Source organism: Vibrio sp. 10N.222.54.A3, from assembly GCF_041474095.1.
Taxonomy (GTDB): Bacteria; Pseudomonadota; Gammaproteobacteria; order Enterobacterales; family Vibrionaceae; genus Vibrio; species Vibrio crassostreae_C.
Genome location: NZ_JBFRTN010000061.1, coordinates 1 through 54471, shown reverse-complemented (window position 1 = coordinate 54471; position 54471 = coordinate 1). Strand labels below are relative to the sequence as shown.

At 44.8% G+C, this 54471-nt stretch carries 54 protein-coding genes; 34 read left to right on the top strand and 20 right to left on the bottom strand.

The features are described from left to right. Window positions 1–82: 82 nt before the first annotated feature. From AB4507_RS13950 to metN, 3 genes are all read right to left on the bottom strand, one after another. Window positions 83–892 carry a MetQ/NlpA family lipoprotein gene (locus tag AB4507_RS13950; RefSeq protein ID WP_017060765.1) on the bottom strand — a complete coding sequence of 270 codons (810 nt, stop codon included), beginning with the start codon at window positions 890–892 and terminating at the stop codon, window positions 83–85. Window positions 893–958: 66 nt separating this feature from the next. After that, window positions 959–1642, bottom strand: coding sequence for a methionine ABC transporter permease (locus tag AB4507_RS13945; RefSeq protein ID WP_017060764.1), 684 nt, complete (start codon window positions 1640–1642; stop codon window positions 959–961). Continuing rightward, the gene (gene metN, locus AB4507_RS13940) at window positions 1632–2666 is read right to left on the bottom strand and encodes a methionine ABC transporter ATP-binding protein MetN (RefSeq protein WP_017060763.1); all 1035 of its coding nucleotides are present in this window, start codon (window positions 2664–2666) and stop codon (window positions 1632–1634) included. Before metN ends, AB4507_RS13945 begins: the two co-directional genes overlap by 11 nt. 207 nt (window positions 2667–2873) lie before the next feature. Here metN and gmhB point away from each other — a divergent pair, with 207 nt between their 5' ends. The 5 genes from gmhB (at window position 2874) to treC (ending at window position 8404) form a co-directional block, all read left to right on the top strand. Next, complete coding sequence (gmhB, locus tag AB4507_RS13935; protein WP_017060762.1) at window positions 2874–3458, top strand: D-glycero-beta-D-manno-heptose 1,7-bisphosphate 7-phosphatase; 585 nt, start codon at window positions 2874–2876, stop codon at window positions 3456–3458. Window positions 3459–3570: 112 nt separating this feature from the next. Further along, complete coding sequence (locus AB4507_RS13930) at window positions 3571–3912, top strand: MliC family protein (RefSeq protein ID WP_017060761.1); 342 nt, start codon at window positions 3571–3573, stop codon at window positions 3910–3912. Between the two features lie 91 nt (window positions 3913–4003). Further along, window positions 4004–4948 carry a trehalose operon repressor TreR gene (gene treR, locus AB4507_RS13925; protein WP_017071999.1) on the top strand — a complete coding sequence of 315 codons (945 nt, stop codon included), beginning with the start codon at window positions 4004–4006 and terminating at the stop codon, window positions 4946–4948. A 204-nt stretch (window positions 4949–5152) separates the two neighbouring features. After that, window positions 5153–6577, top strand: coding sequence for a PTS trehalose transporter subunit IIBC (gene treB, locus AB4507_RS13920; protein WP_017063347.1), 1425 nt, complete (start codon window positions 5153–5155; stop codon window positions 6575–6577). A gap of 141 nt (window positions 6578–6718) precedes the next feature. Continuing rightward, entirely contained in the window at window positions 6719–8404 is a 1686-nt protein-coding gene (gene treC / locus AB4507_RS13915; protein ID WP_029235475.1) for an alpha,alpha-phosphotrehalase, read from the top strand. 181 nt (window positions 8405–8585) lie between these two features. Here the strand turns inward: treC and AB4507_RS13910 are convergent, their stop codons facing one another. After that, entirely contained in the window at window positions 8586–9188 is a 603-nt protein-coding gene (locus AB4507_RS13910; protein WP_017069490.1) for a YitT family protein, read from the bottom strand. 347 nt (window positions 9189–9535) lie between these two features. Between AB4507_RS13910 and glyA the strand changes: the two genes are divergently transcribed. Further along, entirely contained in the window at window positions 9536–10786 is a 1251-nt protein-coding gene (gene glyA, locus AB4507_RS13905) for a serine hydroxymethyltransferase (RefSeq protein WP_017066387.1), read from the top strand. Between the two features lie 367 nt (window positions 10787–11153). Here glyA and AB4507_RS13900 read toward each other — a convergent pair whose 3' ends face one another. The 6 genes from AB4507_RS13900 to tsaA all read right to left on the bottom strand — a co-directional run bounded on the left by AB4507_RS13900 (window position 11154) and on the right by tsaA (window position 15666). Then, the gene (locus tag AB4507_RS13900) at window positions 11154–11480 is read right to left on the bottom strand and encodes a hypothetical protein (protein ID WP_017072003.1); all 327 of its coding nucleotides are present in this window, start codon (window positions 11478–11480) and stop codon (window positions 11154–11156) included. A gap of 232 nt (window positions 11481–11712) precedes the next feature. Beyond that, a complete protein-coding gene (locus AB4507_RS13895; protein WP_004738555.1) occupies window positions 11713–11904 on the bottom strand; it encodes a DUF4250 domain-containing protein in 192 nt (63 codons plus the stop codon). A 1-nt stretch (window position 11905) separates the two neighbouring features. Beyond that, a complete protein-coding gene (locus tag AB4507_RS13890) occupies window positions 11906–12109 on the bottom strand; it encodes a YaeP family protein (RefSeq protein ID WP_008222923.1) in 204 nt (67 codons plus the stop codon). Between the two features lie 164 nt (window positions 12110–12273). Further along, window positions 12274–12963 (bottom strand): tellurite resistance TerB family protein, encoded by a 690-nt coding sequence (locus AB4507_RS13885; protein WP_372117502.1) that lies wholly within the window; start codon window positions 12961–12963, stop codon window positions 12274–12276. 190 nt (window positions 12964–13153) lie between these two features. Next, the gene (locus AB4507_RS13880; protein WP_065584001.1) at window positions 13154–14869 is read right to left on the bottom strand and encodes a proline--tRNA ligase; all 1716 of its coding nucleotides are present in this window, start codon (window positions 14867–14869) and stop codon (window positions 13154–13156) included. A 101-nt stretch (window positions 14870–14970) separates the two neighbouring features. Continuing rightward, complete coding sequence (gene tsaA, locus AB4507_RS13875) at window positions 14971–15666, bottom strand: tRNA (N6-threonylcarbamoyladenosine(37)-N6)-methyltransferase TrmO (RefSeq protein WP_372182842.1); 696 nt, start codon at window positions 15664–15666, stop codon at window positions 14971–14973. A gap of 124 nt (window positions 15667–15790) precedes the next feature. Here tsaA and AB4507_RS13870 point away from each other — a divergent pair, with 124 nt between their 5' ends. The 3 genes from AB4507_RS13870 (at window position 15791) to AB4507_RS13860 (ending at window position 18151) form a co-directional block, all read left to right on the top strand. Next, window positions 15791–16051, top strand: coding sequence for a type B 50S ribosomal protein L31 (locus AB4507_RS13870; RefSeq protein ID WP_136982694.1), 261 nt, complete (start codon window positions 15791–15793; stop codon window positions 16049–16051). Further along, a complete protein-coding gene (gene ykgO / locus AB4507_RS13865) occupies window positions 16051–16176 on the top strand; it encodes a type B 50S ribosomal protein L36 (protein WP_010436457.1) in 126 nt (41 codons plus the stop codon). The genes AB4507_RS13870 and ykgO overlap by 1 nt, the downstream gene beginning before the upstream one ends. A 388-nt stretch (window positions 16177–16564) precedes the next feature. Continuing rightward, entirely contained in the window at window positions 16565–18151 is a 1587-nt protein-coding gene (locus AB4507_RS13860) for an AbgT family transporter (RefSeq protein ID WP_010436458.1), read from the top strand. A 112-nt stretch (window positions 18152–18263) separates the two neighbouring features. On the opposite strand, the gene AB4507_RS13855 is transcribed toward AB4507_RS13860, so the two are convergent. After that, on the bottom strand, window positions 18264–18707 hold the full coding sequence (locus AB4507_RS13855) for a YaiI/YqxD family protein (protein WP_017063355.1): 444 nt from the start codon (window positions 18705–18707) through the stop codon (window positions 18264–18266). A gap of 54 nt (window positions 18708–18761) precedes the next feature. Beyond that, window positions 18762–19049: a hypothetical protein gene (locus AB4507_RS13850; RefSeq protein WP_017069390.1), complete on the bottom strand. Its 288-nt coding sequence runs from the start codon at window positions 19047–19049 to the stop codon at window positions 18762–18764. Between the two features lie 768 nt (window positions 19050–19817). Between AB4507_RS13850 and AB4507_RS13845 the strand changes: the two genes are divergently transcribed. Then, window positions 19818–20336: a GNAT family N-acetyltransferase gene (locus AB4507_RS13845; RefSeq protein ID WP_017060749.1), complete on the top strand. Its 519-nt coding sequence runs from the start codon at window positions 19818–19820 to the stop codon at window positions 20334–20336. Here the strand turns inward: AB4507_RS13845 and AB4507_RS13840 are convergent. Further along, window positions 20302–20610: a DUF3301 domain-containing protein gene (locus AB4507_RS13840; RefSeq protein WP_017060748.1), complete on the bottom strand. Its 309-nt coding sequence runs from the start codon at window positions 20608–20610 to the stop codon at window positions 20302–20304. The two genes, AB4507_RS13845 and AB4507_RS13840, sit on opposite strands and share 35 nt — an antisense overlap. Window positions 20611–20694: 84 nt before the next feature. Further along, on the bottom strand, window positions 20695–21735 hold the full coding sequence (locus tag AB4507_RS13835) for a DUF3549 family protein (RefSeq protein ID WP_017060747.1): 1041 nt from the start codon (window positions 21733–21735) through the stop codon (window positions 20695–20697). Window positions 21736–21822: 87 nt separating this feature from the next. On the opposite strand from AB4507_RS13835, the gene AB4507_RS13830 reads away from it, so the two are divergent. Together AB4507_RS13830 and truC are read left to right on the top strand one after the other, a co-directional pair. Beyond that, window positions 21823–22137 (top strand): YqcC family protein, encoded by a 315-nt coding sequence (locus tag AB4507_RS13830; protein ID WP_105057493.1) that lies wholly within the window; start codon window positions 21823–21825, stop codon window positions 22135–22137. Next, entirely contained in the window at window positions 22137–22886 is a 750-nt protein-coding gene (gene truC, locus AB4507_RS13825; protein WP_372182841.1) for a tRNA pseudouridine(65) synthase TruC, read from the top strand. The genes AB4507_RS13830 and truC overlap by 1 nt, the downstream gene beginning before the upstream one ends. 153 nt (window positions 22887–23039) lie before the next feature. On the opposite strand, the gene AB4507_RS13820 is transcribed toward truC, so the two are convergent. The 3 genes from AB4507_RS13820 to map all read right to left on the bottom strand — a co-directional run bounded on the left by AB4507_RS13820 (window position 23040) and on the right by map (window position 27243). Next, entirely contained in the window at window positions 23040–23423 is a 384-nt protein-coding gene (locus tag AB4507_RS13820) for a DUF3461 family protein (RefSeq protein WP_004734354.1), read from the bottom strand. Between the two features lie 181 nt (window positions 23424–23604). After that, the gene (gene glnD / locus AB4507_RS13815) at window positions 23605–26226 is read right to left on the bottom strand and encodes a bifunctional uridylyltransferase/uridylyl-removing protein GlnD (RefSeq protein WP_017060744.1); all 2622 of its coding nucleotides are present in this window, start codon (window positions 26224–26226) and stop codon (window positions 23605–23607) included. Between the two features lie 138 nt (window positions 26227–26364). Beyond that, a complete protein-coding gene (gene map, locus AB4507_RS13810) occupies window positions 26365–27243 on the bottom strand; it encodes a type I methionyl aminopeptidase (RefSeq protein ID WP_017060743.1) in 879 nt (292 codons plus the stop codon). Window positions 27244–27700: 457 nt separating this feature from the next. Between map and rpsB the strand changes: the two genes are divergently transcribed. The 21 genes from rpsB (at window position 27701) to AB4507_RS13705 (ending at window position 50424) form a co-directional block, all read left to right on the top strand. After that, a complete protein-coding gene (gene rpsB, locus AB4507_RS13805) occupies window positions 27701–28432 on the top strand; it encodes a 30S ribosomal protein S2 (RefSeq protein ID WP_032546326.1) in 732 nt (243 codons plus the stop codon). Window positions 28433–28573: 141 nt separating this feature from the next. Beyond that, window positions 28574–29419, top strand: coding sequence for a translation elongation factor Ts (gene tsf, locus AB4507_RS13800; RefSeq protein ID WP_017063361.1), 846 nt, complete (start codon window positions 28574–28576; stop codon window positions 29417–29419). Window positions 29420–29580: 161 nt separating this feature from the next. Then, on the top strand, window positions 29581–30312 hold the full coding sequence (pyrH, locus tag AB4507_RS13795) for a UMP kinase (protein WP_017060742.1): 732 nt from the start codon (window positions 29581–29583) through the stop codon (window positions 30310–30312). Between the two features lie 98 nt (window positions 30313–30410). Next, window positions 30411–30968 (top strand): ribosome recycling factor, encoded by a 558-nt coding sequence (gene frr / locus AB4507_RS13790; RefSeq protein WP_017060741.1) that lies wholly within the window; start codon window positions 30411–30413, stop codon window positions 30966–30968. 98 nt (window positions 30969–31066) lie between these two features. Beyond that, entirely contained in the window at window positions 31067–31819 is a 753-nt protein-coding gene (locus AB4507_RS13785; protein ID WP_017063364.1) for an isoprenyl transferase, read from the top strand. Between the two features lie 15 nt (window positions 31820–31834). After that, a complete protein-coding gene (locus tag AB4507_RS13780) occupies window positions 31835–32677 on the top strand; it encodes a phosphatidate cytidylyltransferase (protein ID WP_372182840.1) in 843 nt (280 codons plus the stop codon). Between the two features lie 51 nt (window positions 32678–32728). Next, a complete protein-coding gene (gene ispC / locus AB4507_RS13775) occupies window positions 32729–33937 on the top strand; it encodes a 1-deoxy-D-xylulose-5-phosphate reductoisomerase (RefSeq protein ID WP_017060737.1) in 1209 nt (402 codons plus the stop codon). Then, window positions 33934–35292, top strand: a complete 1359-nt coding sequence (gene rseP, locus AB4507_RS13770) for a sigma E protease regulator RseP (RefSeq protein WP_372182839.1) — start codon at window positions 33934–33936, stop codon at window positions 35290–35292. The genes ispC and rseP overlap by 4 nt, the downstream gene beginning before the upstream one ends. 48 nt (window positions 35293–35340) lie before the next feature. After that, window positions 35341–37746 (top strand): outer membrane protein assembly factor BamA, encoded by a 2406-nt coding sequence (gene bamA / locus AB4507_RS13765; RefSeq protein WP_017069384.1) that lies wholly within the window; start codon window positions 35341–35343, stop codon window positions 37744–37746. A gap of 27 nt (window positions 37747–37773) precedes the next feature. After that, window positions 37774–38274 (top strand): OmpH family outer membrane protein, encoded by a 501-nt coding sequence (locus AB4507_RS13760; RefSeq protein ID WP_017056311.1) that lies wholly within the window; start codon window positions 37774–37776, stop codon window positions 38272–38274. Window positions 38275–38279: 5 nt separating this feature from the next. Continuing rightward, window positions 38280–39311, top strand: a complete 1032-nt coding sequence (gene lpxD, locus AB4507_RS13755; protein WP_171732507.1) for a UDP-3-O-(3-hydroxymyristoyl)glucosamine N-acyltransferase — start codon at window positions 38280–38282, stop codon at window positions 39309–39311. 93 nt (window positions 39312–39404) lie between these two features. Then, window positions 39405–39857 carry a 3-hydroxyacyl-ACP dehydratase FabZ gene (fabZ, locus tag AB4507_RS13750; protein ID WP_009847408.1) on the top strand — a complete coding sequence of 151 codons (453 nt, stop codon included), beginning with the start codon at window positions 39405–39407 and terminating at the stop codon, window positions 39855–39857. 1 nt (window position 39858) lies between these two features. Continuing rightward, the gene (gene lpxA, locus AB4507_RS13745) at window positions 39859–40647 is read left to right on the top strand and encodes an acyl-ACP--UDP-N-acetylglucosamine O-acyltransferase (protein ID WP_017069381.1); all 789 of its coding nucleotides are present in this window, start codon (window positions 39859–39861) and stop codon (window positions 40645–40647) included. A 129-nt stretch (window positions 40648–40776) separates the two neighbouring features. Beyond that, entirely contained in the window at window positions 40777–41973 is a 1197-nt protein-coding gene (gene lpxB, locus AB4507_RS13740; protein WP_102320145.1) for a lipid-A-disaccharide synthase, read from the top strand. A gap of 33 nt (window positions 41974–42006) precedes the next feature. Next, entirely contained in the window at window positions 42007–42627 is a 621-nt protein-coding gene (gene rnhB, locus AB4507_RS13735; protein WP_372182838.1) for a ribonuclease HII, read from the top strand. Between the two features lie 112 nt (window positions 42628–42739). Then, window positions 42740–46219, top strand: coding sequence for a DNA polymerase III subunit alpha (gene dnaE, locus AB4507_RS13730; RefSeq protein ID WP_102394428.1), 3480 nt, complete (start codon window positions 42740–42742; stop codon window positions 46217–46219). 45 nt (window positions 46220–46264) lie between these two features. Continuing rightward, complete coding sequence (gene accA / locus AB4507_RS13725; protein ID WP_017060731.1) at window positions 46265–47224, top strand: acetyl-CoA carboxylase carboxyl transferase subunit alpha; 960 nt, start codon at window positions 46265–46267, stop codon at window positions 47222–47224. A gap of 124 nt (window positions 47225–47348) precedes the next feature. Further along, complete coding sequence (gene tilS, locus AB4507_RS13720) at window positions 47349–48683, top strand: tRNA lysidine(34) synthetase TilS (RefSeq protein ID WP_017060730.1); 1335 nt, start codon at window positions 47349–47351, stop codon at window positions 48681–48683. A gap of 46 nt (window positions 48684–48729) precedes the next feature. After that, the gene (locus tag AB4507_RS13715) at window positions 48730–49053 is read left to right on the top strand and encodes a cytochrome c (protein WP_170791809.1); all 324 of its coding nucleotides are present in this window, start codon (window positions 48730–48732) and stop codon (window positions 49051–49053) included. A 130-nt stretch (window positions 49054–49183) separates the two neighbouring features. Beyond that, on the top strand, window positions 49184–49522 hold the full coding sequence (gene glnB / locus AB4507_RS13710; RefSeq protein WP_017063373.1) for a nitrogen regulatory protein P-II: 339 nt from the start codon (window positions 49184–49186) through the stop codon (window positions 49520–49522). A 59-nt stretch (window positions 49523–49581) separates the two neighbouring features. After that, window positions 49582–50424, top strand: coding sequence for an endonuclease/exonuclease/phosphatase family protein (locus AB4507_RS13705; protein WP_017060728.1), 843 nt, complete (start codon window positions 49582–49584; stop codon window positions 50422–50424). Window positions 50425–50530: 106 nt separating this feature from the next. Here the strand turns inward: AB4507_RS13705 and AB4507_RS13700 are convergent, their stop codons facing one another. The 3 genes from AB4507_RS13700 to gloB all read right to left on the bottom strand — a co-directional run bounded on the left by AB4507_RS13700 (window position 50531) and on the right by gloB (window position 53617). Beyond that, window positions 50531–51217, bottom strand: coding sequence for a YIP1 family protein (locus AB4507_RS13700; protein ID WP_017060727.1), 687 nt, complete (start codon window positions 51215–51217; stop codon window positions 50531–50533). Next, window positions 51214–52788 (bottom strand): LysM peptidoglycan-binding domain-containing protein, encoded by a 1575-nt coding sequence (locus tag AB4507_RS13695; RefSeq protein WP_017063374.1) that lies wholly within the window; start codon window positions 52786–52788, stop codon window positions 51214–51216. The genes AB4507_RS13700 and AB4507_RS13695 overlap by 4 nt, the downstream gene beginning before the upstream one ends. A gap of 70 nt (window positions 52789–52858) precedes the next feature. Then, window positions 52859–53617 carry a hydroxyacylglutathione hydrolase gene (gene gloB, locus AB4507_RS13690; protein WP_017060725.1) on the bottom strand — a complete coding sequence of 253 codons (759 nt, stop codon included), beginning with the start codon at window positions 53615–53617 and terminating at the stop codon, window positions 52859–52861. A gap of 53 nt (window positions 53618–53670) precedes the next feature. Here gloB and AB4507_RS13685 point away from each other — a divergent pair, with 53 nt between their 5' ends. Next, complete coding sequence (locus AB4507_RS13685) at window positions 53671–54453, top strand: class I SAM-dependent methyltransferase (protein WP_017060724.1); 783 nt, start codon at window positions 53671–53673, stop codon at window positions 54451–54453. Window positions 54454–54471 lie beyond the last annotated feature (18 nt).

Below are 54471 nucleotides of genomic sequence, written 5' to 3'. Positions count from 1 at the left end.
GAAAGCCGCGATGAACCAATAAAAAGGGGCTGACGTTATGTCAGCCCCTTCGGGTATCTATACAGTGCTGTTATTTAGTTGATTACCAACCTTTAACGACGCCACCTTGGAAGATGTCAGAAGCTGCGTTGTACACTTCTTCAGTTTGGTAAGCTTTAACGAAGTTTTGTACGTTTTCAGCGTTTAGGTTGTCTTCACGAGAAACGATTAGGTTTACGTAAGGAGAATCTTTGTCTTCAACGAATACGCCATCTTTTTGTGGAGTCAGGTTGATAGAGCTCGCGTAAGTTGTGTTGATGATAGATAGAGCAACATCATCAAGAGAACGTGGCAGTTGAGCTGCGTCTAGTTCAACAATCGTTAGGTTCTTAGGGTTACCCACGATGTCGCGAACTGTAGCTAGAAGACCTGCGCCTTCACGAAGTTCAAGAAGACCTTGTTGCTCAAGAAGAAGTAGAGAGCGACCTAGGTTTGTAGGGTCGTTTGGTACAGCAATACGAGCACCGTCTTGGATTTCGTCTACCGATTTCACTTCTTTAGAGTAACCCGCAATTGGGTAAACAAACGTGTTACCAGCGATAGTTAGCTTGTAGCCACGGTCAGCCACTTGCTGATCTAGGTACGGTGCGTGTTGGAATGCGTTGATGTCGATAGAACCATCATCTAGAGCTGCGTTTGGTGTTACGTAATCCGTGAAAGTAACCAGTTCAACGTCTAGGCCGTATTTCTCTTTCGCTACTTTAGCTGCCACTTCAGCAACTTGCGCTTCTGCACCTGCCATTACGCCAACTTTTACTTTAGAAGTATCCACTTCTTTATCACCACAACCTGCTAGAACTAGCGCTGAAGCTGCTGCTGCGATAGTTAGTAAACCTTTAAGGTTAAATTTCATAATAATCTCCTTTTAATAAATCTATTTAATTAGGTTCAGACGACTCTAATCTTTATGTGTGAGTCTTTATCTGTGGTCAACGCGGCGAACTAATGAATCACCGATTGATTGAATAATTTGTACCAGCACAATCAACATCACTACTGTCACAGCCATGATGGTCACATCGTAGCGGTGGAATCCGTAACGAATCGCGACATCACCTAGGCCACCACCGCCTACAGTACCGGCCATTGCTGAGTAGCTCACCAGAGTCACTAGCGTAATCGTTACTGAGTTGATGATAGTCGGTAGTGCTTCTGGAAGCAGAACCTTATTGATGATTTGTGTTGGTGTTGCGCCCATTGATTGGGCCGCTTCCACTAGACCTGTTGGTACTTCAAGTAGTGCACTTTCGATAAGTCGAGCCACGAATGGGATAGCGCCAATCGTCAGTGGAACAATCGCTGCTGTTGTACCGATGAAGGTACCAATCAGCATCTTAGTCAGTGGAATAATCGCAACCATCAAAACTAAGAAAGGTACTGAACGACCCACGTTCACAATCGCACCTAGAATCTTGTTTACTTTGGTGTTCTCTAACAGGCCACCTTTTTTAGTCGTATGCAGAATCACGCCTAGTGGAATACCGACCGCGAAGCCAACAATGCCTGCAACAGCAACCATGTAAAGCGTTTCGCCTGTTGCGCCTAATAGAAGGTTACCGTTAAGGCTGATCCAGTCAGCAATCTCGTTGAAACTAAAGGACATAACCAAGCACCTCTACTTTTACATTGTTGTCGCGTAGGAATTGGATAGCAGCATTATCATCTGCTTCATTACCGAACAGTTCAGCGACCATCATGCCGAACTTCACGCCACCGGCGTAATCAAGGTCAGAACTTAAGATGCTGACATCGATATTGAATTTACGTGCGATTTGCGTCATTAGCGGAGCATCAACCGTTGCACCCGTAAACTCAAGACGCACCAGCGGGTAGCTGCTGTTTACGCGAGTCTCTTGCAAACGTGCTTGGTAATCTTCAGGGATCGTCAGATCCAACGTTGAGCGAATAAACTGATGCGCTAGCTCTGTCTTCGGATGAGCAAAGATGTCACCGACTGTACCTTTCTCTACCAATTCACCGCCGCCAATGATCGCAACCTCGTGACAAATGCTTTTAACCACATCCATCTCGTGTGTAATAAGCAGGATAGTGATGTTCAGCTTGCGGTTGATTTCACGCAGCAGCTCAAGGATAGATTGAGTTGTTGCTGGATCCAATGCGCTGGTGGCTTCATCACATAGCAGTACTTTCGGGTCAGAGGCCAGTGCGCGAGCAATCGCCACACGCTGCTTTTGACCACCACTTAGGTTTGCCGGGTAGGTGTCACGCTTATCAGCAAGGCCAACCAGTTCAAGTAACTCGCTGACTTTCGCTTCAATAATCGCTTTATCTTTACCAGCAAGTTCTAGAGGCAGTGCTACATTGTTAAATACAGTACGAGAAGACAGCAGGTTGAAGTGCTGGAATATCATGCCGATGTTACGGCGCGCTTCGCTAAGTTCTGATTTGCTGAGTTTTGTTAGGTCGATACCGTCAACAATCACTTCACCAGAGGTCGGAGCTTCCAACATATTTACACAACGGATCAGGGTACTTTTGCCTGCACCAGAAGAGCCGATGACTCCAAAGATTTGACCTTGAGGAATGTGGAGGTTGATATCAATTAAGGCATTGATTTCTTTAGTGCCTTGATAAAAAACCTTGTTGACTTGATTCACTTTAATCATAGAGAAACCCGTGCAGGTAGAACAGAATAATATGTCGATAGCTCGCTCGATTTACAGACGATGCTATGGTGTTCTATGATCTAAGTCAATAGATATTTTTACGTCTAGACGGCTAAACGTCGATTGTATGGCTAAGCTAGAAACAAATCGTTAACGAACGCAAAACTAAATAGATAGTGATGAAGCAAATAAAGCGTGTAATAATTAATGATTAATAGAGAGTTGATAGAGAACAAAATTTTGTCTAAACCTGCTGTTTTTTTAGATCGTGATGGAGTGATTAACGTTGATCACGGCTACGTACATGATGAGCATGACTTTGAATACATCGATGGTGTGTTTGAAGCGGCGAAAGCGTTTAAAGATATGGGTTATTTATTGGTGCTAGTGACCAACCAATCTGGTATTGCTCGCGGCATGTTTAGTGAAGACCGTTTTCTTTCTTTAACGCAGTGGATGGATTGGAACTTTGTTGATAATGGTGTCGAGCTCGATGGCATTTATTACTGTCCTCACCACGCTGAGCACGGTATTGGTGACTACAAGCAAGATTGTGAATGTCGTAAGCCAAAGCCAGGCATGTTCATTTCTGCTCGTGACTTTCTGAAGATTGATATGGCTAACTCGGTCATGATCGGCGATAAAGCGGAAGACATGATGGCTGCAGAAGCAGCAGGTGTTGGTACTAAAGTCTTGGTAAGAACGGGTAAACCCATCACTGAAAAAGGTGAAGCGTTGGCTAGCGTGGTACTTGATAGCATTAAAGACGTACCCGCTTTCTTAAAAGGCTAAACGTTTTATTTATCACTAAGGTATGGACCTATCATTAGGCACTTACATTAGGTTTGTTCGAACCTGTGAATAGGCTAAGTGTCGTTGACTATATAAAGATGAGGAACGAAGTATGAAAGCTATGTTGGTAGCATCTCTATGTACAGTAGCATTGGTTGGGTGCTCTAAATCAGCAGCCCCTGAGACTGATAGCGCAACATCGAATGATCAATTCGCGACTTATCAATGTGAGTCTGACGTCTCGTTTGATGTGTCTTACCTTGATAATGAAAAAGCGGTACTACGCTTGCCTGATAATGAATACCGCCTGACTCAAGTTCCAGCGGGCTCAGGAACCAAATACATCTTAGATGATGGCACTTCAGAGATGATTAACAGCATCACTTTGCGCACGAAAGGTGACAATGCGCGTCTAGAACTTGGTCGCGTAGTCTATCGAAATTGCCAAAAGTAAGTCATAGTAAGAACTGCTAGTATTTACAAACAGTTAAGTGAGGGAATCTACCCTCACTTTTTCTTCTCTTCCCTTTAACGTTAGACTTTTTATGAGCAAAAAACTCACTATTCTTGATATTGCAAAGCTGTCCGGTGTTGGTAAGTCAACCGTATCACGCGTTCTGACCAATGATCCAAAAGTGAAACCTGAAACCCGTGAAAGGGTGGAAAGAGTAATTCAAGAATCTGGGTACACGCCTTCAAAATCTGCGCAATCGATGCGCGGTGGCAGCCAAAAAGTCATCGGCGTGATTATCTCTCGTTTGGACTCTCCCTCTGAAAACAAAGCCGTTAGCACGATGCTGGCCGAGTTGTATCGAGCGGATTACGATGTCGTGATCATGGAAAGCCAACTTGATAGAGATAAAGCCAATGAGCACCTGCAAGTTCTAAAGCGTCGTAACGTTGATGGCATTATTGTATTTGGTTTTACTGACTGCGATATTCCGGCAATCGAAGCTTGGGAACACAAAGCGGTGGTGATTGCTCTGGATACCGAGAACGTGACGTCGATTAACTATGATAACCAACAGGTGATCAATAGTGCGTTGGTGCATTTATCGGATCAAGGGATCTCTGACATTGGCTTTATCGGGGTTGATCCTAGTGATAAATCAACCGGTGAACTGCGTCTTAAGGCTTATCTCGATTGGTGTGAAAACACAGGTTCGGTGGCAAACTATCGTACTGGTCAACTTCATCACGAAAGTGCTTATCAGCTGGTGGATGAGGTACTAACACCTAACACCCAAGCTATAGTCTGTGCTAGTGACACATTGGCTCTCGGTGTGATCAAACGTCTGCAAGAGCGACAACGTGAAGATGTGGTCGTCACCGGCGTTGGTGGTAATGATCTTCTCTCTTTCTTGTTCCCTCGAGTATTTAGCATTGATCCTGGGTATCAATCTGCAGGTAAATTGGCCGCTAATCTATTGATCTCTCAGCTTTTAGGCAATTCAGAGATCTCTCATCACACTCAATCTCCGATTCTATAATCCACTCAATTAAGCGAAATTGAACCGCTTAGATTAAAATTAGAGTGTGATCTCTTTCAATTAATGGGACTGTTCCCATTTTAATTTATCATTCATGTGGGCATTATAATAACCGTGATTGGGAATGTTCCCATCAATCTAAATCGAAGTGGTTATAGCTGCATGGTTTAGAAGAGTAATTGAATGAAACCAGGGTGGGGTAGTATGAGTAAGATAGCGAAGCAAGACGTTGCGCGTCTTATCGAGTTAGTCGGTGGTAAAGAAAACATTGCGAGTGTCAGCCACTGTCTGACTCGACTGCGTTTTGTATTGAACGATACAGAGCAGGCCAACAAAGCTGAACTCGAAAAACTGAAGCTAGTAAAAGGCTGTTTTACTAACGCAGGCCAATTCCAAGTTGTGATTGGCACTGAAGTTGATGAAGTGTACGCACTTCTGATTGAACAGACAGGTAAAGAGGCATCATCAAAAGATGAGGCGAAGCTGGCTGCTCGTCAAAATATGAACTTCCTTGAGCGTGGTATCTCCCATTTAGCCGAAATTTTCGTACCACTGCTGCCTGCCATCATTACAGGTGGTTTGATTCTTGGTTTCCGTAATGTGATTGGCGACATTCGCATGTTCGACGGCAAAACCTTAGTTGAAATCAGTCAATTCTGGGCAACCGTTCACTCTTTCTTATGGTTGATCGGCGAAGCTATTTTCTTCTTCCTACCGGTTGGTGTGTGTTGGGCTACGGTTAAGAAGCTTGGCGGAACCCCAATTTTGGGTATCACGCTCGGTGTGACCTTAGTTTCACCACAACTCATGAACGCATACATGATAGGTAAATCGGTACCTGAGGTATGGGATTTTGGACTGTTTGTGATTGAGAAGGTCGGTTATCAGGCTCAGGTGATCCCAGCAATGTTAGCGGGTGTGGCTTTGGCGTTCATTGAAACCAATCTTAAGCGCATCGTCCCTGCTTACTTGTACCTAGTTGTGGTGCCATTTGTATCGATTATTTTGTCTGTGATTCTAGCGCACGCTTTCATTGGCCCATTCGGTCGTATGTTAGGCGATGGTGTGGCATTCGCAGCTAAAGCGGCAATGACAGGTGATTTTGCGATTCTTGGTTCAGTGGTTTTTGGTTTCCTATACGCACCTTTGGTTATCACGGGTATTCACCACACCACCAACGCGGTGGATCTGCAACTGATGCAAGACTTAGGCGGGACACCAATTTGGCCTTTGATTGCACTATCAAACATTGCACAAGCATCGGCAGTAGTCGGCATCATTATCTTGAGTAAGCGTGAAGGTGAACGAGATATCTCGGTTCCTGCGGCAATCTCAGCCTACTTAGGTGTAACAGAGCCTGCGATGTACGGTATTAACCTTAAATACAAATTCCCAATGCTGAGCGCAATGATTGGTAGTGCTGTTGCAGCCGCAATCTGTGGTAGCGCGGGTGTGATGGCGAATGGTATCGGTGTCGGCGGCTTGCCGGGCATCCTATCGATTCAACCTCAATATTGGTCGATTTACCTAGTCGCGATGCTGGTGGCGATAGTACTGCCTATCACGCTAACCCTGTTTTTCTACAAGCGAGCCCAATCCAAGGGTGAGTTAGAAACCGCGAACGCGTAATGCATTGAATAAGCGATGACTCCAAAATGAGTTATCGCTTTTTCTCTTAGTTATAGCTTTTTCTTTTAGTTATAACGGCTATTCGACCATGATTCACATGGTGATTTTTATTTTATATTTTCTGGTAAGTGAGTGTTAGAGATGGCGATGACTGAACATGATGAAAGCTGGTGGAAAACCGCAACCATCTATCAAATCTACCCAAAGAGCTTCTGCGACAGTGGCAGTAAAGGTACTGGCGACATCAAAGGGATCATTTCGAAACTGGATTACCTCAAACATTTGAGTGTCGATGCGATTTGGCTAACCCCGGTTTACGCATCTCCTATGATCGATAATGGTTACGATATCTCAGACTACTACGCGATTAATCCTCAATTCGGCACCATGGAAGACTTCGACTTATTGCTGTCTGAAGCGCACCAACGTGGTATCCGTATCGTGATGGATATCGTGGTAAACCACACCTCGACAGAGCATGCATGGTTTCAATCTGCTTTGGGCGACAAAAACAGCTCTTACCGCGATTACTATATCTGGAAAGATCCCGTAGATGGTCAAGCACCAACTAACTGGCAGTCTAAGTTCGGTGGTAATGCGTGGGAACTAGATGAGGCGACTGGGCAATACTTCCTACACTTATTCGCCAAAGAACAGGCTGACCTCAACTGGGAGAACCCGGTTGTACGTGAAGAAGTGAAAGACGTTATCAGCTTTTGGGCAGAAAAGGGCGTTGATGGTTTCCGCTTGGATGTGATCAACCTGATTTCGAAGCAGCAAGACTTTCCTAATGATGATATCGGTGATGGCCGTCGTTTCTATACCGATGGTCCACGTGTACACGAATACCTGAAAGAGATCAGCGAAGCCGTATTTCAGAAGTACGGCAGCGTGACCGTAGGCGAGATGTCTTCAACCACGTTGGAACACTGCCAGCAATACTCAAACGTTGATAACAGTGAGCTATCGATGGTGTTTAACTTCCACCACCTTAAGGTCGATTACACCAATGGTGAGAAGTGGACCAATGCGCCGTTTGATTTCTTACAGCTCAAATCGATCTTTAACCACTGGCAAACGGGATTGAATGGCAAAGGGTGGGGCGCACTATTCTGGTGTAACCACGACCAACCAAGAGTGGTGAGTCGCTTAGGTAACGATCAGCAATATCGCGTTGAATCAGCCAAGATGCTCGCCGCTTCTGTCCACATGATGCAGGGCACACCTTATATCTATCAAGGTGAAGAGATTGGCATGACTAACCCTAGCTATACTGAAATTAGCCAGTATCGTGATGTTGAGAGTACCAATATGTACGACATCATGGTGAACCGTGATGGTGTGGCTCATGAAGATATGATGGCGATTTTGGCGCAGAAGTCTCGTGATAACTCTCGTACACCAATGCAATGGAACAGTGAGCCTTACGCAGGGTTCTCACAAGCTCAGCCATGGCTTGATGTAGCGAATAATTACCCTGGGATTAACGCTGAGCAAGCACTGGAAGACAAAGACTCTGTTTTCTATTTCTATAAGAGTTTGATTGAGTTACGTAAACAAGTGCCAGTGATTACAGATGGCAGCTATCAAGATCTATTACCTGATCACTCATCCATTTTTGCATATGCACGTGAGAACGAAGGGCAAACCTTGCTGTGTATTAACAACTATTATGGTGAAGAGGCGGAGTGCGTTTTACCGGAACGTTTTGATATGACTAAGGCGAAGAGTCTGTTGTCTAACTATCAACAAGCGAACACTTCAGTTGCATTACATCATCAAGTGTTACGTCCTTACGAGACTCGTATTCTCTTGATTGAAGGGTAACCTTGTTTCATTTCAATGAGCCTAATTTTGATTCCCCTTAAAAGATTAGGCTTCTACAAAGGCTTTGGAGTGCTTCCCAAAGCCTTTTTTGTTTTAGTGATGGCTGGAATATCGTGCCTCGAGTCTACTTGCGAGAAGTTTGAGCATCGAGTGCCAGCAACGACAGAGCAGGTAATGAACTCTAAGACGCGTAATTCACCGAGTAGCGAGTTGGTTTGTGGTTCATTGCCAATACGATGTTCAATACTGCGGTGCCTAATACAGAAACGGCAATCACCCAAGGTGACACGAAGAAGAACGATGCAAACAGAATACATGCATCAATACCCATTTGTGTTTTACCTACCGAGATACCGTAGCGGTCTTGGATAAACAAGCACAGTACGTTGAAGCCACCCAGACTTGAGCGGTGACGGAATAGGATTAGCATACCTAAGCCCATTAATAAGCCGCCGGCAACAGCACAATAGATCTCGTTATGAACTTCTAGCGAGATAACTAAGTATAAATGATCGGCAAACACAGATACTAAAGCCCCTGAGATGGCACTGCTTATTGCGAAGTGACGGCCAAATCGTTTCCATGCTAATAAGTAGAATGGGCAATTAGCAATAAAGTACAAAATACCAAAGGTTACCGGCATAAATTGACTCAAAAGCAGAGCCAAGCCAGTAGTGCCACCAGTAAGCAGGTTCGCTGACTGTAAAAAGAAGACGCCTAACGCCACTAAAAACGTGCCAGTGAGGATTGCTACCCAATCTTCTTTACGTGAGTGTTTTTCCATCGTTTTTATAATTACCTAACCAATAAAGGCGTGCATAGTAGAGAAAAACCTTAGCTTTCGGTAGCTAGAGGGGCAAAATTAAGGTAAACCTATGTAATCTGCGTTTTACAGGGTGTAAATCGTAAAATTGACAGTAAGCGTCATCTTTGGTTGGATAAGCTTAATAACCATGATGAATCTTATTTGTGATTATGAAAAAACTGCATGATAAAATTGCAATTAGCTCTTTATGACCTAGATCAAATTATGTAGAATGCGTCACATCAAAACGGTGACGGAAACGTTTGCTTTCGGTCGTTGTGTGGTTTTTTTGAAACTTTCAGTACAATCTGAGTCAGGAGATACAGATGCTTAAGCGTGACATGAACATTGCTGATTACGATGCGGATCTATTCGCAGCTATCCAAGAAGAAACTCTTCGTCAGGAAGAGCATATCGAACTTATCGCTTCAGAAAACTACACAAGCCCACGTGTAATGGAAGCTCAAGGTTCTCAGCTAACAAACAAATACGCTGAAGGCTACCCAGGCAAGCGTTACTACGGTGGTTGTGAGTACGTAGACAAAGTTGAAACTCTAGCAATTGAACGTGCATGTGAACTATTTGGTGCAGAGTACGCAAACGTACAGCCTCACTCAGGTTCTCAAGCAAATAACGCTGTATACATGGCACTACTAAATGCAGGCGATACGGTTCTAGGTATGAGCCTAGCACACGGTGGTCACCTAACTCACGGTTCTCCAGTAAACTTCTCTGGTAAGCTTTACAACATCATCCCTTACGGTATCGATGAAGCGGGTCAAATCGATTACGAAGAGATGGAAAAGCTGGCTATCGAGAACAAGCCTAAGATGATCATCGGTGGTTTCTCTGCTTACTCTCAAATCTGTGATTGGAAGCGCATGCGTGAAATCGCTGACAAAGTAGGTGCTTACCTGTTCGTAGATATGGCTCACGTAGCAGGTCTAATCGCTGCAGGCGTTTACCCGAACCCAGTGCCACACGCTCACGTAGTAACTACAACGACGCACAAAACGCTTGCGGGTCCTCGTGGTGGTCTAATCCTTTCTAACGAAGGCGAAGATCTTTACAAGAAGCTGAACTCAGCAGTATTCCCAGGCGGCCAAGGTGGTCCTCTAATGCACGTTATCGCTGGTAAAGCAGTAGCGTTCAAAGAAGCTCTAGAGCCAGAGTTCAAAGAATACCAAGCACGCGTTGTTGCTAACGCAAAAGCAATGGTTGCTGAATTCCTAGCTCGTGGTTACAACATCGTTTCAGGTTCTACAGAGAACCACCTGTTCCTAGTTGACCTAATCAACAAAGACATCACAGGTAAAGAAGCAGATGCAGCACTAGGTGCAGCAAACATCACTGTAAACAAGAACTCAGTACCAAACGACCCACGTAGCCCATTCGTTACTTCAGGTATCCGTATCGGTTCTCCTTCTATCACTCGTCGCGGTTTCTCAGAAGCAGACGCGAAAGAGCTAGCAGGTTGGATCTGTGACATCCTAGATAACATGGGTGATGAGTCTGTTATCGAAGCGACTAAAGCAAAAGTACTAGAGATCTGTAAGCGTCTACCTGTTTACGCTTAATTTTTCTGGCTCAAATAGCTTAATTTCTGTGTCAAAGGTGCTCATTTACATTCGTAAACTCCGCGCCTTTTCCTTGAACTAAAGCTATTTGATTGAAAAATACGATTTGAAAGGCTCCTGTTGGGAGCTTTTTTTGTTTTTTTGGGTATTACGTTGTCGAGCATGCTCACTTACATTCGTAAGCTCCGCGTGCTCTCTTAGAATTTCAAACAACTACTTTGAAAAGCAATGATACTAGAGGCTTCTTTAAAGGAGCTATTTTTTGTATCTGGTGGCTGGTGGATTTGGGATTAAGAGTAAAGAAAAGCGGGTATTAAAAAGGGTTAATGCTTTCACATTAACCCTTTGGTATTTGGTAGTGTCGATTCTACTTTTTGATGCTAAGTAGGGTGCCTGACTTACACTTGAAAGAGTAGTAGTGGCGGCTTTCACTGAACTTACCTAAGCCTTCGCCGTCACAGTAATCGATATTGATATCACGCATCACTTCTAATGTGTCTTCGCTGTTCAAAGCGAATTTAGAGCCATCAGAACAGACAATACGAACTCGTTCATCATGGCTTACAGAGTAAATATCGACTTCAGTATTACACAGCTCAAAAGAGGCTTCGCGAAAGTTGTCTTGCTGAGTATTTGAAGCGCAACCTGCGGTGAGTGCGGCTGCGATAACGGCTAAAAGTCCGAGTCTTTTCATTGTTAATCCTTCACTATCATCAAGTTGAGTGATGAGTTTTATATGCTAGTTTAGGTAGCCTATACAACAATACGCTTTGGTTCAAGGCGCGTTCGTTGACTCTAAGATATAAAAGTATAGGTGCATACAGATAATTTATAATGGGTTTGCTGCGTGTTTCCTTATTACGTATCACCAACAAAAAAAGACCAACACAGAGGTTGGTCTTTAAATAGGAAGATTTTTTAAACGACTATCGAAACTGTTTAGCTTCTGGAAGATACTCAAAACCAGCAGACGCGAGCTTAGCGATTAAGGCTGCTTTGTCGATTTCGTAGAAGTTGACCACTCGATCCAAATCACCACCGAAGTCGTCACGTAGCTTCATGTTGACGATACTCATCAACATTACAGGATCCATTTTTTCAAAATTAGCGAGGTTCATATTAGTCCTCGAAATCTGAGATCAGCAGGTTTGCAGCGGCAAAGGCTGCACGCTCACGAGCTTCTTTAGGAAGAGATTCATCTGCAGCAAGGTCATTCAATGTTTTTACCGCGCAGGTGATCGCTTTAGGGATATAGCCTTGGTCGCCACTGCCAATTTGAGAATACAGTTCACGCACCAAATCACAACAATCGTATACTTTCATTTTTATACCTAACCAAATGATAACTGATCTCAATATACACATAGAGATAAGCAAAAACAAAGTGGATCTGATCAAGTTCAGAGTTAGTTTGTCCTTGCTCAATATCTCACTTGGTTAGCTCGCTGCTTAGGCCGTTCTTTACGGCTTCGTTTGGTACTTGCCGATTAGCCAGAGACTTGTTGTTCAAGTTGATAGGTGACTTCATCAGCAAGATTGAGCTGTTTCGTGAGCTCTTTCAGGTACGCCTTTTCCATGAAATTCTGTTCGTCGGCCACAATCAAAGAGGCTAAGTAGATCTCACTTGCCTGTTGAGGTGACGTTGCCAGTTGAGCGATTTCGCTTGGGTCGAGTGGCTTATGCAGTTCTTCAGAGACCAATTTAGTCAGTTGATAATCAGCGCCCATATTCTCGACGGCTTGCTCTATCTTAGCCATCTCTTCTTCATCAACATGGCCATCAGCTTTAGACGCGGCAATCATCGATCGTAGAATCAGCACGCTGTGGTTTGCATCATTTTCATCAAACTGAGCCTGTTCGGCGTTAGGTGTCTGGCCTTGTTTGGACTGGTAGTCGTTGTAGACTTTATAAGCCAAAGCGCCCAGTGCTGCTGCGCCGCCAATCCCAGCCGCTTTCTTACCCATTTTCTTAGTCTTCTTAGAGCCCATTAACGCACCTAACAGTCCTCCGCCAACTGCGCCTGCACCGAAGGCTCCGAGTGTACTTTTACTGCTACTCTTGCTATTGCTGCCTTGAGAAAGGCCACTTAAACTTGAAGACCCTTGTGAAAGTTTCTGAGTACCTTGTTTTACGAGATCTGATTTAAGTGCTTGGTTCAGTAAGCTTTTGATATCCATCGATACCTCCAATGGTGAGCATGTCCAAAAAGTTGATGACACCAATATACGGATTTAAAGATGAACAGGGGATTAACTTACGTTATTTACTCTACTGATAAATAGAAGGGAGTTTGAAGCGAAATGACAGGCACAAAAAAGGCCACCTAACGGCAGCCTTTCAATGTTTATCTAGTCAGTAATCGGATTACTAAGCTAGTTGAGCCTTAAGGTGCTCGATAACCGTGTCCATTGCGATAGCTTCTTTATCACCAGTACGACGGTTTTTGTATTCGAAGTTACCTTCGTCCATGCTGCGATCGCCGATAACGATAGTGTGAGGGATACCCACAAGCTCGATATCTTTAAACATAACACCAGGGCGCTCTTTACGGTCATCGAATAAAACTTCGATACCCATAGCTGTTAATTCAGCGTATAGCTTCTCAGCTGCTTCTTTAACGCGCTCTGATTTGTGCATGTTCATTGGTACGATAGCAACTTGGAACGGCGCTAGTGCGTCTGGCCAAGTGATACCGAATTTATCGTGGTTTTGCTCGATAGCAGATGCAACAACACGTGAAACACCGATACCGTAACAACCCATCTCTAGGATTACGCTCTTACCATCAGGACCAAGCACGTTACAGTTCATTGCTTTAGAGTAAGTATTACCTAGTTGGAAGATGTGACCCACTTCGATACCACGCTTAAGCTGGATAGTACCTTTACCACATGGGCTAAGGTCACCTTCAACTACGTTACGTAGGTCTTCAACTTGAGCAAGCTCAACGTCACGACCCCAGTTAATTCCGAAGTAGTGCTTACCGTCTACGTTTGCACCAGCGCCGAAGTCACTCATTACAGCAACTGAGCGGTCAACGATGAATGGTAGCTCTAGGCCAACAGGGCCAAGTGAACCAGGACCAGCGCCAACAAGTGCACGGATTTCTTCTTCAGAAGCCATCTCTAATGGAGAAGCAACCTGTGGAAGGTTTTCTGCTTTCACTTCGTTAAGCTCGTGGTCACCACGGATGATTAGAGCAATGATATCTGCTTCTACTTCATCAGATGCTTTAACGAATAGAGTCTTAACTGTCTTCTCGATTGCTAGACCGTGTTGCTCTACCAATTCTGCGATAGTTTTCGCATTTGGTGTATCAACCAGTTCCATCTCTTGAGTTGGTGCTGCTGCATCTTCAGTAGGAGCAAGTGCTTCTGCTTTTTCGATGTTTGCTGCGTAATCTGACTCAGTTGAGAATGCGATTAGGTCTTCGCCGCTTTCAGCAAGAACGTGGAACTCTTGAGAGCCGCTGCCGCCGATTGCGCCAGAGTCTGCCAATACTGGACGGTATTCAAGGCCCATACGGTCAAATGCTTTACAGTAAGCATCGTGCATCGCTTGGTAAGACTTTTCTAAGCCTTCTTTGTCGATATCAAAGCTGTACGCATCCATCATAGAGAATTCACGTGCACGCATTACGCCAAAACGAGGGCGGCGCTCATCACGGAATTTAGTCTGGATTTGGTACAGATTTAGAGGTAGCTGTTTGTAAGAGCTGATCTCGTTACGTACTAGACTCGTTACCACTTCTTCAGCTGTTGGGCTAAGAACAAATGGACGAGAGTGACGGTCTGTGAAACGAAGTAGCTCAGGCCCCATCTTTTCAGAACGGCCAGTCTCTTCCCAAAGCTCAAACGGTTGAACTACGGGCATCAAGATTTCAACGGCACCTGCATTATCGATCTCTTGGCGAACGATATTTTCGACTTTACGCAGTACACGTAGACCAGTAGGTAGCCAAGTATATAAACCTGAAGCTAGCTTACGGATCATACCTGCACGTAGCATCAGCTGGTGGCTGATAACTTCTGCGTCGTTTGGAGTCTCTTTCAGAGTAGAAAGAAGGTAGTTACTGGTACGCATTCTATGGTATCCGTTTCATCATTGATAAAAGAAAATTTGCTGCAGTGAGTGACGACAGCAAATCTGATATAGCCGTATATAATATCAGCCTATTTGGGATCTCAAAAGCGTTCAATGTCAGTTACATTGATGAAAAGCGCCTCAACAACGAATTTCACGTTAAGATCGAACAAATTTACCGCATATTCCTTACTGTCTGGCTTGCCTTTTTTATAGGCAGGTCGCGGATCTTGACCAAGCACTTCTTTGATCACTTGAATGATATGGCGTGCCTGCGGGTGACCAGACAGCTTACTTTGGGCTTGCTGAGAGAAGTTCACATCTAACACTTCTGGTTCATCGGCGGCAAACCCTCCCAATGCATCCGGAATCGAATCTGAATAGGGGATATAAGGCTTGATGTCGATGATCGGTGTACCGTCTACTAAGTCGACGCTGCCGAGATCCAACCAAGTCTGTCCTTTCTCTTGAGACACACCTTTTAGTTCAACCGCAGACATGCCAATTCCATTTGGTCTGAATGTGGCACGTGACGCGAATACACCAATACGTTCATTCCCGCCAAGGCGAGGTGGCCTCACAGTTGGTTTCCAGCCTGCTTCAAGGTTCTTGTCGAACAGAAATAGTAACCAAACATGGCTAAATTGCTCTATATCACGAACAGACTCAAGGCAGTTTGCTGCATCAACCAATCTGACTCTTGAGGTGGATGTGGGTACCAACCTGGGCTGCCTTGGCACAGCGAACTTCTCTTTATAAGGAGACTCAATAAAGCCAACAGGTTCAATTGTGTACATAGTTGGGTGTTCTCTGATTACGATTAAGACGGAAAAATATCATAAAATCGCTTGTTTTTCTTTTGATAACAATTGTCACTTGTAGTGTTATAACATATCAAGTTGGTTATTTAAGGGGAATACAATGAAACCGAATATCCATCCAGATTACCGTCCCGTGGTTTTTCATGACACCAGTGTCGATGAGTACTTCTTAATCGGCTCAACGCTAAAAACAGACCGTACTATCGAATGGGAAGTCGGCAATACTTGCCCTTACTTCACGATTGAGGTGTCGCCAAAGTCGCATCCTTTCTATACGGGCAAACAACGAGTGCTACATAAAGAGGGACGCGTTGCGAACTTCACTCGTCGTTTTGGTCAATTAGGTAAGGGAGCTAAATAATGAAAGTTGTTAAATCACTTAAAAGTGCGAAAAGCCGTCACCCTGATTGCCAGATAGTTAAGCGTAGAGGGCGTCACTATGTGATCTGTAAATCCAATCCAAGATTTAAAGCGGTTCAAAAATAACCGTCAATATGATGTGACATGTGTGTAAAAACGAGGGGAAAGTCAAACTTCATTCATTTGTCTGTTTTTCTTTTCCTTCGAGAGGAACTTAACCGGATATCGAGTGTGTATTTAACGTACGATGTATTTTATTTTCAAGTGAATCAATGGGTTATATTGTGAGTTATATTTCTAGTGAATGCGTTGTTGTAAATTATAAATCTAGTTTTTGTGTTTAATGTAGATTTATTTGCTAATTAATTGTTCAAATAGAGTTAAAAGTCGTCGTTTGTTACACACTTTGTAACATTTTGAATTTCTAATTGATATTTTTGTCGCGTACCCTTCGCTGGCAATTTGAACATCTTTGTCACAATTGCACAGGAATCACTACACAAGGAGGGAACAGATGAGTTCATCTGCTTCAATAAAAAACAACGCACCAAAAAAACCTATTTTCACACGCTTTTTAGACAGCGTTGAATATTTGGGGAACCTTTTACCCCACCCAATCACTCTTTTTGCTATCTTCTGTGTCGCAATCCTAGTTTCTTCAGGTATTGCTGGTTACTTTGAAGTGTCTGTCATGGACCCTCGCCCTGAAGGTGCTAGTGGTCGTGCTGCTGATGGTATGATCCACGTTGTAAGCTTACTTAATGCTGAAGGCTTACAACTCATCGTAACGAATCTAGTTTCGAACTTTGTTGGCTTTGCGCCACTTGGTACTGTACTTGTTGCAATGCTAGGTGTTGCGATTGCTGAGCACTCAGGTCTATTATCTGCGGCAATGCGCGGCATGGTAATGGGCGCATCTCAGCGCATGGTTACTGTAACCGTGGTATTTGCCGGTATTATCTCTAACACGGCTTCAGAGCTGGGTTACGTAGTACTTATCCCTCTTGCAGCAATGCTTTTCCACTCATTGGGTCGTCACCCATTAGCAGGTCTAGCGGCAGCATTTGCTGGTGTATCTGGTGGTTATTCTGCAAATCTACTTATCGGTACGGTTGATCCACTGCTTTCTGGTATCACAGAAACAGCAGCACAAATGCTTGATCCATCTTACTCTGTTGGCCCTGAATCAAACTGGTACTTCATGTTTATTTCGACCTTCTTTATCTCGATTGCCGGCGCATTGGTAACAGAGAAGATTGTTGAACCTAAACTGGGTAAATACAATGTCGAAGACGCGTCTGAAGATCTTTCAAATGACTCAATGGGTAAGCTTACTGCTATTGAGAAGAAAGGCCTTAGATTGGCGGGTGTCGCTGTATTAATCGTGAGTGCGCTTTTAGCTTGGACTGTTGTTCCTGCTGACGGTGTTCTACGTTCAGAGGCGGGCACGATTTCAGGCTCTCCATTCCTGAAAAGTATCGTCGCGTTTATCTTTGTATTCTTTGCTATTCCTGGTTTTGTTTACGGCAAAATTACCGGTTCAATGAAGAATGACCGTGATGTGATTAATGCAATGGCAACGTCGATGTCTTCAATGGGCATGTACATCGTTCTTGTATTCTTTGCTGCACAGTTTGTTGCTTTCTTTAAGTGGACGAACTTTGGTCAAGTGGTTGCTGTAGGCGGCGCAACATTCCTTCAGGATATCGGCCTAACGGGTCCAATGTTGTTCTTCGCATTCATCCTAATGTGTGGTTTCATTAACCTGATGATCGGTTCAGCTTCTGCACAGTGGGCAGTAACAGCACCAATCTTCGTTCCAATGCTAATGCTAGTAGGCTACGCACCTGAAACGATTCAAGCGGCTTACCGTATCGGTGATTCAACAACCAACATCATTACACCAATGATGAGCTACTTCGGTCTTATCCTTGCCGTAGCAACTCGCTACATGAAGAACCTAGGTATCGGTACACTGATCGCGACAATGTTGCCTTACTCAATGGTATTCATGTTTGGTTGGAGCATCTTGTTCTACCTATGGGTATTCGTATTCGGTCTACCAGTAGGTCCAGGCGCTGCAACGTACTACACGCCTTAGTTGTAGAGTAGGGGAAACCTTCTTCTAATTGATATTAAAAAAACCTGCATTGTTTGCAGGTTTTTTGATTTTTTATGGAGAGATAGAACTAGGTTAAGCTCGGATGAGCCAGCTAGCGTTTGGCTAGAATTCTATCTAAGTGGTTTGCGAACTCACGACGGTCGGTTTGAGAAAGGGCACTTGGTCCACCCGTTTGGATGCCACTTGAGCGCATGGTATCCATAAAGTCACGAATGTTCAGACGCGCTTTAATAGTCTCTTTGGTGTAAAGCTCACCACGAGAGCTGAGTGCTTGCCCACCTTTAGTGATCACTTCGTCAGCCAGAGGGATGTCGGATGTAATCACAAGATCGCCGGGTTCAGTGCGCTTTACGATTTCATCATCAGCAATATCAAACCCGCTTGGCACTTGAATTGAGTGAATGTTATTGCGTTTAGGAACGGGAACCAGATGGTTTGCCACAAAGGTACATTCAACCCCTGTGCGCTCAGCTGCGCGTACGATTGTTTCTCGGATAACCTTTGGACAAGCGTCCGCATCAACCCATATCTTCATAGTGTTCTATTTCTCTGTTAGCTTATTTATCGGTCAACTTATTGCTCAGTTGCCTTATTGATCAGTTAGTTTAGCTTCAAGCATGGCAACGCGAGCAGTGAGTTCAAGGATTTGCTTTTCCAGTTGGCTAACACGATCAAGTGCTGGCTCTTCTTGTGTCGCGACTTCAACTTTAGGAACACGATTTGCGCTTTTCCAGCTCTTGATGGTCGTGATTAAAGCGGGCATCGGAACGGATGTGCTCATACGAGCCTTAACTAAAGCAACTGTCGGCTCTTTCCCTTGCGCTTGCAGTCCTTCAAGCACTGATTTCAACTCTTCAGAAACATCTTTTGTCAGCATGTTGATCTCCATTTTTAGTCTTTAGTCATTTTACTCGCTCTGGTGAATGATAGCGAATCATAAAACCGCCCATGGCTTGTGAGAGATCTCTTACAAAGGTTGTGAGATAACACGAATACATCGCTAGAGAGATTGATGCTCACATGGTTAAGGTGTTGAATTTTAATTGTTTTATATAATTAACAACTTTCTTGAATTCAAAATGTGATGCAAATCTATTGTCCGAAATCCTAAATCGCGTAAATTAAACCTTGTCGGAAGGATTCTGACACGGAACAGGAAAGCACCAAGGATTTGGTTATCTTCAGGATGAAGATTTGGTTACTTGGGATTGAGTGATCAAGCATGGAGCGTAAGGACATTGTAGGGATACAGTCAGTTAACAGGAAGTTAGCTGCAACGGAATGACAATGGACACCTTTAGGATTAAAGGGTTGGATTAGCATCAGGACGATGTAAAGGACACCGCTCACGGAACAAGTGATGTGCGCTAACTAGGATTGTTAGCTTTCAGGATGATTGGACACCGCTAGGACGGCGAAGTAAAGGAAAGAGCTGAAGGATTACAGCCACTATTATGGATGATGCATGGAGCATTAATTAGTAGCCGGACTGCTGCGAGTAAGACCCTAGCCCTGACACTTCGGTGTCGGGGCTTTTCTTTTCCTAAGGCTTTTTCTCTATCTAGGGGCTCTCTTTAATTCAGGAGCTTTTATCTAAGCACGCGACATCTGCTTTTCTGCTAATGGTCAACACAAGGAGTGTTTTATGACGATAGCAACCTCAAGAACGCTGTTGGTACCTTATACCGAGCAGTTAGAACATGACTTTATCAAGTTGAATTGCTGCCCCATCAATCGTGCTGAAATGAACGGGCCGCATTCTATTGCCTCTGCAAAACACCTATTTCAAGAAATACTGAACGACAACGTTGGTTTTTGCCGAGCCATTATCCACAACCAAACCCGCGAATACCTCGGGCATTTGTTTGTTTCGTCTGAAGAAGGGAAGCATGAACTGGGATTTATTCTGGACAAGGAGTTTTGGAATCAAGGCCTTGCTAGTGAAGTGCTAAAACCTTTCTTTAGTTTGGTTTGTTTTGAAGAACACCTAACGAATGTTGTCGCGACCGTTAATGTTGGTCATAACCCATCAATTAAGTTACTTGAAAAGTTAGGCTTTGCATTTAAAGAGACCAAACAAGATCAGTTTGGCCCTTATCATGAATATAGTTATACCGCGTATTGCGACGTTACATTCTATGAGGCTGTAGCTCAAACCGCATAGAACGGAAGCCCACCATGGTCAGTTTCCCTTGGTACAGGTCATCACCTAACGCTGAAAACTCAAATTGATACACGGTGTGCCAGCGCCAAATGGTGGTGAGCTCATGGCGCATCTTAAGTTTATGACCACTAAAGGCAACACTTAATAGCTGTAAGTCGAGCTCTTTACATTTTCTCGCAATGGCAGCTTTCGCAAGCTCGGATTGCCTGCGCTGTTGCCAAAACAGAAAGCAAAAGAAGCACAGCATCAAAATAGCCAATAAGTTATCTATCATTTAATCCATACTTCCTTTTATCTCTCTATTCCGTTCGTGATTTGAGCTTTTTGTTATGAGCTACTGAGCTGTTCTGTCTGGTATCTATTGCGACTTAGCCGCTTGTTGTAATTCTACAAGTGCATTGGCGAGTTCTGGTGATGGGTTCGAGTTCAACAATGGTAAAAATACCATTCTCAGTGTCGGAATCATCACTAAATCTGCAAATAACTGATTGAACAAGTTTTGGTTGCCCGTTTGTGCGAGACGCAGCAAGAACTGCTCAGCAATCGCAGGATCTTGCAGTGCGTGCCAGCTGCGACCAGCCAAACCAATCAATACTTCTTGGTGGCTTAAGCGCGGGCTAGCCAGAACTTGGTTAATTACGGCGTTGGTTGTGCTTTGCTCTGCGCCAGAAAGGGCACGTACCAGTGCTGACAGTAAGAACAGATCTGGCTCTTGACTGTTAATCTCATTCTCTGCCATTTCTTGTAAGCGTTGAGCGAGCTTGTCATTGATTTGCGTATGCTCAAGCGCCCCGAGAGTCGCGTATAGAGGTTCTGAAGGCAGCTTATTCAATGCTTTGCGAATCGCGACACCATTTTGTTGGCTGCCTAAACGAGCACACATATCAGTGATGCCTTGTAGGCCAACGGTTTTCCAGTTGTCCCAGCCTAGATCGCCTGTGAAGTAGTGTTGAGCGTGTTCGTAGTATTGGCTCGTTGCAAGGTCTAAACCTGCTCTTACTTGGCTATGGAACACGGCCATTTTGTCTTCTGAAGGCTTGAAGGTATATGGGTTGTTTGACAGCTTTTGTTGTTGCTCTTCGCTGATCTCACCGTTCAAACGTGTGCCCATCGCTTCGATAACAAACTTAAGGAAATTGCCGACATCACCTTGATGTAGTAGGCCTCTTTCGTCCAGTTTGAATTTTAGGAACCAGATCCAAGGTTGCTTGTGTTCGTTCCAGTAACTAATCGCTAAGTGAGCTTGTTTCTGAAGTGGAAATGGGTACGGCTGTTTCCCTTGCTCAACATCAGAGAATAAGGTGTTGTCGATCTTCTGAATACGGCGACCTAGGTCGTAGATATCGTATTGGCAACCGCTATTCTTCAATAACTGAGTGAGCGTGTGAATGGTTTCCATAGTAATAAAGCTCCTAACTTTCTTTCCTCAATAGATGGTACTCTATGCCCCAATTTCAAGGTCACTAGATAAATAACTTGGTGAAAAATGACAGCTGCCACAAAGTTACCTCCATTACTTCAACAATTAGAACAACAAATGCGCCAATGCTCCCTATGGAGTAGCGTTGCACCGTCGGATGAAGCTCTGGCGAGCGTTGAACCTTTTGCTATCGATTCACTGCAACCCGAAGAGTGGCTACAGTGGATCTTCATCGTCAAGATTAATGCGATGATTGATGCGCAAATGCCTTTACCTAAGGGGTTTGCTATTCATCCATATTTTGGTGAAGTGTGGAAAAATGAGGCAGACAAAGCTGAGCTACTAGTGACGATTCAGAGCATTGATGAGGTATGTGCGTAATGTTAGAGATCATTTATCAAGATGAGTACTTTGTCGCGGTGAATAAGCCCGCTGGCATGCTAGTGCATCGTTCATGGTTGGATAAACACGAAACGCAATTTGTTATGCAGACATTGCGCGATCAAATTGGTCAGCATGTATTTCCATTACACCGCTTAGACAGACCGACATCGGGTGTGTTGGTGTTTGCGTTGTCGAGTGAGGTTGCTTCACAGGTGATGCCAATGTTCGCTAATCATGAGATGCAAAAAACCTATCATGCGATTGTCCGTGGTTGGATAGAAGAGGGCGATACGCTCGATTATGCACTTAAGGTTGAGCTGGATAAGATCGCAGATAAGTTCGCGAAAGAAGACAAAGAAGCGCAAGAGGCAGTGACAGTCTATGAACCGCTAGCAAAAGTAGAAGTGCCATATTCAACAGGACGCTTTCCTACGAGCCGCTACTGCTTGGTTGAGATGATGCCAAAGACAGGCCGTAAACATCAGCTGCGCCGTCATATGGCTCACCTAAGACACCCAATTGTTGGTGATACTTCACATGGTGATGGCAAGCATAACCGCTTGTTCCGTGAAAACTTGGATTCACACCGTTTGTTACTGCACGCTTCAGAGTTGCGCTTTATTCACCCTTTCACTAAAGAAGAGTTGGTGATGAAGGCAAGCCTCGATGAAACTTGGCTACAGTTATTTGAAGCCTTTGAGTGGGATACTAACTTAATCGATGCTCAAACTTGCTTGTCTAAGTAAGTCTCGCGTGTTTAGGCAATCTCCAGTCTAAGTGAATAGAGAAAATAGAATAAAAAACAAAGGGCTGATAGTGATATCAGCCCTTTTTGTATCTGTATAACCTTAACGGCATAACTAATGTTGGTTAGTTAACAGTAATAGTTAGTCGCGGGATCATTTTAGCTTTTCTAGATCAGCTTCGATCTCAGCGATCTTGCTTGATACCACTTTCTCTAGATGGCGTAAGTCGGTAAGGATCTTCTGCTTCACATCCACCTCAGCCGTTGGCGTCGGTTTGGTGATTTTGTTGAGTTCATCAATCACAAGAGTGAGGTTGCGGTTAATCTCTGTCACTTCTTTGTATTGATTATTGCCACCGCTAACAAGCACACTTTTTACTTGTCGTGGGTACTTAAATTTAACGCTTTTCGCGAACAGTTCCCCTTTCTGCTTACGAAAGTAAATCTTCAGGATATCTTTGTGCGCTTCTTGGCGAAGGGAGTAACGTTCAATCTGTTTAGGTTCGTGGATACCTAAGCCAGTGAGGTTTGGATACATAAGCGACCTCTAGGTTATGAATGTAATACTTTTATGTAATTGACTTGATCAATGTAGCAGCCTAACGACGAGCTAGATAGTTGATATCTGTGAATTGATTGTAAGTTGTGGGCAAGATCGCTCTCTATCTTTGCCCACACTTATTTGGTTATTAAACCTGTTTTTAGACTGAATTCGCTTTCTAAGGTGCGAGTTCAGAAACGTGCTCGGTTAATCGTTCTCTTAGTGCCTGTTCTTGTTCTTCAGACAGCCTTCCTCCCGCTTCACTGGTCAGAATAAACAGATCCTCTGCTCGCTCACCTATGGTGGTGATTTTGGCACCGTGCAAGTTGATGTCTAGCTCCGCAAAGGTTGCACCGACTTGAGCCAATAACCCCGGCGTATCAAGAGCTCTTAACTCCATCAAGGTACGTTTCTTGCTCTTGGTTGGTAGGAACTCAACTAAGGTTTTGACCTTAAAGTGTTGCAAGTTACGTGGCGTGCGACGCGTCTTAATCTTAGTCGGGCGGCCATCAGTCAATACATGAGTCAGATGTTTAGCAACGGCTTTGTGTCTTGCTTCATCAATCGCTTCGCCGTGCTGGTCTAGTACGATAAAGGTATCCAAAACATGACCATCTTTGCTAACCATGACCTGCGCGTCATGAACGTTAAAGTTACGTCTGTCGAGTTCGGCAACCACGGTCGCAAACAGTGCTGCTTGGTCTTTACAATAAACGAACACTTCTGTGCCACCGCGCGTCGCTTTCTTACTGATCAGCACTAACGGTTGGCTTGGGTCTTCTAGGCGAAGTAAGTGCTCACAGTGCCAAGCGATTTGTTTATGTGTGTGACGCAAGAAATAATCGGCCTTAAAGCGTTGCCACAACACTTCAATCTCACGAGCGGTGAAGCCTTCTTTACGCAGCAGTGCTGATGCCATTTGTTGGTTGTGACGAATACGGTCTCTGACATCGACAGGGTTTTCCAAGCCGCGGCGCAGTGCTCGCTGCGTTGAGTGGAACAGCTCAGCTAACAGGGTTCGTTTCCAACTGTTCCATAGCTCAGGGTTAGTCGCACAGATATCGGCAACGGTTAAACAAACCAGTAGCTCGAGTGATTCTTCATCACGCACTTTTTTGGCGAATTCGGTGATCACATCTGGGTCGTAGATATCACGACGTTGAGCCGTTACTGACATCAATAGGTGATTTTGTACCAACCACGCGACTTGTTTGGCTTCAGGCTTCGATAGCCCGTGTTCAATACAGAAAGAGTAAGCCTCAACCGCACCTATCTCAGAGTGGTCTCCGCCGCGGCCTTTGCCGATGTCATGGAAGATAGCGGCAAGGATCAGCAACTCTTTCTTCTGTACTCGAGGATAGACTTCACAGCAGATAGGGTGCTTATCGTGGTTTTCGATTTGACCAAAGCGGTTGATGTGCTTGAGCAGGCGGATACTGTGCTCATCCACGGTGTAAACATGGAATAGGTCAAACTGCATCTGACCAACGATCTGGCTCCACTGCGGTAAGTACGCAGAGAGCACGCCCAATTTGTGCATTAAGCTAAAGGCTTTGTGCAGGGCATTAGGGTGGCGAACTAGATCCATGAACTTGTCACGAGCTTCAGGAATGGTATGCAGGAATCGGTTCAATCGACGGCGTGCCGTACGCAGTTGTCGCAATGTTGGTGGACTTACCCCTTCGATAGTCGAGTCATTGGCGATATGGATGAACATATCGAGAATGGTTTCTGGTCTTGCTTGGAATAGGGCAGGCTTGCGCGCTTCGATCAACGAACCTCGACGTTGGAAATCACTATCGAGAATTTCAGCGTCTTGGGTTTGACCGCCATTGATGATCGCTTGATCGAACAGCTTAAGCAGCATCTTATTCAGTTCAGCAACACGACGAAGGGTTCGGTAGAACTCTTTCATCATCATCTCAACACCACGGTTTCCTTCACCCGTATAACCCAGATGTTCAGCGACTTGAGCTTGATGCGCGAACGTTAAACGGTTGTCGTAACGGCGCAGTTCAATATGCAATGCAAAGCGAACACGCCATAAAAAATCTTGGCACTCAACGAGCTCACGATATTCAGCATCGGTCAGAAAGCCGTATTTGCTCATCTCTAACAAAGAGGTCGCGCCGAAGTGGCGACGCGCAACCCAGCTCAGGGTATGGATGTCTCTGAGCCCTCCCGGAGTCGATTTGATGTCCGGTTCTAAATTATAGGTGGTGTCGTGGTAGCGAGCATGACGCTCTCTCTGTTCTTGAATCTTGGCTTTGTAAAACGTCTCACTTGGCCAAAATGAATCGGAATGAATCTTCAGTTTTAGTTCTTGGAAAGTGTCTTCACTACCACATAACAATCGCGACTCTTGTAGGTTGGTCGCGACGGTTAAATCATCGGTGCCGATATCGAGACACTCAGTAATAGTTCGCACAGCATGGCCAACTTCGAGCTTTAAATCCCAAAGTAGAGTAATGAATTGACTGACCTTTTCACCAAGAGCTGGTGGTAGTGTTTTTTGCGAGACAATGAGAATATCAATGTCAGACAAAGGATGCAGTTCGCCACGACCATAACCACCCACTGCGACAAGTGAAATATGAGGCAGTTTGTTGAATCCGAAATTTTCCCACAAACGATTGAGAAGTAAATCCATGTATTCGGAGCGCAGTAGAACCAAATCGGTGACGGGATGGTGGTTCAGAAATTCATTTTTTTGATACTGCGTGAAGATCTCGAGCTGATTTTTTAATTCGCAGATTTCAATTTGTTCGTCATTGAACGTAAGAGGGCATTGATAAGGCATAGTCTGCTATCCGTGCAAGCAAATGAGAATAGTAAACAATTTAACAGAAGCTGATGGAAAATCGAAATTGAGTGGATAAAAAATATCCTCGACAATGCGAGGATATTTTTAAAAGGCTGATGCGCTCAGTTCGGTGAACTAAGCGTTCTTCATGATACGTGGGATTGTATCATCGCTGCGCAGTGTTAGTACTTCACAACCAGTATCAGTTACAACCAGAGTGTGCTCCCATTGAGCCGAGTTCTTGCTGTCTGCTGTGTATACTGTCCAGCTATCTTCGTCATCAAGACGACAGCCAAACTTACCCGCGTTGATCATTGGCTCGATAGTGAAGCACATGCCTGCTTTTAGTACGGTGCGATCGCTGTTCTTGTAGTGAACTACTTGTGGATCTTCGTGGAATTCAGAACCAATGCCGTGACCACAGTAATCTTTAACAATAGAGAACTTAGCGCGTGGGTTGTTCTTGTTGTTTGTTTTGATGTACTTCTCGATAGCAGTACCGATTTGACCAAGTTGAACACCTGGCTTAACTTGGCGCATGCCTTCGTAAAGTGCTTCTTGAGCAACCATGCACAGACGCTTGTTTGCAGGTGAAACCTCACCCACTAGGAACATCTTAGAGGTGTCACCGTGGTAGCCTTGAGGGCGAGTACTAAGATCGGCATTTGCGTCATCAGGGATGATAACTGTGATATCAACGTTCAGAATGTCGCCATCTTTGAGTACCGCAGGTTTGAATTGACCTGTGCTACCCGTCTCGTCTTGTGACGCGGGAATGCCGTGACACACAATATGATTGATAGACGTACAGATAGACTTAGGGAAACCGTGGTAATCGAGTGGCGCAGAGTATGCACCTCTTTCTAGAGCGTACTCATGACAAAGCGTATTGAGCTCTTCCGTCGTGGTACCCACTTGGATGTGAGGTTCGATCATCTCAATAATGTCAGCGGCCAGCTTGCCGGCGACGCGCATTTTTTCAATTTCTTCAGCAGTTTTAATTTTTACAGCCATTGCATATCTCTTAATTTGGTAGCACCTAAGTGTGCATATTGGGGCTATTCTATCAGTGCAGCAATTTAGCGCAACATTACCATGTCCGTACAATACTGGAGGATACTGTTAACGTGATTAAATAATGTTCGGTTAACAGATGCAGAACCTGCTTGATATAGACACTATTTTATAGAGAAAATTTACCTTTAGAGATCAGTATAGCAGTCGCCATTTTTAGAATTTTTTCTAGCCATAGATAGACAAAACATGGTATAAAGCGCGCCGGACATCAGGACTGTTTTCTCCAATTGGCGAAACAAGCTTTATGTCCACTAACTTATTTCTTTAAATCACACACATTCCGACACATGTTCCGGGGTGCCTCAACAACACAGATAACGGCTGAAAAGTGGTTAGTTGTTAGGGGTCGGATTCATGGGGGATGTGGAGGCCTAACCCCATAGAGGATTTTAAAATGGCAACTGTATCAATGCGCGATATGCTTAAAGCTGGTGTTCACTTCGGTCACCAAACTCGTTACTGGAACCCAAAAATGAAGCCATTCATCTTTGGTGCTCGTAACAAAGTACATATCATCAACCTAGAAAAAACTGTACCAATGTTCAACGAAGCTCTAGCAGAAATCGCTAAAGTTGGTGAGAAGAAAGGTAAAGTTCTTTTCGTTGGTACTAAGCGCGCTGCATCTGAAGCTGTTAAAGAAGCTGCTGTAAACAGCAACCAGTTCTACGTTAACAACCGCTGGTTAGGCGGTATGCTAACGAACTACAAAACTGTTCGTCAGTCTATCAAGCGTCTGAAAGAACTTGAAGCGCAAGCTCAAGACGGTACTTTCGACAAGCTAACTAAGAAAGAAGCTCTAATGCGCACTCGTGAAATGGAGAAGCTAGAGAAGTCTCTTGGTGGTATCAAGAACATGGGCGGCCTACCAGACGCTCTATTCGTAATCGATGCTGATCACGAACACATCGCAGTTAAAGAAGCAAACAACCTAGGTATCCCAGTTTACGCTGTAGTTGATACTAACTCTAACCCAGACGGCGTTGACTTCGTTATCCCAGGTAACGACGATGCAATCCGTGCAGTACAGCTTTACCTAAACGCTGCTGCAGACGCGGTTAAAGAAGGTCGTAACAAAGACGTTGCTGCTGTAGCTGCTGAAAAAGATGGTTTTGTAGAAGCTGAATAATAGCGGCTCTGAATCACGCTTGGCTTAGCTAATATAGATTTTGAAATCTTTATTAAATGTAAGCTAAGTTATAGTTAGATCGGGGGCCTCATTTTGGCCCCTGATTTTTACCTTATTTTCGAATCAACCGAGGAATAGAGAATGGCAACTGTAACTGCTGCTCTAGTTAAAGAACTTCGCGAGCGCACTGGCGCTGGCATGATGGAATGTAAGAAAGCGCTTGTAGAAGCAAACGCTGACATCGAACTAGCAATTGAAAACATGCGTAAATCTGGCGCAGCGAAAGCAGCTAAGAAAGCTGGTAACGTTGCTGCTGAAGGCGCAATCATCATCAAAGAAGAGAACGGTGTTGCTGTTCTTCTTGAAGTTAACTGCCAAACTGACTTCGTAGCAAAAGATGCTAGCTTCACTGCGTTTGCAGAAGAAGTTGCAGCTGCAGCAGTAGCTTCTAAAGCTTCTGTAGAAGAGCTACAAGCACAGTTCGAAGAAACTCGCGTTGCTCTAGTTGCTAAAATCGGCGAAAACATCAACATCCGTCGCGTAGCTTACGTTGAAGGTGCTGCACTAGCTTCTTACCGTCACGGTGAGAAAATCGGTGTTGTTGTAGCTGGTGAAGGCGAAGCTGAAACTCTTAAGCACGTTGCTATGCACGTTGCTGCTTCTCGTCCTGAGTTTGTTAACCCAGAAGACGTACCAGCAGACGTAGTTGCTAAAGAGAAAGAAGTTCAAGTTGAAATCGCTATGAACGAAGGCAAGCCTCAAGAGATCGCTGAGAAAATGGTTATCGGCCGTATGAAGAAATTCACGGGCGAAATCTCTCTAACTGGTCAAGCTTTCATCATGGAACCTAAGAAAACTGTTGGCGAAATCCTTAAAGAAAAAGGCGCTGCAGTATCTAACTTCGTACGTCTAGAAGTTGGTGAAGGTATCGAGAAAGCTGCTGAAATGAGCTTCGCTGACGAAGTTGCAGCGGTACAAAAAGGTTAATCCTTAGCGTATTGTTTGAAAAAAGACCGTGGCAAATGCTGCGGTCTTTTTATGAATAGTGAACTATTTTTGAAGGCAACGTTAGTGGTTATGAATGCAAACTGACTTACTCAGTTTTTATCCATGACTGTTAATCATCAACTCTTTGGAAGGTAAACTCCATGACTACGAACCCTAAACCAGTGTATCAACGTATTCTGTTAAAACTTAGCGGTGAAGCGCTACAAGGCGAAGAAGGTTTTGGTATTGACCCAACGATCCTTGATCGTATGGCTCAAGAAGTAAAAGAATTGGTTGAACTAGGCGTTCAAGTTGGTGTTGTTATCGGTGGCGGTAACTTGTTCCGTGGTGCTGGTCTTGCTGAAGCTGGCATGAACCGCGTTGTTGGTGACCACATGGGTATGCTTGCAACGGTAATGAACGGCCTTGCAATGCGTGACGCTCTTCACCGTGCTTACGTAAACGCACGTGTAATGTCTGCAATCCCTCTTAAAGGTGTGTGTGACGACTACAACTGGGCAGATGCAATCAGCCAACTACGTCAAGGTCGCGTTGTGATCTTCTCTGCTGGTACGGGTAACCCATTCTTCACTACGGATTCTGCTGCATGTCTACGTGGTATCGAAATCGAAGCTGACGTAGTTCTAAAAGCGACAAAAGTAGATGGTGTATTTACTTCTGACCCTGTAGCAAACCCAGACGCAGAGTTGTATGATACGTTGTCTTACAACACGGTTCTTGATAAAGAACTTAAAGTAATGGACTTGGCTGCATTTACGCTAGCACGTGATCACAAAATGCCAATCCGTGTATTTAACATGAATAAACCAGGCGCACTACGTCGCGTGGTTATGGGTGAAACTGAAGGTACATTAATCAGCGACGCTGACTAATTTTTCGGGCTTACTGAGGTGTTGTACCTTGGTAAGCTTATCCTTATCACTCCAAATAAAAAGCTTTCTTGAAGAAAGAACATAATCAAGGTGAAATTGTGATTAACGAAATCAAAAAAGACGCTCAAGAGCGCATGGTAAAAAGTGTTGATGCACTAAAAAACAGCCTGCAAAAGATTCGTACAGGCCGTGCGCACCCGAGCCTACTTTCTGGTCTTACTGTTGAGTACTACGGTGCTCCAACGCCTTTGACTCAAGTAGCTAACGTTATCGCTGAAGATGCACGTACACTAGCTATTACAGTGTTTGATAAAACACTGACTCCTCTAGTTGAAAAAGCAATCCTGACATCTGACCTAGGCCTAAACCCTATGTCTGCGGGTACGGTTATCCGTGTTCCACTTCCACCGCTAACGGAAGAGCGTCGTAAAGACCTAGTTAAAATCGTTCGTGGCGAAGCTGAAGGTGGCCGTGTTGCTATCCGTAACATCCGTCGTGACGCGAATGGCGATCTAAAAGCACTTCTTAAAGATAAAGAAATCTCTGAAGATGAAGATCGTAAAGCACAAGACGAAATTCAAAAGCTAACTGACGCTGCGGTTAAGAACGTAGACGAAGTTCTAGCTGTTAAAGAAAAAGAGTTGATGGAAGTTTAATTTTCCATATTCTTTTCTTTCCGGAAAAACGCTGTACTCACGGTGCAGCGTTTTTTTATGCTACTCTGTTCGACTATTAGAATTTGATTCACTCTTTTATGCATAATTCTCAAGCGTTCACAGACTCTCTTCCTAAACACATTGCTATCATTATGGATGGTAATGGTCGCTGGGCAAAAGCTCAGGGCAAGCCTCGCGTCTTTGGCCATAAAAACGGTGTTCAAGCCGTTCGTAAAACTATCTCTTCTGCAGCCAGACTTGGCATTAAAGCCGTTACTCTTTTTGCATTTAGTAGCGAAAACTGGCGTCGTCCTGAAGAAGAAGTCGGTATCTTGATGGAACTGTTTATTTCAGTGCTGTCGAGTGAAGTTAAAAAGCTTCATAAAAATAATCTACAACTTCGTGTTATTGGTGATAAAAGTCGTTTCAATGATCGACTACAAAAGAAGATAGAAGAAGCGGAAGCTTTGACTAGCACCAATACGGGTATGGTTATTAATATTGCAGCTAACTACGGCGGTAAGTGGGATATTCAGCAAGCAATGACCTCTATTGCTCAACAGGTAAAGTCTGGTGATATTAATGTAGATGACATTGATGAAGCTATGATTACACAGCACCTGACAATGGCAGATATTCCTGAAGTCGATCTACTTATCCGTACCAGTGGCGAATGCCGCATTAGTAATTTTATGCTTTGGCAGTTGGCTTACGCCGAAATGTATTTCACTGAACAATTCTGGCCAGACTTTAATGAAGACAGCTTAGTAGAAGCTGTGACTTGGTTTGTTAACCGTGAGCGTCGTTTTGGATGCACCGGTGAGCAAATTAAAGCTCTGATGGACAGTTAATAAGGATTTTTTGGTTTGAAACAACGAATTATTACGGCGTTGATTTTAGCTCCCCTAGTTATTCTAGGTATTTTCGAGTTATCACTTCCTACATTTATTCTTTCACTAGCGGTAATCTCGCTATTGGGTTTTTGGGAGTGGACTCAGTTTGTTGAAAGCAAATCGCGTTATTTAGCGTTGATTCCAACGGTTGTGGTAAGTGCTGCAAGTTTTGCTTTTATCCCTTTTGATGCATTTAGCCTTAATATCTTGTCTACTGCTCACTACGCCATTCTAACGATTGGCTCGATTTGGTGGGTAATCGCGAGTGGCATGGCGGTGACTTATCCTAAGTCTATGCCTGCATGGAAAGACTCTTCTCTTCTTCGTCACACCTTTGGTGTGCTGACTCTGCTGCCATTCTTCTGGAGTGTGGTTATCCTGCGTGCTAACGGTATCGATGCTGATCCTTACCACGGTGCTAAACTGGTGATGTTTGTTTGCTTGCTTGTTTGGGCTGCAGATAGCGGCGCATACTTTTCAGGAAAGAGTTTTGGTAAGCGTAAAATGGCACCAGCGGTAAGCCCTAATAAGACGATTGAAGGTCTTATCGGTGGCATTATTACTGCGGTGATCGTGGCTTGGATCTTTGCTGACTTGTTTGACATCCAATTCACAAGCCCACTTCACATGATTGTTATTACCCTTGTGACCGTTGTTATTTCTGTTCTAGGTGACCTTGTTGAAAGCATGTTTAAGCGTGTTTCTGGGGTGAAAGACAGCAGTAATCTGATTCCTGGTCATGGTGGTATACTAGATAGAATAGATAGCTTAACGGCTGCATTCCCTGTCTTTGCTCTGCTTTATTTAGCATTCTAATAAAAAAGGGCAGTGATTCTGCCCTTTATTACATTTCTACGGTCATATGTGATGCGAAATCTAACTATCCTTGGCGCTACCGGCTCAATTGGTGCAAGTACACTAAAAGTCGTTGAGCAAAACCCAGATCTCTATTCAGTGGTTGCACTGGCTGCAGGCTCGAATGTTGAAAAGATGCTGGCGTTAGTTGAAAAGTGGCAACCAAGCTATGTTGCTATGGCTTGCTCTGATGCAGCGTCTCAACTGACTGAAGTGTTGTCCGTGAGTTACCCTAACGTAAAAGTACTTTCAGGCACTGAAGGCATGTGTCAGGTTGCTTCTCTAGAGGAAGTGGACACGGTAATGGCCGCGATTGTTGGTGCCGCTGGTTTACTTCCTACTATGTCTGCGGTTAAAGCGGGCAAGCGTATCTTGCTTGCAAACAAAGAAGCTTTGGTGATGTCTGGGCAGTTGTTTATCGACGCCGTGGAAAAATACGGTGCAGAGCTGCTTCCTGTCGATAGCGAGCATAATGCTATTTTCCAATGCCTTCCGCAGAACGTACAAACTAACCTAGGCCGCTGTAACCTTGAAGAAAACGGCATTAACCATATTCTTCTGACTGGTTCTGGTGGTCCTTTCCGTTATACCGATGTGGCTGAACTCGAATCAGTGACTCCTGAACGCGCAATTGCACACCCTAACTGGTCTATGGGGCCTAAGATCTCTGTCGATTCTGCGACTATGATGAATAAAGGGCTAGAGTACATTGAAGCGAAATGGCTATTTAATGCTTCTCAGGAGCAGTTAAAGGTCATCATTCACCCGCAGTCTGTGATTCACTCGATGGTTCAGTACAAGGATGGCTCTGTGCTTGCTCAAATGGGCGAACCAGATATGGCAACGCCAATCGCTTTGACGATGTCTTACCCTAATCGTACCGAGGCGGGTGTTAAGCCTTTAGACTTTACTAAAGTGGGTGAGCTTACCTTCTTAGAACCAGATTTCAGTCGTTACCCGTGTTTGAGGTTAGCGATTGAAGCGTGCTACTTAGGTCAGCATGCGACAACAGCCATTAATGCAGCAAACGAGATCGCGGTCGATGCTTTCTTGAACAATCAGGTGAAGTTTACCGATATTGCTGTCATTAACGAACACGTTATGAGCAAAGTATGTGAACAACATAACTCTGAGGGTTTAGATAGCTTGGAAAGCCTTCTCGAGCTCGATAATATGTCTCGTCAAATAGCCATTCAATTTATTAAAGAGCAGCTAGCATGAGTGGAATTCTGTGGAACTTCGCATCTTTTATCGTAGCGCTTGGCATTCTGGTTGCTGTTCATGAGTTTGGACACTTCTGGGTCGCTCGTCGTTGTGGTGTGAAAGTTGAAAAATTCTCGATTGGTTTTGGTAAATCAATCTGGAGTAAAGTGGGCCGTGATGGTACTGAATACAGCTTATCAGTGATTCCACTGGGCGGCTACGTTAAGATGCTCGATGGTCGTGTTGACGACCTATCAGAAGATGAGCAGCAGTACGCGTTTGATAAAAAGCCATTGTGGAAGCGAACCGCGATTGTTGGCGCTGGACCAGCGTTTAACTTCATCTTTGCTGTGTTTGCATATTGGTTAGTATTTTTGATTGGCGTACCCGCGGTTAAGCCCGTGATTGGTGAAGTCACTCCACAATCTATTGCTGCACAAGCCGGAATTGAAACTGGAATGGAACTTAAATCTATTTCAGGAATCAAAACCGCAGATTGGGAATCAGTCAATATGGGGTTGATATCGCACATTGGTGATCAATCCATGACAGTGACGGTTGCTTCTCAAGACGACATCGGCTTTGAGCAACAAATGACATTGGATATTTCAGACTGGTCGTTCAACCCAGAAACTGAATCTGCAATGACAACGCTGGGCTTTAGACCGTATTCTCCAGAGATATCGACCGTACTGGCTCAAATCATTGATGATGGCGCTGCATACGATGCAGGTCTTGAAGCTGGCGATAAAATTGTTGAGATTAACGGTCAACCTATTGAACAGTGGCAGTCGGTTGTTGAGTTAATTCGTGCTAATCCAATGGCATCATTGGACTTGGTCGTATTGCGAAATGGTGCCGAGCAGTCATTGGTTATGACACCAAAAAGTCGAGAGCTTTCTGATGGTTCGACAATCGGCTATGCAGGTATTGCTCCGGAAGTCGCAGAATGGCCAGAAGATTATCGCTTTGAGTTACAATTTGGTGTAATTGAGTCTGTAGGAAAAGCATTTGATAAAACAGGTCAAATCATTGGATTGACACTGACAATGCTTAAGAAGCTCATCGTTGGTGATGTTGGCTTAAACAACTTGAGTGGCCCTATTTCAATCGCTAAAGGTGCAGGTACAACCGCCGATTATGGTCTGGTTTACTTCTTGGGCTTTTTGGCTCTGATTAGTGTTAACTTAGGGATTATTAATTTGGTTCCGCTGCCTATGCTTGATGGCGGACATTTGCTGTTTTTCGCTATTGAGGCCGTTACTCGTAAACCGGTACCTGAGAAAGTTCAGGAAATGGGATACAGAGTGGGAGGGGCAATCCTCTTCTCATTGATGGCTCTGGCAATATTTAACGATTTTACTCGTCTGTGAATGGTTTCTCACAGGCATTGGTAGTAGCAAGGAATAATTAGAATAAGTATGGCGATTAAGCAAATTCTGTTCGCAAGTCTATTGGCCACTAGTGTGGCTGCGAACGGAGCACAAAACTTTGTAGTTCAAGATATCAAGATCGAAGGTTTACAGCGTGTTGCACTTGGTGCTGCTCTACTGAAAATGCCAGTACGTATTGGCGATGAAGTGGATGAAAGCGATGTGTCTGAGATCATTCGTGCATTGTATGCTTCGGGCAACTTTGAGGACGTTAAAGTACTTCGTGATGAAGGTGTATTGATTGTTCAAGTTCAAGAACGTCCGACCATCGCAAGCATCTCATTCTCTGGTAACAAAGCGATTAAAGAAGAACAGCTTCAGCAGAACCTAGATGCGTCTGGTGTTCGTGAAGGTGAAGCCCTTGACCGTACTACGCTGAGTAACATTGAAAAAGGCCTTGAAGATTTTTACTACAGTGTTGGTAAGTACAACGCGACAGTAAAAGCGGTTGTGACACCTCTGCCACGTAACCGTTCTGACCTTAAGTTTGTGTTTACTGAGGGCGTATCCGCTAAGATTCAGCAAATCAACTTTATCGGTAATGAAGTCTTCTCTGACTCTGAACTGCTTAGTCGTTTCAATCTGAATGTTGATGTTGCATGGTGGAATTTCCTTGCGGATGAAAAATACCAAAAGCAAGTATTAGCCGGTGATATCGAAGCGCTGAAATCTTACTACCTTGACCGTGGTTACCTTAAGTTTAAGGTTGACTCTACGCAGGTGGCGATCTCTCCAGACAAAAAAGGTGTTTACATCACGCTTGGCCTCGATGAAGGCGAAGCCTACACCGTTAAAGATGTCTCTTTCCGTGGTGAATTAATCGGTCGTGAGGCTGACTTCGAAGCGTTAGTGCCATTCGAAGACGGCGATACGTACAACGGTTCTTCGGTAACGTCTTTGGAAGAGAACGTAAAACGAATTCTTGGTGAATCTGGCTACGCGTACCCACAAGTTCGCACGATTCCTGAATTTGACGATGAGACCAAAGAAGTGTCGTTGGTTATCAATGTAGAAGCGGGCAGCCGTATCTATGTTCGTGATATTCGATTCACGGGTAACAACTCAACGAAAGACGAAGTACTGCGTCGTGAAATGCGTCAAATGGAAGGCAGCTGGCTTAACTCTAAGTCCATTGATACCGGTAAGAGCCGTCTTAACCGTTTAGGTTTCTTTGAAACGGTTGATGTACAAACAGTGCGTGTTCCTGGCAGTGAAGACCAAGTTGATTTGGTTTACAACGTTAAGGAAGCGAACTCAGGCAGTATCAACTTTGGTGTTGGCTACGGTACTGAATCAGGTGTTAGTTTCCAAGTTGGTTTGCAACAAGATAACTTTGCAGGTTCAGGTAACCGTGTTGGCGTAAGTGCCATGATGAATGATTACCAAAAGAACGTGAGTTTAGACTACCGTGACCCATACTGGAACCTTGATGGTGTGAGCTTAGGCGGTAAGATCTTCTACAACGAATTTGAAGCCTCTGAAGCGGGCATCGTCGACTATACCAACCAAAGTTACGGTACCAGCCTAACATGGGGTTTCCCTATGGATGAGCTGAACCGTATCGAGTTTGGTGTGGGCTATACGCACAACAAGATCGGTAACGTACCGACTTATATCCAAGTTGAACAGTTCGCGAGAAGTATCGACCAATACGGTGACGAGCACATCTTAACCGATGACTTCGATATCAATATTTCATGGACGCGTAACAATTTGAACCGTGGTTTCTTCCCAACTGAGGGTAACCACCAACGTGCTTTCGCTAAAATGACGGTACCAGGCTCTGATGCTCAGTACTTCAAAATGCAGTACGATGTAAAACATTACATCCCGCTGACCAAAAAGCATGAGTTCACACTATTGATGCGTGGCCGATTAGGCTATGGTAATGGTTATGGTCAAACAGATGGTAACGATAACTTGTTCCCATTCTACGAGAACTACTACGCAGGTGGTTTTACAACCCTACGTGGTTTTGGCTCTAACTCAGCTGGCCCGAAAGCCGTTTACGGCAGCAGCACAGGTAATAACCCAACTTATGATACCGCTACTGATGATTCAGTGGGTGGTAACGCGGTTGCCTTAGCAAGCTTAGAGTTAATTGTACCAACGCCGTTTGCTTCTGATGAAGCGCGCAGCCAAATTCGTACCAGTGTCTTCTTCGATATGGCAAGTGTGTGGGACACAGAGTTCGTAGACCGTGGCGCACCTAACAGTGGCGGCCAGTACTACTACGATTACTCTGATCCAACAAATTACCGTTCATCTTATGGTGCAGCCCTTCAATGGATGTCACCGATGGGCCCACTGGTTTTCTCTCTAGCGAAACCAATTAAAGTTTACGAAGGTGATGATGAGGAATTCTTCACATTCACCATTGGTAGAACTTTCTAATATTTAAAGGACAATATTTTGAAAAATATGATTAAAGCAGCAGGTTTAGGCCTTGTAGTTCTTAGCTCTTCTTTCTTTGCAACAGCTGCTGAAGCTGCGCAAAAAGTGGGTTATGTAAACACTGCACAAGTATTCCAGGCTCTACCTCAGCGTGAAGTTGTTCTTCAAAAAATGCAGGAAGAGTTCAAAGACAAAGCAGCTGAGCTACAGAGCATTCAAGCTGAAGCTAAAACGAAGATTGAAAAGCTTAAGCGTGATGGCGAGCTACTAGGTCCTGACGAAGTTGAGAAGCTACGTATCGAAGTAGGCCAACTAGACAGCAAGTACAAAATCAAAGCTCAAGCACTAGAAAAAGCAAGCCAACGTCGTGAAGCACAAGAGAAGCAGAAGCTATTCAAAGTGATTCAAGATGCTGTAACGAAAGTTGCAGAGAAAGAAGGCTACGACATGATCGTTGATATTCAAGCTCTGCAATACGGCAAGCCAGAATACAACATCTCTGAGAAAGTAATTAAAGCACTGAAATAAGTTTTATGAAGAATCTGACTTTAGCCGAATTGGCAACGATTACCGGGGGAGAGCTACACGGAGATGGTACAATTACCGTTTCAGCAGTCGCTCCGATGGATAAAGCGCAAGAAGGTAACATTACGTTCCTTTCTAACGTGAAGTACAGCAAGCACCTAGGTGACTGTAAAGCGTCCGCTATTATGGTTAAAGAGAGTGAGCGTGAACTGTGCAAGACTAACGTGATTGTGGTTAATGACCCTTATGTTGCTTTTGCTAAAGTTGCTCAAGCGCTTGATACTACTCCTGCTCCCGCAGCGGCTATTGCTGATTCTGCTTCAATCTCTAGCGAAGCAACCATTGGACAAAATGTGTCTATTGGCGCGAACGCTGTGATTGAGTCTGGTGTAGTACTTAGTGATGATGTGATCATCGGTGCTGGTTGCTTTATTGGTAAAAATGCAAAAATTGGCGCAGGCACTAAGCTGTGGGCTAACGTAAGTGTTTACCATGAAGTTGTGATTGGTGAAGGATGTCTGATCCAATCAAGTACTGTTATTGGCTCTGATGGCTTTGGCTATGCGAACGAGAAAGGTGAGTGGGTTAAGATCCCGCAAGTGGGTTCTGTTCGCATTGGTAACCGCGTAGAAATCGGCGCGTGTACTACCATTGACCGTGGTGCATTAGATGACACAATCATTGAAGATAACGTTATCTTAGATAACCAACTTCAAATTGCTCACAATGTTCACATCGGATATGGTTCTGCTCTTGCGGGTGGTACTATCATCGCAGGCAGCACGACGATAGGTAAGTACTGTATTATTGGTGGCGGCAGTGTGATTAATGGTCACATTGAAATCGTTGATGGCGTTACAATCACCGGTATGGGGATGGTAATGCGCAGCATCACTGAGAAAGGCATGTACTCTTCAGGTATTCCTTTACAGCCAAATAAAGATTGGCGTAAAACAGCAACGCGTGTTCATCGAATTGATGAAATGAACAAGCGTTTGAAAACCGTTGAAAAACTTATCGAGAAGAGCGCGGAATCATAATTCCAGCATTTCTAATAAAAGGCTCGCGTACAGCGAGTCTTTTTCGTTTATAATCCTTCTAATTAAATAAAGAATATATATAGGAATACGACTTTGACTACTGAACAGACAACGATGAACATTACTGAAATTCAGGAACTATTACCTCATCGCTACCCATTCTTAATGGTTGATCGTGTGACTAGCTTTGAAAAAGAAAAAACACTGACTGCGATTAAGAATGTCTCTGTTAACGAACCTCAGTTCACAGGCCACTTCCCACAACTTCCTGTATTCCCAGGCGTGTTGATCTTAGAAGCAATGGCACAAGCAACAGGCCTTCTAGCATTTAAATCTTTTGGTGCGCCTTCTGGCAACGAGCTTTACTACTTTGCAAGTGTTGATAAAGCAAAATTCCGTAAGCCAGTAGTACCTGGTGACCAACTGGTTATCGAAGTTGAATTCTTAAAAGAACGTCGTGGCATCGCATCGTTTAATGGTGTTGCTAAGGTTGACGGCGTAGTTGTATGTTCAGCTGAACTTAAATGTGCTCGTAGAGAGTTTTAATATGATTCATGAAACAGCGAAAATTCACCCGGCAGCAGTAATCGAAGGTGATGTAACTATCGGTGCTAACGTGACGGTTGGGCCTTTCACTTACATTGCTGGTAACGTGACCATTGGAGACGACACTGAAGTGATGTCGCACGTTGTGATCAAAGGTCACACAACCATTGGTAAAGAAAACCGTATCTTCCCACACGCTGTTATCGGTGAAGAAAACCAAGATAAGAAATACGGCGGCGAAGACACAACAGTTGTGATCGGTGATCGCAACGTAATTCGTGAAGCGGTTCAAATCCATCGTGGTACGGTTCAAGACAAAGCAACCACAGTGATTGGTGATGACAACTTACTTTGTGTTAATGCTCACGTAGCGCACGATGTTATTGTTGGTAACCACACACACATTGGTAACAACGCTATTCTTGGCGGTCATGTAACGGTTGGCGACTACGCTGGTGTTATGGCACTTTCTGCGATTCACCCATTCTGCTCAATTGGTGCTTACGCATACATCGGTGGCTGTTCTGCAGTTGTTCAAGATGTACTGCCGTACGTGCTTGCACAGGGTAACCACGCGGCTCCATTCGGCCTTAACCTAGTAGGCTTGAAGCGTAACGGATTTGAGAAACCTGAAATTCGTGCACTACAGAAAGCGTACAAAGAGCTATACCGTTCAGGTAAAACACTTGAAGAAGCGAAAGCGGCTTTAGTGGAAATGGCAAAAGAGTTTACTTCGGTAGTTCCTATGCTTGAAATGCTAGAGAACTCTGAGCGCGGTATTATTCGTTAATACTCGATGTGGTTATGTACCAATCCGCGTAAGTATGACAATAATTACTTAATCAGATTGGTATAACAAAAAGATCGCTAATCATTAGGCGATCTTTTTTGTTTTAGGCAAGAAGGGAATTGGAAAACTATGGCACAGCAAGAAACAGCAACCAACAGCACGGACTTTGTTTCGATTGAACCACTGCGCGTAGGTATCGTTGTCGGAGAACTCTCTGGTGACACGCTTGGCGAAGGTTTTATCAAAGCAATCAAATCGCAGTACCCGAACGCTGAATTCGTGGGTATTGGCGGACCAAAAATGAAGGCGCTTGGTTGTGAGTCTCTTTTCGAGATGGAAGAGCTGGCTGTCATGGGCTTAGTTGAAGTACTTGGCCGTTTACCTCGCTTATTAAAAGTGAAAGCAGAGCTGGTAAAGTATTTCACTCAAAACCCGCCAGATGTGTTTGTGGGTATCGATGCGCCCGATTTCAACCTAAGGCTTGAGTTAGACCTTAAGAACGCTGGCATCAAAACGGTGCATTACGTGAGCCCTTCAGTGTGGGCTTGGCGTCCCAAACGTATCTTTAAAATCGACAAAGCAACTGACTTGGTATTGGCTTTCTTGCCGTTCGAAAAAGCGTTCTACGATAAATATAACGTTGCCTGTGAGTTTGTTGGTCACACGTTGGCAGACGCGATTCCTTTAGAGCCAAGTAAACAAGATGCTCGAGAGCTGTTAGGTCTTGATCAAGACAAGCAGTGGTTAGCCGTACTGCCGGGCAGTCGTGGCGGTGAGATGGGTTTGATTGCTCAGCCATTTATCGAAACTTGCCAGCGTATTAAGCAGAAGTATCCGGATATCAACTTTGTTGTTGCGCTCGTTAACGAGCAACGTAAAAAGCAGTTTACTGAAATCTGGCAATCGACCGCACCTGAGCTTGAATTCACGTTAGTCGAAGATACGGCAACCAACGTGATTACCGCCGCTGATTCTGTGCTTTTGGCTTCAGGTACCGTGGCTCTCGAATGTATGTTGCTTAAACGCCCTATGGTGGTTGGTTACAAAGTAAATAAGCTGACGGGTTACATTGTTAAGAAATTGGCGATCACTGAGTTTGTGTCACTGCCGAATATTTTGGCTGGTGAAGAGATCGTGAAAGAGCATATTCTTGAAGAGTGCCACCCAGACTTTTTGTTCCCGTCTGTCGATAAAATGCTATCAGCCGATAACAGTGCCTTGATCGAACGCTTTACCGAGATGCATCACTGGATCCGTAAAGACGCAGACAAACAAGCCGCTAACGCAGTATTGAAATTGATTGACCGACCTTTTGTTGAAGCATAAAGCGCTTACTTACAGAATATTAAGAGATTAGTTATGGCAGTAAAAGAGAAAAAAGAGCTTCCTCCATTTGAATACCCGCAAGGCTACCAGCTGTTTGCTGGCGTGGATGAAGTAGGACGTGGCCCTTTGGTTGGCGACGTGGTGACTGCTGCGGTTATCCTCGATCCAAACAACCCAATCGAAGGCTTAAACGATTCAAAAAAACTGTCTGAGAAAAAGCGCCTTGCTCTGCTTCCTGAAATTAAAGAGAAAGCATTGGCGTGGTCGGTTGGTCGTTGTTCACCACAAGAAATTGATGAGTTGAACATCCTGCAGGCAACCATGGTCGCCATGCAGCGCGCTATCGCTGGGTTGAGCGTTCGGCCTGACATGGCACTGATCGATGGTAACCGTGTTCCTCAACTTCCAATGGACGGTCTGGCTATTGTAAAGGGCGATTTACGAGTAGCAGAGATCAGTGCGGCGTCTATTATCGCTAAAGTGGTTCGCGACCAAGAGATGGAAGAACTCGATAAGCTTCATCCGGAATTTGGCTTTGCTAAACACAAAGGTTACCCGACTAAGGCGCATTTTGAAGCCATTGAAAAGCACGGTGTTACCGAGCATTACCGCAAGAGCTTTAAGCCAGTAAAGCGTATTCTTGGTATAGATTAAACGCTACATGGCTCAGAGCTAAGCTTCGAATAAATTTGCTTACTTGCTGCAGAAAAAAATAGAATACACTCAGTTGTAATCCTAGGCCCTAGCCTAGAACTCAGGAAAAATAATGTCAGATCCAAAATTTGTTCACCTACGCGTACACAGTGACTTTTCTATGGTGGATGGCCTGTCTAAGGTGCCACCGTTAGTTAAGAAAGTCGCTGAAATGGGTATGCCCGCCCTAGCATTGACCGATTTCACTAACCTGTGTGGTTTGGTGAAGTTTTACGGTACTGCCCATGGGTGTGGGGTTAAGCCAATTATTGGTGCTGATTTCCTCATGCAATCTCCAGAATTTGGAGATGAACTGACGAAACTGACGGTGTTGGCGTCTGATAACAAAGGTTATAACAACCTTACCTTGCTGATTTCAAAAGCTTACTTGCGTGGTCACGTGCAACATCAGCCGGTGATCGACAAAGAGTGGTTAATCGAAAACGCTGAAGGATTGATCATCTTATCCGGTGCGAAGGAAGGTGAGATCGGTAAGGCATTGCTGAAAGGTAACCGTGATCTCGTCGCGAGCAGTGTCGAGTTTTACAAGACTCACTTCCCCGATCGCTTTTATTTAGAGTTGATTCGTACAGGGCGTGCCGATGAAGAGTCTTATCTGCACTTTGCACTAGAACTTGCTGAGCAGGAAGACTTGCCTGTTGTTGCAACCAACGAAGTAGTATTCCTAACTGAAGACCTGTTTGATGCCCATGAAATCCGCGTGGCAATTCATGATGGTTTCACTATGGTCGATCCTCGTCGTCCTAAAAATTACAGCGCGCAACAGTATCTTCGTAGCGAAGAAGAGATGTGCGAGTTGTTCTCCGATATCCCTGAAGCACTTGAGAACAGTGTTGAGATTGCTAAGCGTTGTAATGTAACGGTTCGTCTGGGCGAGTACTTCCTGCCTAACTTCCCAACGGAAGGTTTGGCGATTGAAGACTTCTTGATCAAGAAATCTGAAGAAGGCCTTGAGCGACGTCTAGCGTTCCTATTCCCAGATGAAAAAGTGCGTGCTGAGCGCAGACCGGAATACGATGAGCGACTCAAGATTGAGCTCGAAGTTGTTAACAACATGGGTTTCCCAGGTTACTTCTTGATCGTAATGGAGTTCATCCAGTGGTCAAAAGACAACGATGTGCCAGTAGGTCCTGGCCGTGGTTCTGGTGCCGGCTCTCTAGTCGCTTACGCCTTGGATATCACCGATCTCGATCCACTTGAATACGATCTACTTTTCGAACGTTTCTTGAACCCAGAACGTGTATCCATGCCCGATTTCGATATCGACTTCTGTATGGATAAGCGTGACCAAGTTATTGATCACGTGGCTGAAATGTACGGTCGTGATGCCGTTTCTCAGATCATCACCTTTGGTACCATGGCGGCAAAAGCGGTAATCCGCGATGTAGGCCGTGTACTGGGTCACCCGTTTGGTTTCGTCGATCGAATTTCAAAGCTTGTACCGCCAGATCCGGGTATGACGCTAGAGAAAGCATTCCTTGCTGAACCTGCATTGCCAGAGCTTTACGATGGCGATGAAGAAGTTCGTGAGCTGATCGATAAGTGTCGCATCCTTGAAGGTTGTACGCGAAATGCCGGTAAGCACGCGGGCGGTGTTGTTATCTCACCCACCACGATCACCGATTTTGCGCCAATCTATGCCGATGCAGAAGGTAACTTCCCAGTAACGCAATTCGATAAGAATGACGTTGAAACCGCCGGTTTGGTTAAGTTCGACTTCTTGGGTCTACGTACTCTGACCATCATCGATTGGGCGTTAGGCCTTGTAAACCCTCGCCTGAAGAAAGAAGGCAAAGAGCCGGTTCGTATCGAGTCGATTCCTCTTGATGACCAAGCGTCATTTAACCTATTACAAAATTCTGAAACCACCGCGGTATTCCAGCTGGAATCGCGTGGTATGAAAGACCTTATCAAACGTCTACAGCCCGACTGTTTTGAAGATATTATCGCATTGGTAGCCCTGTTCCGTCCGGGTCCTCTGCAATCAGGCATGGTAGATAACTTTATCGACCGTAAACACGGCCGTGAAGCGGTTTCTTACCCTGATGAAACGTGGCAACACGAATCGCTGAAAGAGACGCTAGAACCTACGTACGGCATCATCCTGTATCAAGAGCAGGTAATGCAAATCGCACAGATCCTTGCTGGCTATACGCTTGGTGGAGCGGATATGTTGCGTCGTGCGATGGGTAAGAAAAAGCCAGAAGAGATGGCAAAGCAGCGTGGTACCTTTAAAGAGGGTGCTGAAGCCAATGGTGTTGATGGCGAGCTGGCCATGAAGATCTTTGACTTGGTAGAGAAATTTGCGGGCTACGGCTTTAACAAATCTCACTCCGCAGCATATGCACTGGTTTCTTATCAAACGCTATGGCTGAAAACGCACTACCCAGCGGAATTTATGGCTGCGGTAATGACGGCAGATATGGATAACACCGAGAAGGTTATTGGCCTTGTTGATGAATGTTTCCGTATGAAGCTCAAGCTTTTACCACCAGATATCAACTCGGGTCTGTACCGCTTTAACGTGGATGAAGATGGCGCGATTGTTTATGGCATCGGTGCGATCAAAGGGGTCGGTGAAGGCCCTATTGAAGCGATTATTGAAGCGCGAAATAAAGGTGGTTACTTTAAAGACTTATTCGACTTCTGTGCACGTCTTGATCTGAAGAAGGTTAATAAACGTGTTATCGAAAAGTTGATTCTATCCGGAGCCTTAGATAGATTAGGTCCTCACCGAGCGGCGATGATGGCATCTTTGAAAGATGCGGTGAAGGCAGCGAGTCAACATCACCATGCCGAGTCTTTTGGTCAATCTGATATGTTTGGCGTGTTGACCGACGCTCCGGAAGAGGTTGAACACAAGTATACCCAAGTGCCTAAATGGCCTGAGAAGGTTTGGCTTGAAGGTGAACGTGAAACGCTTGGTTTGTATTTAACGGGTCACCCGGTTAACGCTTACATCAAAGAGTTAGCGAAATACACCAGCTGTCGTTTGAAAGATGCCACGCCAACGCGTCGTGACCAATCACTAACAATTGCAGGCTTGGTGATTGCTGCGAGAGTGATGACGACGAAGCGCGGCACGCGAATTGGTTTGATGACACTTGATGACCGTTCGGGCCGAATGGAAGTGATGTTGTTCTCGGATGCGCTCGATCGCTACGCAGAATTGCTCGAAAAAGACAAAATTGTGGTCGTTTCCGGACAGGTCAGCTTTGATGATTTCAATGGCGGGCTTAAAATGTCCGCGCGCGAGGTCATGGACTTAGGAAGCGCCCGTGAGAAATATGCTCGTGGGGTGTCGATATCTATCGACCAATCCCAAATTAACGGTCAATTTTTTGAACGCTTTAGTCAAATCTTAGAACCTTATAGAGCCGGAACGGTCCCAGTCAATGTATACTACCAGCGTGCCGACGCTAGAGCGCGGTTAACATTGGGCACAGAATGGCGCGTGACGCCAAGTGATACATTACTAGACGAATTAAAACAGCTGCTTGGAAATAGCCAAGTAGAACTCGAATTTAACTAAAATTTAGCTTCGCGAATGCGGAGCTGAATCAACAAGGATTCATAGATGAGCCTGAACTTTCTAGAATTTGAAAAGCCTATCGCTGAACTTGAAGCAAAAATCGAAGCGCTACGTGACGTTTCGCGTCACGGTGGTGACACAGCGGTAGATCTAGACAAAGAAATCGAACAACTAGAGAAAAAAAGCTTAGAGCTTAAACAGAAAATCTTTAGTGACTTAGGTGCATGGCAGGTAGCTCAACTTGCTCGTCACCCTCAACGTCCTTACACCAAAGATTACCTGGAGCATGCATTCACAGAGTTTGAAGAGATGGCGGGCGATCGCGCTTACGCTGACGACAAAGCTATTGTGGGTGGTATGGCTCGTCTAAATGGCCGTCCTGTTATGGTTATTGGTCACCAGAAAGGTCGTGAGACTAAAGAGAAAGTGATCCGTAACTTTGGTATGCCGAAGCCAGAAGGTTACCGTAAGGCGCTACGTCTAATGGAAACTGCTGAGCGTTTCAACATGCCTATTATTACTTTCATCGACACAGCGGGCGCATACCCAGGTGTTGGTGCTGAAGAGCGTGGTCAATCTGAAGCTATCGCTAAAAACCTAAAAGTGATGGCTGGCCTTTCAGTTCCTGTTATCTGTAACGTTGTGGGTGAAGGCGGTTCTGGTGGCGCACTAGCGATTGGTGTTGGTGACTACGTGAACATGCTTCAGTACTCTACGTACTCAGTAATCTCTCCAGAAGGTTGTGCTTCAATCTTATGGCGCGATTCAGATAAAGCACCACAAGCAGCTGAAGCGATGGGCCTGATTGCTCCTCGTCTTAAAGAGCTTGAGCTTATCGACGAAATCATTCCTGAGCCTCTAGGTGGCGCGCACCGCGACCCTGCACAAACCGCTCAAAACATGAAAGACATGTTAGTTAAACAGCTAGAAGAGCTAGAGCAGTTTGATAACGAAACGCTGCTTGAGCGTCGTTACCAGCGTCTAATGAGCTACGGCTACTGCTGATAACTTGCCTTAGCGATAAGGCTAGCTATACGAACAAATGATGAAAGGGTTGGAATCAGTGCCACCCCTTTTTTATTATTAAAACATTATCCCTTAAAACACGATCTCTTGGTTTATTAGCCTCATGACACACTTAATTGATACCTTCACATCTGTACTTGATCAAAGCGCGCTTAAGCCTTGTCGGTTGATCGTCGCTTTCAGTGGTGGTGTCGATTCACGAGTGTTGTTGGAGTTGGCTGCCCAATTCGCTAAGTCCCATCACATCGATTGCTGTGCGGTACATGTTCACCACGGCTTAAGCAACAATGCTGATTATTGGGCAGAGCAGTGCAAAACATGGTGTGATGCTTTGTCGGTATCCTTGTTCATTGAACGAGTCTCGCTAGATATTAGCCGTGGAGAAAGCGTTGAAAAGCTGGCTCGAGACGCGCGATACCAAGCCCTTAAAAAGCATATTAGACAAGGTGATGTGTTAGTGACAGGCCAGCACATCGATGACCAAGTCGAGACCTTCTTGTTAGCTCTTAAGCGTGGCAGTGGTCCGAAAGGGCTCTCTTCAATGGCGAAAGTGATGCCATTTTCAGGTGCTCATATCGTTCGCCCACTGCTGTCGGTGACGAGAACGGATATTGAAGTGGCGGCGCGCGATATGGCTTTAACTTGGGTAGAAGATGAGAGTAATCAAGACGTTCGCTTTGACCGTAATTTTATTCGTCATCAAGTCACTCCGACACTGACCGAGCGTTGGCCTAGTTTTCGAGAATCGGTCAGTCGTAGTGCTCAGCTATGTGCAGAGCAAGAGTTACTGTTGGATGAGTTGTTAGAATCTCACTTACAACAAGCTTTGACTGAGAAGCACAGCTTAAGTATTGAGGTATTATCTCAGTACTCTGATTTACTGCGTGCACGCTTATTAAGAATGTGGCTGAGCCGCTGTAATCAACCGATGCCGAGCCAAAAGCAGCTCAAACTTATATGGGATGAGGTGGCATGTGCTCAGGCAGACGCCAACCCTAAGCTGGTGTTGAATGAGGTTGAGGTTAGACGTTTTAATCATCAGCTCCATGTCGTAAAAGAGACCAAAGACTTGTCGAACTGGCAAAGTGATATCTCGATGGAAGAGAGCTTAGTTTTGCCTGACGGTTTAGGGGAACTACACTTAACTTCAGCGGCGAGTGATGGTGTATCTAACCACTGTGATGCGCAACATTTTAGTCTCAACACAACGAGAGGAACACTGCGAGTGATATTTAACCCTGAGGGATTGTCAGCACACCCTGTTGGGCGCGGTCATAGCAGGAAGCTTAAGAAGTTGTTTCAAGAGTACCAAGTACCCAGTTGGTTAAGACGCAGAACGCCGATATTAATGGATGGCGATCGAGTGATCGCTGTTTTAGGCTTATTCGTAGATAAAAACTACGAAGGTCAAGATTGTGAAGCGCTTTGGAGCAAGTAGAAAAAGTTTATGTCACAATTCACCGTCACTTTAATAAAAATAATTAATGGAATATGCAATGAAGAAAATTACACTAGGATTAGTTCTTGGATTTGGACTATTGAGTGGTAACGCTCTGGCGGCTGATGTTGCTGCGGGTCAAGCTAAAGCAGCAATCTGTGCGGCATGTCATGGTGCAGACGGTATCGCAGTGATCCCTGGCTATCCAAACCTTAAAGGTCAAAACGAGCAATACATCGCTTCATCAATTAAGGCCTATAAGAATGGCCAGCGCACCGGCGGTTTGGCCGCTGTAATGCAGGCTCAAGCTTCAATGCTGAGTGATGAAGACATCGCAAATCTAGCCGCTTACTACGCAAGCCTTAAGTAAAACCTTCTCAAAGCGCTGATTAAACAAGATGATAAATTTCGAGCCAGAGCTTTAAAGCTCTGGCTTTTTTCATTGAATGTTTACTATAGCTAACCGATAATGAGCCATTCGCACAGTTTAAGGGATGAACATGAAAAAGATTGAAGCCATTATCAAGCCATTCAAACTTGATGATGTACGTGAAGCACTTGCAGAAGTGGGTATTACGGGTATGACAGTATCTGAAGTTAAAGGCTTTGGACGTCAAAAAGGTCATACTGAGCTATACCGCGGCGCAGAGTACATGGTCGACTTTTTACCTAAAGTGAAACTAGAAATCGTTGTGACCGACGAAGTGGCTGACCAATGTGTTGATACCATCATTGAGACGGCTCAAACAGGTAAAATTGGTGACGGTAAGATCTTCATTACTGAAGTTGAACGTGTGGTACGTATTCGTACTGGCGAAGAAGACGAAGACGCCGTATAAAAACTATTACCCTAAAAGGAGCGTTTATCGCTCCTTTTTCATCTCTGGTAGGGTGCTGTATGTTTAAGAAAACCATCATTGTTATCACGTTATTGATAACGCTTGCTGTCGTTAGTTTTCATTTTATCTTCGTGATCCCGAATAAACCCAACCTGATCATTTCCTCTCAAAGTACCAGTAACGACATCTACAGTTGCTACCAAAACTCTGCACCGAAAGCGATTGATGTGTCTGATGGCTTAGACATTACGGTGTGGAATATCTACAAGCAAAACCGAAATAATTGGCAGAGTGAGTTAAATAAGCTGTCGGCAGGTAGCGATTTAGTCTTGCTGCAAGAAGCTAGTATGACAGAAGGACTTCGCCAATGGGTAATGAGCGGACAGTGGGGAAGCACACGTGTTAATGCGTTTGAGGCCTTTGAGCAAAGTGCTGGGGTACTCAACCTAGCAACCCATTTACCGATTGAAGCGTGTGCTTATACTCATGAAGAACCTTGGCTTCAACTGCCTAAATCGGCGCTTTGGTCGCGTTACCAACTAAACAATGGCGAAGAGCTGGCTGTGATTAATATCCACGCTGTGAACTTTACCTTTGGTACGGAAGATTACGAGGCTCAGCTCAAGAGCTTAACTGACAATCTGCAAAAGTATCGTGGGCCGGTTATTTTTGCTGGGGACTTTAATAGCTGGAGTGAAGCTCGCTTTGCTGTATTGAAAGATGCGTTGGAGAAGGTTGGTTTGACGGAAGTTGCCTTTGAGCCAGATAACAGAACTCAGTTCATTACAGGACTGGTGCTCGACCATGTGTTCTATCGAGGGCTAGAGGTAGAAAAAGCAAAAGCGCCCATTACGGACGCTTCTGATCATAACCCTATGCGAGTGACCTTTAAGGCTAAATAGTGATTAGCTATTAGTCATTGGAACTTAACCATTCGCACGGTGGTTACCTTGGGAAATCTAACGGAACAATAGGCTAGAGAGTCTTCGCTAGCCTTATCTCTTCTACTTAAAAGATTAAAATGTAGAGCGCCCAGATTAGGTAGTAGCCAACCCATGGTAAGCCTGAAATCACAAGCGCTTGCCCGCGTTCAAACTCAGTCCACGTTAATACCGCAGCATAACCTAGCACGATGTACCATGGCAGAAGCAGTGGTAATGAGCTAGCAAACTGTGACCAATCATTAGTTAGCGGTAACTTGATCAAGCCATTTAAGCTGTTCAAGTCGGCAGCGTAGTTCATCACATGTCCATGCTTGAGTATCAGGCTTGCGTAGCTTGCTACATCACCTAAAACAGCTGGGAATATAACAACCGATGCCGCTGCAAACCATCGCCAAAAGCTGTGCTGATGTTGGCTTGGCTTGGTTGCTAGGTTAAACCAGAATGCCAATAGAACGATGGTTAATGTTCGGCCAAATACGTCGCTGATGATTTCACTTGCGAGTAAGGTATTGCTGTCAAGTAACGCCAATTGGTCAGGGTTCGTTTGAGCCAGTTGCTGCGAGAGCTCTGCACTTAACCATGCAAAATCTACATTCGAAAAATAAGCACCCCAAAACAAAAATGGGCTGAGCATTAATACGACGTAGGGTTGCCATCCCCAAGCACTTCGTTGATAAAGCGCTAAGAAACAAGCTGTTGGCGAACGGAATATATCCAACAGCATGACGAGTGGGTTACTTGACGGGTTCATACACTTACCTTAGTTACATCAACATACAGCTTCAGTTTTTGTCCTGGCTGTAGGTATTTTTTGTTCTGCAAAGTGTTCCATTTTACAACATCTGTACTTTTTACTTTGAACTTTGATGCAATACCGCTGACTGTGTCACCCGATCTTACGTTATAAAAGATCGTACGGATGATGGCGCCGTCTGAGCCGTTCTTCCAAATGACCAGTTCTTGACCAACTCTAAGCGTGTCGCGTGGTCCCATGCCATTCCACTTAGCCAGTGATTGATGAGAGACCTTATTTGCGCGTGCAATCGTCCATAGGCTGTCACCACTTCTTACAGTATGGCTGAGCTTATATTGACCACGACTCTTCGACTGTGTGCTTGCTAGGCGGTTTGAGGCGCTTAGGGCGTATGTCTTGTCGTCTTTGGTGGATGTTGGGATAAGTAAGTGCTGGCCAATACGAATATTGTTGTTGCTCAAACCGTTTGCAGAGCGGATCACTTTGCTGGTGGTGTTATATTTGCTTGCCAGTACGCTAATGCTGTCACCAGATTGAACCTTGTAACGCACCAACTTCATGCCTTTGCCTTTATTGGCAGCGACTTCTTTGTTGAATTTCTCAACTGAATCTAAAGGAAGTAATAGTTGTTGGTGTTTCTCTGGTGCCGTTGCCCATTGGTTGTAAGCCGGGTTGTAACCTTGAAGTTCTTTGACAGGAATGCCTGCGTAGTTCGCAGCAATGGCTAAATCAAGCTGTTCTTCAGGGTTAACCAGAGTCAGCACTGGCTTATTCGGGATCGCCGGAATATCGATGCCATACTTTTCTTGGTTGGCAATGACATCTGCTAGAGCAAGCAGTTTAGGTACATAGCTGCTGGTCTCTTTTGGTAAGTCCAAAGAGAAGAAGTCGATTGGCTTGCCAAGCTTCTTGTTCTTGCGGATTGCGCTGTTTACTCGACCACCACCACTGTTATAGGCAGCAATCGCATGATTCCAGTCGCCATCGAAACGTCGGTTAAGATCTGAGAGGAAGTCCAATGCGGCGTCGGTAGAGGCGGCAACATCGCGGCGGCCGTCATACCAAAAGTTCTGTTCAAGCCCGTAGTCTTTGCCAGTGCCTGAAATGAATTGCCATAGACCAGCAGCACTGCCATGAGAGTAGGCAAATGCATCGAAAGAGCTTTCTACAACGGGTAGTAGTGCCAATTCTAGTGGTAAGCCTTTTTCTTCAATCTTAGTCGTGATCAGATACAAGAAAGGTTCAGCACGCTTTGATACTGTTTTTAGATGACTCGGGTGCTTGAGATACCAAGTTCGGTAGTAGTCGACCTTCTTTTGGTCTGGCACTTCCATTTCAAGTTGCATCGCAATGCGTTTCCAAACATCTTCTTGTGTTTGTGGAGTAACGACAGGTGCTTCAACTTTTTGATCTTCTTTGGCTGTTGCTTCTGATGAAACGTTCGCTTGAGAAACTTCTTTAGTAGGAGATGTGTTGGTTTGCTCGGAAGCTTGGTCTGGATTCTCTGACTGAGTTAATTGGCAACCAGAAAGTAGTAATACCAAAGCCCAGCTGTACTTAACTCGCATGTTACAGCCTTTTTAATTAACGGCCGATGATAATACTTGCCACCCCCTATGAGTGACAAGTCTGTATTTGTTAAAATTCGTTCTTCCACGCACGTAAAGCGGTGAATACCGATAAAGGATCGGTCTGCTCGGTGCGATTAGACACTGATTTCACTACACTTGGCTCGGTATAGCGCAGGAAGGGGTTCACAAACTTCTCTTGTCTCAAATTTGTGGGGATGGTCGACTTATTTTGAGCGCGAAGTCGGTTCACTTGGTCGCGATATTGCTGCAAATGTTGGTTATCAGGCTCTACGGCTAATGCGAAAGCGATATTGGCTGCAGTGTACTCATGTGCACAATAAACTTCGGTTTCTTGAGGCAGAGCCGTGATCTTATTCAGTGCATCGAACATCTGTTGTGGTGTGCCTTCCATGATTCGGCCACAGCCCGCAGAGAACAACACATCACCACAAAACAGTTTGGCATCGCCCACATAACCAATATGACCCGCAGTATGGCCACTGAGCCCTAGGACGAGGAATACTTCGCCAAACAGTTCTAATTGATCACCATCATCGACCGGATGAGTTAAGGTAGGGATAGGTTCATTCCTTGGACCGACAACATCCACGCCGGGAAATTGTCTAACGAGTTCTGGAACACCACCAATGTGATCGTGGTGGTGGTGTGTAATCAAGATTGCATCTAAAGTTAGCTCATGGTGTGCCAAGTACTCTAATACTGGAGCCGCATCACCAGGGTCGACGACAGCACAACGGCGATCGCTATTTTGAATCAGCCAGATGTAATTGTCGTTAAATGCAGGTATGCTTTTGATATGTAACATTATTGGTTCTCCAGTCACTATTAGTGCGACAGAATAAGTGAGACAGATTATTGATGAAGCCAGCACGTAGCAGAAAGAAGTTTGAACGTCCTTACACTTGGGCGCAATTGCACAATGGGGACTGGTTGAGAGAATCTATTCAAACTCGACTCGATGAGTGGTGCCCAAAGCTATTTGGTTACCATATGCTCAAGCTCGGTGGCCTCAGTAGTGAGATTTCTAGCTGCACATGCAACATTCAACATCAAGTAAACCTAGATATCCAGAACCCATTACATAATGTGATAGCGGATGGCTATAATTTACCCTTTTTGGAGAAAAGCTTTGATGTTGTGGTGCTCAGTCATCAATTAGATTATAGCAATGACCCGCATCGCTTATTGAGAGAAGTCGATCGAGTGATGATGGACGATGGCTATATCATTATCACGGGCTTCAACCCAATCAGTGTCACTGGGCTTGCCAGTTTGATGCCTTGGCGAAAGAACAGCTTGCCTTGGAGTGGGCGTATGTACACGCCAAGTCGAATTAAAGACTGGTTAGGTGTACTTAACTATGAAGTAATTCATTGTGACACCTACGCGCTGTTTCCGATGAGTAAGTATCAAGCGATGTGGACGTGGTTGGAGAACAGCTTAGGTGGTTGTGCATCCTTCGCCGGAAGCCAATACTTTATTGTTGCTCGTAAGCGTACTTACCCGCTAAAACCCATCAAACCACATTGGCACCTTAAGCGACGTTTCTCGCCTGTTGGGGCAAGTTTTAGAACCAATACGCGCCGTACAATGGATTCAGCCAAAGCGTCATATCCGCTAAAAACAGAAAAAGCCGATTAGTGAACTGACCCCCAATAG

Coding starts and splice junctions, on each gene's coding strand:
- glyA (WP_017066387.1), top strand. CDS start 9,536: ATGCTTAAGCGTGACATGAACATTGCTGATTACGATGCGGATCTATTC.
- rpsB (WP_032546326.1), top strand. CDS start 27,701: ATGGCAACTGTATCAATGCGCGATATGCTTAAAGCTGGTGTTCACTTC.
- AB4507_RS13715 (WP_170791809.1), top strand. CDS start 48,730: ATGGAATATGCAATGAAGAAAATTACACTAGGATTAGTTCTTGGATTT.
- AB4507_RS13830 (WP_105057493.1), top strand. CDS start 21,823: ATGACAGCTGCCACAAAGTTACCTCCATTACTTCAACAATTAGAACAA.
- AB4507_RS13685 (WP_017060724.1), top strand. CDS start 53,671: ATGAAGCCAGCACGTAGCAGAAAGAAGTTTGAACGTCCTTACACTTGG.
- AB4507_RS13890 (WP_008222923.1), bottom strand. CDS start 12,109: ATGAAAGTATACGATTGTTGTGATTTGGTGCGTGAACTGTATTCTCAA.
- AB4507_RS13700 (WP_017060727.1), bottom strand. CDS start 51,217: ATGAACCCGTCAAGTAACCCACTCGTCATGCTGTTGGATATATTCCGT.
- AB4507_RS13860 (WP_010436458.1), top strand. CDS start 16,565: ATGAGTTCATCTGCTTCAATAAAAAACAACGCACCAAAAAAACCTATT.
- AB4507_RS13885 (WP_372117502.1), bottom strand. CDS start 12,963: ATGGATATCAAAAGCTTACTGAACCAAGCACTTAAATCAGATCTCGTA.
- AB4507_RS13785 (WP_017063364.1), top strand. CDS start 31,067: ATGCATAATTCTCAAGCGTTCACAGACTCTCTTCCTAAACACATTGCT.
- lpxA (WP_017069381.1), top strand. CDS start 39,859: ATGATTCATGAAACAGCGAAAATTCACCCGGCAGCAGTAATCGAAGGT.
- bamA (WP_017069384.1), top strand. CDS start 35,341: ATGGCGATTAAGCAAATTCTGTTCGCAAGTCTATTGGCCACTAGTGTG.
- ispC (WP_017060737.1), top strand. CDS start 32,729: ATGCGAAATCTAACTATCCTTGGCGCTACCGGCTCAATTGGTGCAAGT.
- gmhB (WP_017060762.1), top strand. CDS start 2,874: ATGATTAATAGAGAGTTGATAGAGAACAAAATTTTGTCTAAACCTGCT.
- AB4507_RS13895 (WP_004738555.1), bottom strand. CDS start 11,904: ATGAACCTCGCTAATTTTGAAAAAATGGATCCTGTAATGTTGATGAGT.
- AB4507_RS13705 (WP_017060728.1), top strand. CDS start 49,582: ATGTTTAAGAAAACCATCATTGTTATCACGTTATTGATAACGCTTGCT.
- AB4507_RS13950 (WP_017060765.1), bottom strand. CDS start 892: ATGAAATTTAACCTTAAAGGTTTACTAACTATCGCAGCAGCAGCTTCA.
- AB4507_RS13870 (WP_136982694.1), top strand. CDS start 15,791: ATGAAACCGAATATCCATCCAGATTACCGTCCCGTGGTTTTTCATGAC.
- lpxD (WP_171732507.1), top strand. CDS start 38,280: ATGAAGAATCTGACTTTAGCCGAATTGGCAACGATTACCGGGGGAGAG.
- AB4507_RS13845 (WP_017060749.1), top strand. CDS start 19,818: ATGACGATAGCAACCTCAAGAACGCTGTTGGTACCTTATACCGAGCAG.
- dnaE (WP_102394428.1), top strand. CDS start 42,740: ATGTCAGATCCAAAATTTGTTCACCTACGCGTACACAGTGACTTTTCT.
- rseP (WP_372182839.1), top strand. CDS start 33,934: ATGAGTGGAATTCTGTGGAACTTCGCATCTTTTATCGTAGCGCTTGGC.
- AB4507_RS13880 (WP_065584001.1), bottom strand. CDS start 14,869: ATGCGTACCAGTAACTACCTTCTTTCTACTCTGAAAGAGACTCCAAAC.
- tilS (WP_017060730.1), top strand. CDS start 47,349: ATGACACACTTAATTGATACCTTCACATCTGTACTTGATCAAAGCGCG.
- metN (WP_017060763.1), bottom strand. CDS start 2,666: ATGATTAAAGTGAATCAAGTCAACAAGGTTTTTTATCAAGGCACTAAA.
- rnhB (WP_372182838.1), top strand. CDS start 42,007: ATGGCAGTAAAAGAGAAAAAAGAGCTTCCTCCATTTGAATACCCGCAA.
- AB4507_RS13840 (WP_017060748.1), bottom strand. CDS start 20,610: ATGATAGATAACTTATTGGCTATTTTGATGCTGTGCTTCTTTTGCTTT.
- pyrH (WP_017060742.1), top strand. CDS start 29,581: ATGACTACGAACCCTAAACCAGTGTATCAACGTATTCTGTTAAAACTT.
- AB4507_RS13695 (WP_017063374.1), bottom strand. CDS start 52,788: ATGCGAGTTAAGTACAGCTGGGCTTTGGTATTACTACTTTCTGGTTGC.
- AB4507_RS13855 (WP_017063355.1), bottom strand. CDS start 18,707: ATGAAGATATGGGTTGATGCGGACGCTTGTCCAAAGGTTATCCGAGAA.
- accA (WP_017060731.1), top strand. CDS start 46,265: ATGAGCCTGAACTTTCTAGAATTTGAAAAGCCTATCGCTGAACTTGAA.
- AB4507_RS13850 (WP_017069390.1), bottom strand. CDS start 19,049: ATGCTGACAAAAGATGTTTCTGAAGAGTTGAAATCAGTGCTTGAAGGA.
- lpxB (WP_102320145.1), top strand. CDS start 40,777: ATGGCACAGCAAGAAACAGCAACCAACAGCACGGACTTTGTTTCGATT.
- map (WP_017060743.1), bottom strand. CDS start 27,243: ATGGCTGTAAAAATTAAAACTGCTGAAGAAATTGAAAAAATGCGCGTC.
- truC (WP_372182841.1), top strand. CDS start 22,137: ATGTTAGAGATCATTTATCAAGATGAGTACTTTGTCGCGGTGAATAAG.
- AB4507_RS13835 (WP_017060747.1), bottom strand. CDS start 21,735: ATGGAAACCATTCACACGCTCACTCAGTTATTGAAGAATAGCGGTTGC.
- gloB (WP_017060725.1), bottom strand. CDS start 53,617: ATGTTACATATCAAAAGCATACCTGCATTTAACGACAATTACATCTGG.
- treR (WP_017071999.1), top strand. CDS start 4,004: ATGAGCAAAAAACTCACTATTCTTGATATTGCAAAGCTGTCCGGTGTT.
- glnB (WP_017063373.1), top strand. CDS start 49,184: ATGAAAAAGATTGAAGCCATTATCAAGCCATTCAAACTTGATGATGTA.
- treB (WP_017063347.1), top strand. CDS start 5,153: ATGAGTAAGATAGCGAAGCAAGACGTTGCGCGTCTTATCGAGTTAGTC.
- tsf (WP_017063361.1), top strand. CDS start 28,574: ATGGCAACTGTAACTGCTGCTCTAGTTAAAGAACTTCGCGAGCGCACT.
- AB4507_RS13760 (WP_017056311.1), top strand. CDS start 37,774: ATGATTAAAGCAGCAGGTTTAGGCCTTGTAGTTCTTAGCTCTTCTTTC.
- AB4507_RS13945 (WP_017060764.1), bottom strand. CDS start 1,642: ATGTCCTTTAGTTTCAACGAGATTGCTGACTGGATCAGCCTTAACGGT.
- AB4507_RS13820 (WP_004734354.1), bottom strand. CDS start 23,423: ATGTATCCAAACCTCACTGGCTTAGGTATCCACGAACCTAAACAGATT.
- AB4507_RS13910 (WP_017069490.1), bottom strand. CDS start 9,188: ATGGAAAAACACTCACGTAAAGAAGATTGGGTAGCAATCCTCACTGGC.
- tsaA (WP_372182842.1), bottom strand. CDS start 15,666: ATGTACACAATTGAACCTGTTGGCTTTATTGAGTCTCCTTATAAAGAG.
- AB4507_RS13930 (WP_017060761.1), top strand. CDS start 3,571: ATGAAAGCTATGTTGGTAGCATCTCTATGTACAGTAGCATTGGTTGGG.
- ykgO (WP_010436457.1), top strand. CDS start 16,051: ATGAAAGTTGTTAAATCACTTAAAAGTGCGAAAAGCCGTCACCCTGAT.
- glnD (WP_017060744.1), bottom strand. CDS start 26,226: ATGCCTTATCAATGCCCTCTTACGTTCAATGACGAACAAATTGAAATC.
- AB4507_RS13900 (WP_017072003.1), bottom strand. CDS start 11,480: ATGAAAAGACTCGGACTTTTAGCCGTTATCGCAGCCGCACTCACCGCA.
- treC (WP_029235475.1), top strand. CDS start 6,719: ATGGCGATGACTGAACATGATGAAAGCTGGTGGAAAACCGCAACCATC.